The sequence below is a fragment of the Drancourtella sp. An57 genome (assembly GCF_002161525.1).
Lineage (GTDB): Bacteria > Bacillota > Clostridia > Lachnospirales > Lachnospiraceae > Sellimonas > Sellimonas catena.
On sequence record NZ_NFHY01000012.1, the window covers coordinates 57,672 to 115,342 of the forward strand.

At 46.1% G+C, this 57,671-nt stretch carries 53 protein-coding genes, 1 pseudogene and 1 riboswitch (2 of these 55 cut by a window edge); of the genes and pseudogenes, 39 read left to right on the forward strand and 15 right to left on the reverse strand.

All coding sequences use genetic code 11. The features are described from left to right. From B5G11_RS11065 to B5G11_RS11080, 4 genes are all read left to right on the forward strand, one after another. Window positions 1-242: the 3' end of an ABC transporter permease gene (locus B5G11_RS11065; RefSeq protein WP_087253627.1), read on the forward strand. 2,179 nt of this gene lie to the left of the window's left edge; the window shows 242 of its 2,421 coding nt (coding positions 2,180-2,421); its start codon lies beyond the left edge, outside the window; it ends in the stop codon at window positions 240-242. 167 nt (window positions 243-409) lie between these two features. Beyond that, complete coding sequence (locus B5G11_RS11070) at window positions 410-2,371, forward strand: beta-L-arabinofuranosidase domain-containing protein (RefSeq protein WP_087253630.1); 1,962 nt, start codon at window positions 410-412, stop codon at window positions 2,369-2,371. Window positions 2,372-2,397: 26 nt separating this feature from the next. Next, window positions 2,398-3,363 carry an aldose 1-epimerase family protein gene (locus B5G11_RS11075; RefSeq protein WP_087253633.1) on the forward strand — a complete coding sequence of 322 codons (966 nt, stop codon included), beginning with the start codon at window positions 2,398-2,400 and terminating at the stop codon, window positions 3,361-3,363. Window positions 3,364-3,440: 77 nt separating this feature from the next. Then, window positions 3,441-4,805 (forward strand): MATE family efflux transporter, encoded by a 1,365-nt coding sequence (locus B5G11_RS11080; protein ID WP_087167064.1) that lies wholly within the window; start codon window positions 3,441-3,443, stop codon window positions 4,803-4,805. Between the two features lie 188 nt (window positions 4,806-4,993). On the opposite strand, the gene B5G11_RS11085 is transcribed toward B5G11_RS11080, so the two are convergent. The 4 genes from B5G11_RS11085 to B5G11_RS11100 form a co-directional block, all read right to left on the reverse strand. Then, entirely contained in the window at window positions 4,994-5,620 is a 627-nt protein-coding gene (locus B5G11_RS11085; RefSeq protein ID WP_242959041.1) for a cupin domain-containing protein, read from the reverse strand. Window positions 5,621-5,928: 308 nt separating this feature from the next. Continuing rightward, window positions 5,929-6,573, reverse strand: coding sequence for a PepSY domain-containing protein (locus B5G11_RS11090; RefSeq protein ID WP_087253638.1), 645 nt, complete (start codon window positions 6,571-6,573; stop codon window positions 5,929-5,931). Between the two features lie 108 nt (window positions 6,574-6,681). Then, on the reverse strand, window positions 6,682-8,040 hold the full coding sequence (locus B5G11_RS11095; protein WP_087253641.1) for an ATP-binding protein: 1,359 nt from the start codon (window positions 8,038-8,040) through the stop codon (window positions 6,682-6,684). Further along, entirely contained in the window at window positions 8,037-8,717 is a 681-nt protein-coding gene (locus B5G11_RS11100; RefSeq protein ID WP_207738726.1) for a response regulator transcription factor, read from the reverse strand. The genes B5G11_RS11095 and B5G11_RS11100 overlap by 4 nt, the downstream gene beginning before the upstream one ends. An 89-nt stretch (window positions 8,718-8,806) precedes the next feature. Continuing rightward, window positions 8,807-8,974: riboswitch (M-box (ykoK) riboswitch) on the forward strand. A 195-nt stretch (window positions 8,975-9,169) separates the two neighbouring features. Here B5G11_RS11100 and mgtE point away from each other — a divergent pair. After that, window positions 9,170-10,504, forward strand: a complete 1,335-nt coding sequence (gene mgtE, locus B5G11_RS11105; protein WP_087253645.1) for a magnesium transporter — start codon at window positions 9,170-9,172, stop codon at window positions 10,502-10,504. 60 nt (window positions 10,505-10,564) lie between these two features. Here the strand turns inward: mgtE and B5G11_RS11110 are convergent, their stop codons facing one another. Together B5G11_RS11110 and B5G11_RS11115 are read right to left on the reverse strand one after the other, a co-directional pair. Beyond that, window positions 10,565-10,747, reverse strand: a complete 183-nt coding sequence (locus B5G11_RS11110) for a hypothetical protein (protein WP_087167070.1) — start codon at window positions 10,745-10,747, stop codon at window positions 10,565-10,567. Window positions 10,748-10,771: 24 nt separating this feature from the next. Continuing rightward, window positions 10,772-11,761: an SPFH domain-containing protein gene (locus tag B5G11_RS11115; RefSeq protein ID WP_087253650.1), complete on the reverse strand. Its 990-nt coding sequence runs from the start codon at window positions 11,759-11,761 to the stop codon at window positions 10,772-10,774. Window positions 11,762-11,897: 136 nt separating this feature from the next. On the opposite strand from B5G11_RS11115, the gene B5G11_RS11120 reads away from it, so the two are divergent. From B5G11_RS11120 to B5G11_RS16785, 5 genes and pseudogenes are all read left to right on the forward strand, one after another. Continuing rightward, window positions 11,898-12,323: a DUF2007 domain-containing protein gene (locus B5G11_RS11120; protein WP_087253653.1), complete on the forward strand. Its 426-nt coding sequence runs from the start codon at window positions 11,898-11,900 to the stop codon at window positions 12,321-12,323. A gap of 148 nt (window positions 12,324-12,471) precedes the next feature. Next, entirely contained in the window at window positions 12,472-14,124 is a 1,653-nt protein-coding gene (locus B5G11_RS11125; protein WP_087253656.1) for a glycoside hydrolase family 32 protein, read from the forward strand. A gap of 6 nt (window positions 14,125-14,130) precedes the next feature. After that, a complete protein-coding gene (locus tag B5G11_RS11130) occupies window positions 14,131-14,799 on the forward strand; it encodes an HAD family phosphatase (protein ID WP_087253660.1) in 669 nt (222 codons plus the stop codon). Between the two features lie 23 nt (window positions 14,800-14,822). Then, window positions 14,823-15,329 (forward strand): annotated as a pseudogene (locus B5G11_RS16780) (O-acetyl-ADP-ribose deacetylase); the annotation flags it as partial. Between the two features lie 84 nt (window positions 15,330-15,413). After that, window positions 15,414-15,857, forward strand: a complete 444-nt coding sequence (locus B5G11_RS16785; protein ID WP_242959044.1) for a GNAT family N-acetyltransferase — start codon at window positions 15,414-15,416, stop codon at window positions 15,855-15,857. A gap of 33 nt (window positions 15,858-15,890) precedes the next feature. On the opposite strand, the gene B5G11_RS11140 is transcribed toward B5G11_RS16785, so the two are convergent. Beyond that, entirely contained in the window at window positions 15,891-16,781 is an 891-nt protein-coding gene (locus B5G11_RS11140) for a LysR family transcriptional regulator (protein ID WP_087253666.1), read from the reverse strand. Window positions 16,782-16,958: 177 nt separating this feature from the next. On the opposite strand from B5G11_RS11140, the gene B5G11_RS11145 reads away from it, so the two are divergent. The 3 genes from B5G11_RS11145 (at window position 16,959) to B5G11_RS11155 (ending at window position 21,876) form a co-directional block, all read left to right on the forward strand. After that, the gene (locus tag B5G11_RS11145) at window positions 16,959-18,698 is read left to right on the forward strand and encodes an ABC transporter ATP-binding protein (protein WP_087253669.1); all 1,740 of its coding nucleotides are present in this window, start codon (window positions 16,959-16,961) and stop codon (window positions 18,696-18,698) included. Window positions 18,699-18,720: 22 nt separating this feature from the next. Beyond that, window positions 18,721-20,619, forward strand: coding sequence for an ABC transporter ATP-binding protein (locus B5G11_RS11150; RefSeq protein ID WP_087253671.1), 1,899 nt, complete (start codon window positions 18,721-18,723; stop codon window positions 20,617-20,619). A gap of 144 nt (window positions 20,620-20,763) precedes the next feature. Next, complete coding sequence (locus B5G11_RS11155; RefSeq protein ID WP_087253674.1) at window positions 20,764-21,876, forward strand: aldo/keto reductase; 1,113 nt, start codon at window positions 20,764-20,766, stop codon at window positions 21,874-21,876. Between the two features lie 205 nt (window positions 21,877-22,081). Here B5G11_RS11155 and B5G11_RS11160 read toward each other — a convergent pair whose 3' ends face one another. From B5G11_RS11160 to B5G11_RS11175, 4 genes are read right to left on the reverse strand one after another with little or no spacing between them, the layout of a single operon-like run. Beyond that, window positions 22,082-22,912, reverse strand: coding sequence for a Cof-type HAD-IIB family hydrolase (locus tag B5G11_RS11160; protein WP_343215506.1), 831 nt, complete (start codon window positions 22,910-22,912; stop codon window positions 22,082-22,084). Continuing rightward, on the reverse strand, window positions 22,909-24,351 hold the full coding sequence (murF, locus tag B5G11_RS11165; protein WP_087253677.1) for a UDP-N-acetylmuramoyl-tripeptide--D-alanyl-D-alanine ligase: 1,443 nt from the start codon (window positions 24,349-24,351) through the stop codon (window positions 22,909-22,911). The genes B5G11_RS11160 and murF overlap by 4 nt, the downstream gene beginning before the upstream one ends. Window positions 24,352-24,374: 23 nt before the next feature. After that, window positions 24,375-25,433, reverse strand: a complete 1,059-nt coding sequence (locus tag B5G11_RS11170; protein ID WP_087253680.1) for a D-alanine--D-alanine ligase — start codon at window positions 25,431-25,433, stop codon at window positions 24,375-24,377. Window positions 25,434-25,446: 13 nt separating this feature from the next. Continuing rightward, a complete protein-coding gene (locus tag B5G11_RS11175) occupies window positions 25,447-26,907 on the reverse strand; it encodes a nicotinate phosphoribosyltransferase (protein WP_087253684.1) in 1,461 nt (486 codons plus the stop codon). A gap of 188 nt (window positions 26,908-27,095) precedes the next feature. Between B5G11_RS11175 and B5G11_RS11180 the strand changes: the two genes are divergently transcribed. Further along, complete coding sequence (locus B5G11_RS11180; RefSeq protein ID WP_087253689.1) at window positions 27,096-27,350, forward strand: HPr family phosphocarrier protein; 255 nt, start codon at window positions 27,096-27,098, stop codon at window positions 27,348-27,350. Window positions 27,351-27,413: 63 nt separating this feature from the next. Here the strand turns inward: B5G11_RS11180 and B5G11_RS11185 are convergent, their stop codons facing one another. After that, complete coding sequence (locus B5G11_RS11185) at window positions 27,414-28,148, reverse strand: lysophospholipid acyltransferase family protein (RefSeq protein ID WP_087253692.1); 735 nt, start codon at window positions 28,146-28,148, stop codon at window positions 27,414-27,416. A 168-nt stretch (window positions 28,149-28,316) separates the two neighbouring features. Here B5G11_RS11185 and B5G11_RS11190 point away from each other — a divergent pair, with 168 nt between their 5' ends. The 24 genes from B5G11_RS11190 (at window position 28,317) to B5G11_RS11305 (ending at window position 55,386) form a co-directional block, all read left to right on the forward strand. Next, window positions 28,317-28,748 (forward strand): protease complex subunit PrcB family protein, encoded by a 432-nt coding sequence (locus B5G11_RS11190; RefSeq protein WP_087167087.1) that lies wholly within the window; start codon window positions 28,317-28,319, stop codon window positions 28,746-28,748. Between the two features lie 11 nt (window positions 28,749-28,759). Further along, window positions 28,760-30,319, forward strand: coding sequence for an SPOCS domain-containing protein (locus B5G11_RS11195; protein WP_087253694.1), 1,560 nt, complete (start codon window positions 28,760-28,762; stop codon window positions 30,317-30,319). A 117-nt stretch (window positions 30,320-30,436) separates the two neighbouring features. Beyond that, window positions 30,437-31,324: a 4-(cytidine 5'-diphospho)-2-C-methyl-D-erythritol kinase gene (ispE, locus tag B5G11_RS11200; protein WP_087167089.1), complete on the forward strand. Its 888-nt coding sequence runs from the start codon at window positions 30,437-30,439 to the stop codon at window positions 31,322-31,324. Next, entirely contained in the window at window positions 31,324-32,016 is a 693-nt protein-coding gene (locus tag B5G11_RS11205) for a GntR family transcriptional regulator (protein ID WP_087167090.1), read from the forward strand. The genes ispE and B5G11_RS11205 overlap by 1 nt, the downstream gene beginning before the upstream one ends. 59 nt (window positions 32,017-32,075) lie before the next feature. Further along, window positions 32,076-32,696, forward strand: a complete 621-nt coding sequence (spoIIR, locus tag B5G11_RS11210; RefSeq protein WP_087253696.1) for a stage II sporulation protein R — start codon at window positions 32,076-32,078, stop codon at window positions 32,694-32,696. A 40-nt stretch (window positions 32,697-32,736) separates the two neighbouring features. Beyond that, a complete protein-coding gene (locus B5G11_RS11215) occupies window positions 32,737-33,924 on the forward strand; it encodes a cation diffusion facilitator family transporter (RefSeq protein ID WP_087253699.1) in 1,188 nt (395 codons plus the stop codon). A gap of 12 nt (window positions 33,925-33,936) precedes the next feature. Beyond that, window positions 33,937-34,698 (forward strand): acyl-ACP thioesterase domain-containing protein, encoded by a 762-nt coding sequence (locus tag B5G11_RS11220; protein ID WP_087253702.1) that lies wholly within the window; start codon window positions 33,937-33,939, stop codon window positions 34,696-34,698. Further along, window positions 34,664-35,491 (forward strand): S1-like domain-containing RNA-binding protein, encoded by an 828-nt coding sequence (locus B5G11_RS11225; RefSeq protein ID WP_087253705.1) that lies wholly within the window; start codon window positions 34,664-34,666, stop codon window positions 35,489-35,491. The genes B5G11_RS11220 and B5G11_RS11225 overlap by 35 nt, the downstream gene beginning before the upstream one ends. Before the next feature lie 42 nt (window positions 35,492-35,533). Then, window positions 35,534-35,767 (forward strand): polya polymerase, encoded by a 234-nt coding sequence (locus B5G11_RS11230; RefSeq protein ID WP_087167095.1) that lies wholly within the window; start codon window positions 35,534-35,536, stop codon window positions 35,765-35,767. A 118-nt stretch (window positions 35,768-35,885) separates the two neighbouring features. Then, window positions 35,886-36,560, forward strand: a complete 675-nt coding sequence (locus tag B5G11_RS11235) for a hypothetical protein (protein ID WP_158099266.1) — start codon at window positions 35,886-35,888, stop codon at window positions 36,558-36,560. Further along, window positions 36,553-37,317 (forward strand): LytTR family DNA-binding domain-containing protein, encoded by a 765-nt coding sequence (locus B5G11_RS11240; protein ID WP_087253714.1) that lies wholly within the window; start codon window positions 36,553-36,555, stop codon window positions 37,315-37,317. Before B5G11_RS11235 ends, B5G11_RS11240 begins: the two co-directional genes overlap by 8 nt. Beyond that, window positions 37,293-38,606 carry a sensor histidine kinase gene (locus B5G11_RS11245; RefSeq protein WP_087253717.1) on the forward strand — a complete coding sequence of 438 codons (1,314 nt, stop codon included), beginning with the start codon at window positions 37,293-37,295 and terminating at the stop codon, window positions 38,604-38,606. Before B5G11_RS11240 ends, B5G11_RS11245 begins: the two co-directional genes overlap by 25 nt. Window positions 38,607-38,623: 17 nt before the next feature. Further along, on the forward strand, window positions 38,624-38,767 hold the full coding sequence (locus B5G11_RS16360; RefSeq protein ID WP_158099267.1) for a hypothetical protein: 144 nt from the start codon (window positions 38,624-38,626) through the stop codon (window positions 38,765-38,767). Window positions 38,768-38,820: 53 nt separating this feature from the next. Next, a complete protein-coding gene (locus B5G11_RS11250; protein WP_087253720.1) occupies window positions 38,821-41,847 on the forward strand; it encodes a type 2 lanthipeptide synthetase LanM family protein in 3,027 nt (1,008 codons plus the stop codon). Between the two features lie 239 nt (window positions 41,848-42,086). Beyond that, complete coding sequence (locus B5G11_RS11255) at window positions 42,087-42,683, forward strand: hypothetical protein (protein ID WP_087253723.1); 597 nt, start codon at window positions 42,087-42,089, stop codon at window positions 42,681-42,683. 717 nt (window positions 42,684-43,400) lie between these two features. Continuing rightward, window positions 43,401-43,919, forward strand: coding sequence for a hypothetical protein (locus B5G11_RS11265; RefSeq protein WP_087253729.1), 519 nt, complete (start codon window positions 43,401-43,403; stop codon window positions 43,917-43,919). Window positions 43,920-44,290: 371 nt separating this feature from the next. Next, complete coding sequence (locus B5G11_RS11270) at window positions 44,291-46,432, forward strand: radical SAM peptide maturase, CXXX-repeat target family (protein ID WP_087253731.1); 2,142 nt, start codon at window positions 44,291-44,293, stop codon at window positions 46,430-46,432. Window positions 46,433-46,456: 24 nt separating this feature from the next. After that, entirely contained in the window at window positions 46,457-46,726 is a 270-nt protein-coding gene (locus B5G11_RS11275; protein WP_087253734.1) for a hypothetical protein, read from the forward strand. Between the two features lie 305 nt (window positions 46,727-47,031). Next, the gene (locus tag B5G11_RS11280; protein WP_158099268.1) at window positions 47,032-49,017 is read left to right on the forward strand and encodes an FtsX-like permease family protein; all 1,986 of its coding nucleotides are present in this window, start codon (window positions 47,032-47,034) and stop codon (window positions 49,015-49,017) included. After that, window positions 49,017-49,769 carry an ABC transporter ATP-binding protein gene (locus B5G11_RS11285; protein WP_087253741.1) on the forward strand — a complete coding sequence of 251 codons (753 nt, stop codon included), beginning with the start codon at window positions 49,017-49,019 and terminating at the stop codon, window positions 49,767-49,769. The genes B5G11_RS11280 and B5G11_RS11285 overlap by 1 nt, the downstream gene beginning before the upstream one ends. Window position 49,770: 1 nt before the next feature. Next, window positions 49,771-51,474: an ABC transporter ATP-binding protein gene (locus B5G11_RS11290; RefSeq protein ID WP_087253743.1), complete on the forward strand. Its 1,704-nt coding sequence runs from the start codon at window positions 49,771-49,773 to the stop codon at window positions 51,472-51,474. A gap of 262 nt (window positions 51,475-51,736) precedes the next feature. Beyond that, window positions 51,737-54,376 carry an FtsX-like permease family protein gene (locus tag B5G11_RS11295; RefSeq protein ID WP_087253746.1) on the forward strand — a complete coding sequence of 880 codons (2,640 nt, stop codon included), beginning with the start codon at window positions 51,737-51,739 and terminating at the stop codon, window positions 54,374-54,376. Window positions 54,377-54,433: 57 nt separating this feature from the next. Beyond that, the gene (locus B5G11_RS11300; protein ID WP_087253749.1) at window positions 54,434-54,937 is read left to right on the forward strand and encodes a hypothetical protein; all 504 of its coding nucleotides are present in this window, start codon (window positions 54,434-54,436) and stop codon (window positions 54,935-54,937) included. Between the two features lie 110 nt (window positions 54,938-55,047). Further along, window positions 55,048-55,386: a nucleotidyltransferase domain-containing protein gene (locus tag B5G11_RS11305; protein WP_087167108.1), complete on the forward strand. Its 339-nt coding sequence runs from the start codon at window positions 55,048-55,050 to the stop codon at window positions 55,384-55,386. A 154-nt stretch (window positions 55,387-55,540) separates the two neighbouring features. Here the strand turns inward: B5G11_RS11305 and B5G11_RS16790 are convergent, their stop codons facing one another. The 3 genes from B5G11_RS16790 to B5G11_RS11315 form a co-directional block, all read right to left on the reverse strand. Further along, complete coding sequence (locus B5G11_RS16790; RefSeq protein WP_242959042.1) at window positions 55,541-55,708, reverse strand: hypothetical protein; 168 nt, start codon at window positions 55,706-55,708, stop codon at window positions 55,541-55,543. 26 nt (window positions 55,709-55,734) lie between these two features. After that, on the reverse strand, window positions 55,735-55,974 hold the full coding sequence (locus tag B5G11_RS16795) for an NAD(P)H-dependent oxidoreductase (RefSeq protein WP_242959043.1): 240 nt from the start codon (window positions 55,972-55,974) through the stop codon (window positions 55,735-55,737). Between the two features lie 114 nt (window positions 55,975-56,088). Then, entirely contained in the window at window positions 56,089-57,285 is a 1,197-nt protein-coding gene (locus B5G11_RS11315) for a Gfo/Idh/MocA family oxidoreductase (protein WP_087253752.1), read from the reverse strand. Between the two features lie 140 nt (window positions 57,286-57,425). On the opposite strand from B5G11_RS11315, the gene B5G11_RS11320 reads away from it, so the two are divergent. Next, window positions 57,426-57,671: the 5' portion of a DNA polymerase III subunit alpha gene (locus B5G11_RS11320; protein ID WP_087253755.1), read on the forward strand. 3,219 nt of this gene lie beyond the right edge of the window; 246 of the gene's 3,465 nt are visible here — the first part of the coding sequence; it begins with the start codon at window positions 57,426-57,428; its stop codon lies beyond the right edge, outside the window.

The following is a 57,671-nucleotide window of genomic DNA, read 5'->3' on the forward strand; positions in this document are numbered from 1 at the left end:
GAGTCCTCTTCACCGCCGGAAGTATCCTCGTATCCCTCCTCGTCGGCATGCCGGCAGGATACGCACTCTTCTGCTACGGAAGAGAACACGGATACTTCGGTCTGGATGTGTACCACATCCCGGTCATCGAGATTGCAGCCATGATTCTCATCCTCACGGCACTGCAGATCTCCCTCTCCTTCATCCTGAGCCGAAACATCAAAAAAGAATCCATCGTCGAACGGATTCGCTATCAAGAATAACCTACTGAGATGGTAGGAAATAACACCATTGGGGACGGGTTCCTGTGCACCGGTACACGTCCCCAAGTTTTTATGTTGACGGAAGTGGTGTGTGGAAGATATAGTATGTTTATAGGAGCAACCTGTAATATAGGATATGTATCAAGGAAGGTGAGGAGTGATGGACAGTGGAGAGAAATGAGATTCCGGGGCAGGGGGCCTGCAGGATTGAGAGTGGATTCTGGAACCGGTATATCGGGGTGATACGGAATGGTGTAATTCCGTATCAGTGGGATATTTTGAATGATCGGAGAGAGGATGCCGAGCCCAGTCATGCGATCGACAATTTCCGGATTGCCGCAGGTGAGATGGAGGGGGCGTTTTACGGGCAGGTGTTTCAGGACAGTGATGTGTATAAGTGGCTGGAGGCTGTCGGAAATATTTTAATGCTGGAGCGTGATCCTCATCTGGAGGAGCAGGCGGATTCTCTGATTGATCTGATTGTAAAAGCGCAGGAGCCGGACGGGTATCTGGATACCTATTTTACGATTCGGGAGCCGGACAAAAAGTGGAGTGATCTGCTGGAGTGCCATGAGCTTTATTGTGCGGGGCATATGATCGAGGGAGCGATTGCTTATTATCAGGCAACGGGAAAAGAAAAGATCTACCGGGCGGCCTGTCGTCTTGCGGACTATCTGACGCAAATCTTTGGACAGGAAGAGGGAAAGATGCATGGTTACCCGGGGCATCAGGAGATTGAACTTGCATTGCTGAAGCTGTACGAGGTTTCGGGAGAAGAGCAGTATCTGCGGCTTGCTTCATATTTTCTGGAGACCAGAGGGACGAACCGCTTTTTTGAGGAGGAGTTTGAAAAGCGCGGAAGGACCACTTTCTGGAACGGGGCAAAAATTCCGGAACCCAATGAGAGGTACAATCACTATCCTTATAGCTATTACAATCAGTTTCATGCACCGGTCCGGCAGCAGGAGACGGCGGTTGGCCATGCGGTGCGAGCCATGTATATGTACACGGCGATGGCTGATCTTGCGGCAAAGACGAAGGACCAGGAACTTTACCGGGTCTGCAGAAGGCTGTGGGATGATGTGACTACAAAGCAGATGTATCTGACCGGCGGAATCGGTGCGACTTCGTCCGGAGAAGCGTTTACGCAAGACTACGATCTGCCGAATGATACGAATTATTCCGAGACCTGCGCGTCCATCGGACTGATTTTTTTTGCTCATAGAATGCTGCAGTGCGAAACGGATTCGGTATACGGGGATGTAATGGAGCAGGCTCTGTATAATACTGTGCTTGGCGGAATGAACTATGAAGGGAACCGGTTTTTCTATGTGAATCCGCTGGAAGCGGTTCCGGAGGTAAGCAAGGCAAATCCGGAGCGGCATCATGTCGGGACTCTCCGCAGGAAATGGTTCTCATGTGCCTGCTGTCCGCCGAATCTCGCAAGGCTGATCGGAAGTCTTTGGAAATATATTTATACGGTCGGGGAAAGCCGGGTCAATGTCCAGCTGTATATTGCAGGGACTGCGCATCTGAATACAGGGGGACAGACGCTTTCGGTCATCCAGAAAACAGAGTATCCGAACGATGGCAAGATCAGCTTTACGATTCAGGGTGATGGAGAAAGAGATATTGAATTTGCGCTTCGGATTCCCGGCTGGGCAGAAAACTGGCGCTTTACGATCAATGGAGAAGCGGTGGTGCCGGATCAGGTTGAAAAGGGATATGCTGTGTTTTGCAGGAACTGGAAACAGGAGACCACGATTCAGGCAGATTTTGAGATGAAAGCACAGTTTGTCGGGGCAAATCCGAAGATCCATTATGATCTTGGCAGGGCGGCCATGACAAGAGGACCACTGGTGTACTGCCTGGAGGAAGCGGACAACGGGCCGCGTCTGGATGAACTGGTGCTGAATACGGAAGCGGGAATCCGGGAGACGGCCCGTCCGGAGTGGAATGGATATGTGGAGCTGGAGGCAGATGCTGTCCGGATCAAACTGCCGGAGGGGCAGGACCTTTACATGCCGTATCGTCCGGTGAAGGAAAAAGTCAAAGTCCGGGCTGTCCCGTATTATTTGTGGAACAACCGGGGTGAAGGAGAAATGCAGGTCTGGATGAAAGCAGATTGACAGATAAAGAAAGAGGAGGAATGGGTATGAATCCGTATATTGGACATGATTCGCAGATCTGGAGTGTGGAAGAACACCGCCTTGTAGGCGGGAAAGGAGATGGAATGCGTCTGCTGGAAATCAGCAGCGGGACAGGGGTGCATCTGACGGTGTCGCTGGACCGTGCGGCGGATATTTCCAGACTTCGGTTCCGCGGAATCAATATGGGGTACTTTTCCCCGTGCGGGTATGTGGGACCGGCATATTATGACAGGAGAGAGGATCATTTTCTCAAATCCTTTACAGCAGGATTTTTGACCACATGCGGTCTGGAATCGGCAGGCGTGCCGTGTGAAGACGGCGGGGAACAGGTGCCGATGCACGGTTCGATCGCCAATGTCCCTGCGGAATATTACCGGTGGGAGGAGGAAGACGGCGAGATCGTTGTTCATGCGCAGATGCGGGACGAGGTGATTTTTGGCAGGAAACTGAAGCTGATAAGAGAGATCCGGGTCAGCCTTACGGAAGCTTCGTTTACGATCTGTGACAGGATTGTCAATGAAGGAGACCGGACGGAGCCGATTGAGCTTTTGTACCATATGAATATGGGCTATCCACTCCTGGATGAAGACAGTATTGTGGAAGTATCCTCGGAACAGGTGCGCCCGCGCAATGCCCATGCGGCAGAAGACCTGGAAAACTGGATGCATATGGAGAAACCGCAGGCAGGCTATGAGGAACGCTGTTATTACCATGAATGTAAAAAAGAGGGTCGTGCGTCCATCTGCCAGCCGAAACTTGGAATCGGCCTGGAAATCCGGTTTGATCCGAAGAAACTGGACTGCTTTACCGAGTGGAAAATGATGGGCGTCCGGGATTATGTGCTTGGCCTGGAATGTGGCAACTGTTATCCGGACGGCAGAGATGTCATGAGGAGGGACGGCCGCCTGAAATTTCTGGAACCGGGGAAGACCCTTACCTACCATGTGAAAGTGCGTTTGCTCGAGAAATAGAGAAACCGGGCAGAAAGGATTGTATCCTCCGGACAGAAGTTTTATAATAGACATTACGTGAAAAGGGGGATATGAAAATGAGAGGAAAAGAGAAGGTGGACAGATCCGGATATTTATTCAGCAGCCGGGATCTGACGGCTTTGCTGATTCCGCTGGTAATTGAGCAGCTTTTATCCGTACTGGTCGGGATGGCGGACAGCATTATGGTAGCGAATGTAGGAGAAGCGGCGGTTTCCGGGGTGTCGCTGGTGGATAATATCATGGTGCTTCTGATCAACGTGTTTTCTGCTCTTGCAACCGGAGGTGCCGTGGTTGCAGGGCAGTATCTTGGACGAAAAGATAAAGAAAAAGCCAGACAGGCTGCTACACAGCTTATCTGGTTTATTACGATCTGTGCAGTTGTGATTACCGTACTGATTTATCTGTGCAAAAGCTGGATTCTTCATGGAGTGTTTGGAAAGATCGAAGAGGATGTCATGCGGCATGCAGACATTTATCTGATGATTGTGGCGGCATCTGTTCCGTTCATTGCATTATATAACGGCGGTGCGGCTATTTTCCGTACAATGGGGAATTCGGAAGTTTCCATGCGGGTGTCTGTTATTATGAATATTATCAATGTGACAGGTAACGCATGTTTGATTTATGGACTGCACAGGGGAACTGAAGGGGTGGCTGTTCCAACGCTCATATCCAGAATGGTGGCGGCGATACTGATCATTTCTCTGCTGCTTCGTCCGGGTCAGACAATATCCATGGAGAGAAATCTACATTACCGTCCGGACTGGCAGATGATCAGGAACATTTTGAAGGTCGGAATTCCGAATGGACTGGAAAACAGTATGTTTCAGCTTGGAAAGATCATTGTATTGAGCCTTGTTTCTACATTTGGTACATATGCAATTGCGGCCAATGCGGTTTCCAATACTATTGCTTCTTTTCAGGTTCTTCCGGGAATGGCCATCGCACTGGGAGTGACGACGGTTATTGCCAGATGTGTGGGTGCCGGAGATTATGAGCAGGTTAAATACTACACAAAGAAACTTATGATCATTACATATTTGAGCATGATTGTAACCAATACGATTATTCTGTTTGTACTGCCGTGGATTTTAAAAGCGTATCATTTGTCGAAGCTTACGGCATCCACAACGACACAGATTGTCGGATTCTATGCAATATGCAGTGTACTGATCTGGCCGCTGGCATTTACAACACCGGCTGTATTCCGGGCAGCAGGAGATGCAAGGATGTGTATGGTTATTTCTGTGGTTTCCATGTGGATTTTCCGGATTATTTTCAGCTATATTCTGGGACAGTATTTTGGAATGGGTGTATTTGGCGTCTGGGTTGCCATGATTATCGACTGGGTTGCCCGCTCTGTCTGTTTTCTGCTCCGCTTTAAAAGCGGAAAATGGAAGCATGAAGCAATTGTCTCCTGAAAAAGAAGAAAATCAGGAACCGGGAGCTGCCTGCTGCTTCCGGTATTCTCTTGGCGACATGTGAAAGCGCTCCTTAAAGGCACGGTTGAATGTGCGCAGACTGGTGAAACCGGCATTCATGGCAAGTTCAGTAACCGGAAGCGAGGTGTTCTTCAACAGCCCAAGCGCACAGTTCAGACGAAGGTCATTTAAATACTGGTTAAAGTTTGTATGAAAAACGGAGGAAAAGACACGGGAAAGCGCAAACTGCTGTAACCAAGATCTTTGGCCATCCGGGACAAAGAGAGCTCTTCTGTAAAATGTCCTGCCATGTAGGAGACGGCATCAAATACAATGTCCTGCCCTGTCAAATCCTTTTTGGGCTGTAGAGAGAAAAGCGAAAGTGTCCGGGAAAGGATGATCTGGGTGTAGGACTGACAAAGCACTGAAGTCCAGGCAGGGGTTCCAAGATTCAGAAGAGACTGCAGGGCATACGTAATGTCCGGATGGACGTCTGCCGCAGACAGGACAGGATATTCAGGAACAAAGTTTTGAAGATGATCTGAGAATGGACCCGAAAGCGAAGGGGCGGCAAGCAGATAAACTGCCTGACAGAACGCGCTGTCAAAGACCTGATAGTGGTGGATCTGCTCAGGAAATACAATTCCGAAATCGCCGGTATTCATATGGAAAAGCTCTGTACCGATGCCAAGTTCCAGCGTACCACTGGTAACAAAAATGCATTCCAGTGACCGGTGAAGGTGGGGAGGAACATGGACAGAAGTCTTTTTCTCAATTTCCATACTGGATTCTTTCAGTTCATAAAAAAAGTGCATATACATATCCCTCCTGCAAAATCTGGCCGGTTTCTCCATATATTTGACAAGAATTATAGCGAAAATTAAGCTACAATGCAATCAAAATTAAAAGGAGGTGCCGGAAATGCTTAGAAAATGGAGTGCATTTTTAAGAGAGTCTTTCGAGACATGCATGGAGCAGATCTACACAAGAGATCTTTTCTAACAGATGGAGGGAAGGACAATGAAAGACAAAAGAAAAAGGCGGCTGCCGTGATCCGGTCAGGAATCAGACCGGTTACGGCAGCCGCCTTTCATCATGTTTCAGTTTTTCTTACAGGGAGCTGTTATGCTCTCTCTTCGCTCCATTTCAGGAAGTTTCCTGTATTTGCATCAATTTCGAATTCATACTCGGTCTGCTGGTAGATGATATCTCCTTCGTAGATATATTTTCCATCATCATGTTCCAGCTCCATGCGCAGATCCTGCTCGGTTGCGCCCGGAACCCGTTCCAAAGCTGCGGCTTTTGCGTCCGCTTCACTGATCTGAACATTCGGAGTCTGGGTAGTTCCGGTATTGCTCTGGGTATTGTTCTGAGTATTATTCTGGGTGTTATCCTGGGTGCTGTTCTGGGTGTCATCCTGTGACTGAGCCGTGTCTGTATTGCCGGCAGTGTCTGTGCCGCTTTGAATCTGACTGCGTCCGTTTCCTGCAGTTTCCGTATCGTAACTCAGGATGTCGCCGTTTTCTGCGTTGATCTCATAGTCATATTCTGTATCGCCGGAGTTGAACTGAATCTCATAGGTAGTTCTTCCATCGTCCCGTTCTTTGGAAGACTGGAATCTGGAAATATCGGATTCGGCTACGCCTGCGTCTTCTAAAGCGATCTCCTTTGCCCTGTCCTCTCCGATATCATTTCCGCCTCCGCATCCGGCAGCCAGGCCGAGAAGTGTAAGGGTAACTGCTGCTGTAACAATCATTCTTTTTTTCATAATAAATCTCCTTTCTATGATGTCCCTTTGGTTTTTCGGGGTGTTTTTTTGTTGTTGATGTAAGTATAGTACCCAAAGATTAAAGGAACATTAAAGGAAAACAGAAATTTATTTTTTTTCTTCCGGCAGCAAAAAGGTAAATATGGTTCCCTTTCCCGGGATGCTTTCCGCTGTGATTGTACCGCCATGAGCCTCGATAATCCATTTCACCATGGAAAGCCCAAGTCCCGAATGTCCTGACGCGCTTCGGGAGGTATCTGCCCGGTAAAACCGTTCCCAGATGTGGGGTAGATCTTCTTTGGAAATGCCGATGCCGTCATCTTCTACGGAGCCGGCGATAAATCCGTTCTGCCGGAAACAGGAGACGAAAATGTGTCCGCCTTCTCTTCCATAATAAATAGCATTGGAAATCAGATTGACAAGCATCCGGATATAAAAGGTTTCGTCTGCGGAAGCATACAGTTCCGGCTCAATCTGTGTGCTGATTGTAATCTGTTTTTCTTCAGCCAGAATTGACTGTTCTTCGCAGACCATCTCGGTGAGTTCGCTGAGATTGAGTGATTCCATCTGAAGCTGCTGTCTTCCCTGATCTGCCCTTGAGAGCAGCAGAAGCTGGGAAATAATCTGAGCCATATTCCGCGCCTTTTTTTCGATCAGTTCAATCTGCTGACGGTGTTCACCGTTCAGGGTTTCGTCGGCAAGTGCCGCGTCACACTGGGCCAGAATCACGGTAATCGGAGTACGAAGCTCATGGGAAACATCAGAAGTAAACTGCTGTTCCCTCCGGAAGGCACGTTCAATCCGGTCAAGCAGCTGGTCAAATGTATCGGCAAGCTGATAAATTTCATCGGTTCCATTTCCAAGCTCGACGCGTCGGGAAAGATCCTGGTTTGTCTGAATTTCCTGTACCGTATCTGTGATCCTGCGGACAGGGCGGAGCGTCCTTCGCGTAAAGAGATATCCGATCACTGCAGTCAACACAACCAGAAGCGGAAGCACAATCATGGCGAAACGGAGCGTGATCCGGAAACTGGATTCCGCCTCTGTGACAGAGGAAATTCCGCGGATATAGACGAGTCCATAGCCGGAAATCCGGTGGGCAAGGTCAAACACGTACCACTGACGGCCGGAATCGGAAAGTGTCTGGAGCTGTCCGTCGGAAAAATCCGGCTTCAGATCAAATCCGTAGGGAATCCGTCCATACAGAAGCTCTCCGGTCTCCGTATAAAGGGACAAATACACACCGCCGTCCAGATCATAGAAATCCGAATCCAGATCAAAAGAACCGTCTTCCCATTCGACATCCTCCATGCTTTCCTGCACCTGCTTTTTCAGTGTATTCTGCGTAGAAGCAAGAATCTCCTGATTGCTCAGGGAGAACAAAATCGCAAGAGCCGCGCAGGTCAGAAGTGTCATGAAAAAGGAATACAGTAATGTTACTTTTAATTTTAAAGATAATCGTTTCATGATACCACCTTCAGGACGTATCCGGCGCCCCGTACTGTATGAATCAGTTTCGGCTCGTACCCGTCATCGATTTTGCGGCGGAGATAGCGGATATAGACATCGATAACATTGGAACCGCCGGTATAGTCATAATTCCAGATATGCTGTTCCAGCTTGTCGCGGGACAGCACGATTCCTTCATTCTGCATCATGTAGCGGAGCAGGGAGAACTCTTTCCCGGAGAGACGGATTTCCGTATCCCCGCGGAATACCTGATGGGTATCCAGAAGGATCTTCAGATCTGCAGTCTGAAGACAGCTGGATGGAGTCTCGGCAGGTTTGCGTAGCAGTACCCGGATTCGTGCAAGCAGCTCCTCAAAGGCAAATGGTTTGACAAGATAATCGTTCGCTCCGGCGTCAAGACCTGCCACGCGGTCTTCGATGCTGTCTTTTGCAGTCAGAAGAAGAACCGGAACGGTACAGCCTCGCTGACGGATTTTCTTTAAGACACTTAAGCCGTCGAGTACCGGCATCATAATATCCAGGACCAGGGCATCATATTCGGCGCCGGCCATATATTCCAGCACTTCCCGGCCGTTTTTACAGGAATCCACGCTGTAGTGTTCGGCCTTCAGACGTGAAGTAAGAATCTGATTCAGATCCTTTTCGTCTTCTGCAATTAATATACGCACATGCATCACCCTCCTTTGATACTTTCCAGTATAAATCAGATCCGAAAAGAAAGAAACAAAAACTTGACACCGGATGATAATCGAAGTATGATGGTATAGGAAATCGGTAGGTGAGGTTACCACAGGGATCTGGGACACCTAAGATTGCTGCCGCTAAATTGTGGAGACACAATGCGCTGGTCAACAGGTTATGTCGGCGATAAGGCATAACCTAACGCAGTTTTTATGCCCTGTGATACTAAAGCTTGTACGTGAAAAAGGACAGGATCAGGTATCTCCGGTTTTTGCCGGAGATTTTTTTGTTTCACAGGAAATTTCTTCCCTGTAAAACAAAATGTTCCACGGAATGAACAGTAACGTCCGATAAAAGAAAGGCAGGTGAGGTGCAATGGATGCTGGAGGCAGTTATGACTCGTATTGTTACATGGAAAAATTCATAAAAGAAAGTAGGGATTGCTATGAACAGACAGATTTTAACAGACCTCTTGAAGAAAAAAGAGTTCAAGGCAGTCAGAAGTATTCTGGAGGTCATGAATACCGTAGACATTGCAGCTCTTCTTGCCGAGCTGGAAGATAAGGAAATGATTCTGGCGTTCCGCCTGATTGAAAAAGCAAAAGCGGCGGAAGTATTTGCGGAGATGAGCAGCTCCATGCAGACTTATCTGGTGGAAATGTTTACGGAAAAAGAGCTGAAAGACTTGATTGACGAGCTTTACATGGACGACACGGTCGATCTGCTGGAGGAGCTGCCGGCCAATCTGGTAACGCGGATCCTGGAGCAGGTCGATAAAGAAAGACGTGCGCAGATCAATACGATTCTGAATTATCCGGAGGACAGTGCGGGCAGCATTATGACGACGGAGTATGTGGATCTGCGCCGGAAAACGACAGTCAAAGAGGCCATGGACCACATCAAACAGACCGGGATTCACAAAGAAACGATCTATACCTGTTATGTGCTGGAAAATAGAAGGCTTGTCGGGATCGTCTCTGCCAAGGATCTGATGACAATGGACGATGACATGACGATGGAAGAGCTGATGGAGACAGAGATTATTTCCGTCACAACTCATACCGACCAGGAGGAGGCAGTGCATCTGCTTTCCAAGTATGATCTTCTGGCGCTCCCGGTTCTGGACCAGCAGGGATATATGGTCGGAATCGTGACAGTCGATGACGCGATGGATGTCCTCGTTGATGAGACGACAGAAGATATGGAAATCATGAACGCCTTGAGCCCGAGTGAACAGCCGTATTTTGAAACAGGCGTGATCAAACACGCAAGAAACCGGATCGGATGGCTTCTGGTGCTGATGCTTTCCGCGACGCTGACACAGACGATCATCGCGCACTATCAGGAAGCATTTACTGCCGTTCCGCTTCTCGTTTCCTTCATCCCGATGCTGACGGACACCGGCGGAAACTGCGGCTCCCAGAGCTCGACGCTGATTATCCGCGGTATTGCCCTTGACGAGATTCATTTTAAAGATATTTTCAAGGTGATTTTCAAAGAGTTCCGGGTGGCCATTCTTGTGGGAGCGGCTCTTGCGGTAGTCAACGGAATTTATATGGTGATCCGTTACCATGATCCGATGCTGGCACTTCTTGTATCGATCTCACTTGTTGCGACAATTCTGATCGCGAAGCTGATCGGATGTGTGCTTCCGCTTGTCGCAAAGAAGCTGCGCCTGGATCCGGCCATCATGGCGGCGCCGCTGATCACAACGATCGTGGACGTCTGCTCTATCATGGTATACTTTCAGGTGGCAACACACCTGTTACATCTTGTTTAGAAAAAAGCATAAAGAATAAAAAAACAGGAAGAGTTCCGGCCTGGAAACTCTTCCTGTTTTTTACTCTTTATTCAGTTTCTTTTTCCGGTATTTCACACACTCGGTCAAAAGATATTCGATCTGCCCGTTCATGGAACGGAAATCATCTTCTGCCCATTGGGCGATTTCGTTATAAAGGCTCTGGGAGAGCCTTAAAGGGACCTGTTTTTTGGCTTTTCCCTTTTCAGTCGTATTTTTCTCCAAAATGTGTCCCACCTTTTCCTGATTTTAATAGATGGTACCGCTGTTTACGATCGGCTGCGCGTCCTTGTTGCCGCACAGTACGACAAGAAGATTGCTGACCATGGCGGCTTTGCGTTCTTCGTCAAGCTCTACAATATCATTTTCATTCAGCTTATCCAGAGCCATCTGCACCATGCCGACTGCACCTTCCACGATCTTCTGGCGTGCGTCAATGATGGCTGCGGCCTGCTGCCTCTGAAGCATGGCGGACGCGATCTCCGGTGCGTAAGCCAGATGGGTGATACGCACGTCAATGATCTGGATACCGGCATCTTTTACCTTTTCCTGAAGCTCCAGCTGCATGATATCCGCAATCTCCTGGCTGCTGCCGCGCAGAGACTTTTCGTCACCCTTTTCGCTTGTGTCGTAAGGATACATGCGGGCCGTATTCCGGATGATGGCATCGCACTGGATGGAGAGGTAGTTTTTATAATTCTCCACGTTGATGACAGCCTGCGTCGGATTTACAACCTTCCAGATGACAATGGCGCCGATCTCCACCGGATTTCCCAGTTCGTCATTGACTTTCTGCTTTGCATTGTCGAGAGTCATTGTCTTAAGAGAAATCTTTTTCGCGGCAGGCGTTACGGAAGTACGTCCGCCGGATGAAACGGTAAAACCGGCTTTGTTTCCTGTCGGGTTGATTGCCGAGCAGAAAGGGTTTACCCAGTAGTAGCCGGACTTTTTGATCGTGCCGTAGTATTTACCAAAGAGTGCAAATACAAGGGCTTCGTTCGGATTGAGAATCTTCAGTCCGCAGTACAAAATGATGGCAACAACGAAAAGGATGATGCCAAGCGTCACGAGAACACCGCAAAGTCCGCCGGATACCCGGTCCATGCTGTAAAAAACGGGTCCTGCGATAAAAAGCGCGGTACCTGCTATCAGTACTACGGTACTGACAAACAACATGAGAAAACCGTTCAGTGCGTGAATAATCCGTTCCTCCTGGATCAGGGATTCTTTTGTCTCCATAACTCTTCCTCCTTCATTCAAACATGAGTTAAAGTGATATTATTTTGATATCATAATAGATCTTAAAACAGGTCTTGTCAAGGGAAATCCGAATTGAAAATGAGAAAAAACAGAAGTATAATAAAGATAGAAATCTTTGATCAGAAAATCCGCTGGTGTAAAGGAAAAGAGGTGTTCGTATGAGAGCAGTAAGAAGGGAAAAGTGGAGGCTATGAGTCCGGTCTGCATTTATACGGCAGGCGACAGAATCGAGGCCGAGATGCTTTTGGAGGCACTTCAGAGAAACGGCATTCAGGGATTCCGCGAGGCCAGAGGGGCCGGAGGAGTTATGGATGTGTATACGGGGAATTCGATCTTCGGAGAGAAGATCTATGTAGATGGACGGGATGCGGAGCAGGCAGGAGTAATTATCGAATCGATTCTTGCGGAATCTGAGATAGATGTGGAGCCGGAAGATGAAATTTCAGATCAGGAGGTCAAAAATCCTAGATGGCTTCTGGTCAGTGTAGGGATTCTTCTGATTCTTTTGACTGCGGGAATTCTTGTAAGCATCATTCTGTAGACATCAAAGGGAAGGCGGTATCGTTTCCGGCCGGATTTTGTCGAGCGTTCGGAAGGGATACCGCTTTTTTAATGCGGCGCTTTGTGATAAACTGTACAGTAGAAGTAGATAACTGACGACAAATACGCCTGAGAACAGGAGGAAAAACATGAGATTTAATACACAAAAATACAGACAGCTGGAATTGTTTATTAAGACAGAACCTGGGAAGACAGGCAGACTTCATATGATTTCCGGAAGCGCGCGCAAGATGTTCCGGATTGACCAGTACAGAAAGTGGATGCGGATCGCTGTCAACCAGGGAACAACCTATGAGATGACACCCGAGGACTGCGAGATTTCCTACGCGTATTTAAGCGGATGTGAAAATATCATGGAGCGGGGAATCTGCCTGATCCAGGACGGCAGATTTTACGGTAAAAGCCAGTGGGCAGGATGGTACGATACGCCGGTGCGAAATCAGTTTCATCTCTCACCACTGAAGGGATGGATGAATGATCCGAACGGCTTTTGCTTTTATCACGGATACTATCATCTGTTTTACCAGTTTCATCCATTCTCGGAAGAGTGGGACAATATGTACTGGGGACATGCAGTCAGCCAGGATCTGATTCACTGGGTACACCTCCCGGTGTGCATGGAGCCGCAGCAGGAGATTCTGAATCATCCGGAACTTGTGGGAGGAGCGTTTTCGGGGACTGCGCTGATTGATGATGAGCAGAAAATGAGGCTGTTCTTTACAAGACATATCGGAAAGCGGAAAGAACCGCAGAATATGAGGGAATACCAAGTCATGACGGAAAGCTGGGACGGAATTTCGTGGGAACGGGAGAGCCGGATTATCGATGGACCGGAAGATGAAGAAATCCAGGATTTCCGGGATCCGAAAGTATTTTTTGAAGATGGCGAATACAAGATGATCATCGGCACACGGACAAAGGAACACCCGGCGGTTGCGCTTTATAAGTCCTACAATCTTGTGCAGTGGACGTACTGTCAGGAGATCTTCGAGGAAAAGCAGGAGGAAGGATGTTTTCCTCTGGAATGCCCGGATCTTTACAAACTGGACAATCAGTGGGTGCTGACAGCCGGATACTGCGGCAATGTGGACGAGCACGGAAGGAAAAACGGGACCTATTACCATATCGGAGAATGGTATCAGGATCAGTTCCATGCGGAGACGAAGGGACTATATGATTTCGGCGCGGATTTTTATGCCGTGCAGACACTTGAAACCGAGATCGGGAGAGTTGCCATCGGCTGGATCAGCGATGTTGCAAAGGAACATGTCAAATCAGTAAATGGAGCCTGCGGAAGCATGAGTATTCCGAGGGTGCTCCATGTCAAGGATGGAAGGCTGTACCAGAATCCGGTTCAGGGAATTTATCAGCTGATCCGTTACCCGGTCTATGAAGGATGTGACGAGAATGTGGAACTTTCCGGAATCGAAGGGAACACCTACTATGTCAGACTGGAACTGGAACATTCGGCGGATTTCCGCATGACGCTTTATAAATGGAAGGACCGCAAGCTCTATCTGGAGCAGAAAGACGGACAGTGCCGTTTCCGGACTGTCGGGGAAGGAGCGAAAAATATCCTCTATCCTGCGGACATTGATCAGGTGACGGTGGTGGAAGCTTTTGTGGACCGGAATGTCTGTGAAGTATTTTTAAATGAAGGGCAGGCGGCAGGAGCGAAGAAGTTTTATCAGCAGTCCGAGATGGGGAACTTTGAGTTCCACGTACAGGAAAAGGGTGCGGTGAAATCCCTGCTTGTAGAAAAGATGGAAGGAATATGGTAAGAGAAGATGAGAATAAAAGCAGTACTCTTTGATATGGACGGTGTTCTGATTGATACGGAAAAATACCTGACCCGGTTCTGGAGACAGGCGGCAGAAGAAGCCGGGCTTTTGCTGACAGAAGAGGATTCTTATCAGTTCCGCAGTTTTGCCAGCAGGTACGCTGCCCCATGGTTCGCAAAGACGTATGGTGAGCAGTACGATTATTGGGCTATCCGGGAGCGGAGAAAAGAGCTGATGAGCGAGCATCTGAGAGCAAATGGAATCGAGAAGAAGGGCGGTGTGGACGAAGTGCTCTGCGGGCTTCGGGAAGCCGGATATCAGACTGCCGTTGTGACGGCAACGGACGAAGAGCGGACGAGAAGCTATTTAAGTGAAATTGGAATTCTGGATCTGTTTGACGACATCGTCTGTGCTACTATGGTAGAGCGCGGCAAGCCGTTTCCGGATGTGTATGAATATGCATGCAGGAAGATCGGAAGAAAACCGGAAGAATGTGCGGCGGTGGAGGATTCGCCAAACGGCGTTCGTGCGGCATCCGGCGCCGGCTGCTGTGTCATTATGGTGCCGGATCTGACACAGCCGGATGAGGAGCTTTTTTCGCTCATTGACCGGAAGGCAGACACACTTTGTGGCATTCCGCAGATTATCCTGGAATGGAACAAAGAGGAAGAGTAAAGTCAGAAACTGGAGGAATACAGATGGGAACATTTCGGATTATCAAAGGAGATATTACAAAATGCAGAGCGGATGCCATCGTCAATGCGGCGAATCCATCGCTGCTTGGAGGAGGCGGAGTGGACGGAGCCATCCACCGGGCAGCGGGACCGGACCTTCTGGAAGAGTGCCGCACCCTCAATGGATGCAGGCGCGGTGAGGCGAAGATCACAAAAGGCTACCGCCTTCCGGCGGACTATGTCATTCACACACCGGGGCCGGTATACCGTGGCGGAAACTGTGGAGAGGAACAGATTCTGGCCTCCTGTTACCGGAACAGTTTAAAGCTTGCAGCCTGCTATGAACGGAATACTGTAGCCTTCCCGTCCATCAGTACCGGAATCTACGGATACCCGGTTTCCCTTGCGGCAAAGACGGCTGTCAGGGAGATTCTCACATTTCTTCATACTCAGAGCACGGTCCGGGAAGTGGTGATGGTATGCTTTGATGAAGAAACAAAGAAAGCCTACGAAGAGGCATATCAGGAAATCGGGCAGACCGAATTTGTGATCCGGAAAGCCAAAGAAACGGATCTTGCGGATATTCAGAAACTGATGGAAACAACCGTTGCTCATATGGAGAATCCGGACTGGTTTTACGAAGACGGGAAAGAATTTCTGGAAACCTGCGTAAAGGAAGAGGAGAATGCTGGTTTTGCGGTCATTGCAAGGACTAAGCAGGAGGGAATTCCTGCAGGATGTTTTCTTGTGGAGATCCCGGGGGATGTCCCGTACAACCTTGGCAATGATCTGGGATTTTCAAAAGAACAGCTGCTTTTGTCGGCGCATATGGATACGGCAGCTGTGGCTCCTCTTTACCGCGGGCATCATCTTCAGGACAGGATGATGGAAGTCTGCGAAGAGGAAATGAAGAAACGGGGCATGCGTTATCTGCTGGCGACCGTTCATCCGGACAACCCGTACAGCCTTTCCAATGTGCAGAAGCGGGGTTACGGAATTCGGGCGACGAAAGAAAAATACGGCAGATCGCTTCGCCATATTCTTTGTAAGGAAATATAAGCCATGGGACAGACAGCTCCCATGGCTTTATTTTCATGAGAGGAAATCCTCTTTCACACTCCTTTTTGCGATAGAGATAAATTTTTTCAAGGGTGGGTTATCCACTCCTTTTTTATAGAAAATTCCGTAGGATAAAGGATCCGTGCCGGCGAGAGGAATGTAGCACAGCTGTTCATCCGGGAATCGGGACTGCGGAAGGATGCAGTATCCATATCCGGTACGGACCAGTGTCAGAGCTGCCTGATAATTATCACAGAAGTAAACCGATTCGGGCGGCAGATAACCGGTGATGCGGTTCTGATATTCCAAGGCGCCGGCAGGAAGCGCATAGGAGTTGCAGAAAACAAGGCGTTCTGAAAGAAGATCCTGTTCGTAAACTTCCTTTTTTCCGGCATAGGCATGACCGCGCGGAAATACGCAGCAAAGCGGGATATGGAGCAGTTCATCGTAAACGACGTTTCCTTTTAAAGGGATGTCGCTTTGGAATCCGATCAGAAGATCAAGCTCTCCCTGATAAAACAGATTCAGAAGCGAGCGGTGGGAGATGATTCTCAGAAACGGATGAAACGCAGGCATCTCCTTTAAGCAGGAATCGAGAATGCCGTTTAGAAAATCAAGGTGGGCCTCGCTTCCACACCCGATGGAGACCACCTGCATGGCGGCAGCGGTGTGGTGCTGAATTTTGGCGGTAGCGTATTTCAGTCGTTCTATGATCTGCTTTGCATCGTCAAGAAAGCTGATTCCGGCAGGGGTGAGGCAGACAGTCCTTGTGGTCCGGTGCAGCAGTTTGGTATCCAGTTCCTCTTCCAGAGCATGAATCTGGCGGGAGACTGCGGACTGGGTAATATTGAGAGATTCAGCGGCTCTTGCAAAGTTCAGGTTTTCCGCCACCTGGACAAATGTTTTCAGCTGTTGTGTATTCATGGTTTCCGTTCCTTTCTATTATTGCGTTTGTAGCATTAATGATACCATTTTTTCATTTTTCATTCAAGGAAATTTGTGATTTAATAAATAGGAGACAGTTCGGAAGCTGACAAAAAACATCCGAGACTGGAAAATTAAAAATAAGGTAAAAGAGTAAATGGACAGGAGGTTTTTACAGTGAGAAAAGTATTACAACAGCTGGGAAAGTATAAACGGGATACCTTTCTGTGTATTGGACTGACCGCTCTCGAAGTAATTATGGAAATACTCATGCCCTTTGTTACGGCCATTATTATTGACAGAGGACTGGAGCAGTCGAATCTTTCCGTCGTATATCGTTATGGCGCCCTGATGATTGTCATGGCATTTTTGAGCCTGATCTTTGGAGCGATGGCAGGAAAAAATGCTGCAAGCGCCGCATCCGGTCTGTCCGCAAATCTGCGGGAGGCAATCTATGCCAATATTCAGACCTTTTCCTTTTCCAATATTGACAAATTCAGTGTGCCTGGACTTGTTACACGTATGACAACGGATATTACCAACGTGCAGAATGCCTACATGATGGTGATCCGCGTGGCAGTCCGGGCACCGTTAAACCTGATTTTCAGTTTTACCATGTGTATGATTATTAACCGGAGACTCAGCGGCATGTTCCTGATTGCGGTTGTGTTCCTTGTGGTTGTAATTGGATCGATCATGGTCATCACTCTGAAAATTTTCCGTCAGGTTTTCCGCCGGTATGATGATTTGAACGCGAGTGTACAGGAGAATGTCACTGCAATCCGTGTGGTAAAAGCATTTGTACGTGAAGACTATGAAAATAAAAAATTTGCAAAAGCATCCAGGATTCTCTACGATCTATCCGTTAAGGCAGAAGGACTTCTGGCATTCAATAACCCGGCCATGATGGTTGCGGTTTACTTCTGCATTATTTCCGTCTCCTGGTTCGGCGCGCAGTTTATTGTGGAAGGATCACTGACAACAGGAGATCTGACCAGCCTGTTCAGCTATATCATGTCGCTTCTGATGAGCCTGATGATGCTGTCCATGGTAGTGGTTATGATCAGTATGTCCATGGCGAGTATCCGCCGTATCGGTGAAGTGCTTGATGAAAAGCCGGATCTGACGGATCCTGAGAACCCGGTGATGAAAGTTGAGGACGGCAGGATTGATTTTAATCATGTGAACTTTTCCTATAAACATGGAAGCGGTAAAAATGCTCTTTCTGATATTGATCTTCACATTAAAAGCGGTGAGACAGTTGGTGTAATCGGAGGAACCGGTTCCGGGAAAAGCAGCCTTGTCAATCTGATCTGCCGGCTCTACGACGTGGATGAAGGCTCTGTCTGTGTAGGCGGCGTGGATGTCCGCAAATATGATACCGAAGTGCTTCGGAATCAGGTTTCCGTTGTGCTTCAGAAAAATACTCTGTTCTCGGGAACGATTCTGGATAACCTAAGATGGGGAAATCCGGATGCCACAGAGGAAGAGTGTATTGAGGCGTGCAAAGCAGCGTGCGCGGATGAATTTATTGACCGGATGCCGGGAGGATATGAAACCCGGATCGAGCGGGGAGGAGCCAACGTTTCCGGAGGACAGAGGCAGCGTCTGTGTATTGCGCGTGCACTTTTGAAAAAACCGAAAGTACTGATCCTTGATGATTCTACCAGCGCGGTAGATACGGCGACCGATGCAAACATCCGGGCAGCCTTTGCAAAGAAGATTCCGGGAACAACAAAGATTATTATTGCACAGCGTGTTTCCAGTGTGGAGTCCGCAGACAGGATTCTTGTTCTGGATGAAGGAAAGATCGATGCGTTCGATACACATGAAAACCTGCTGAAACACAATGCAATTTATCAGGAAATTTACAACTCGCAGCTGGAAGGCAGCGGCGACTTTGACCAGCCGGCATAATCAGAAAGGAGGAAACAGTGTTATGAGCGAAAAGATCAATGAAAAACCATCAGGATCCAGAGTAAATACAGCCGTCAGGCTGATCAACAGGGTCATTCGATATATGCTTCATTATTACAAAATTCCGTTTTTGATTGTAGTTATCTGCATTTTGATTACTGCCATCGCAACTGTTGTAGGGGCGACATTCCCCCAGACGTTGATTGATGATCACATTACACCAATGCTCGAAAGCGGCTCCAGGGATTTCAGCAGTCTGGCCTCCGATCTGATTCGTCTGGTATGCATAATGGCAACGGGAGTTATCACGGCATTTACCTATAACAGGATCATGGTCAATGTCAGCCAGGGAACGATGCGGCATTTAAGAGATGATCTGTTCCGCAGGATGGAGTCTCTGCCGATCAAATATTTCGACACCCATGCACATGGGGATATCATGTCGGTCTATACCAATGACGTGGATACACTGAGACAGCTTTTAAGCCAGAGTATTCCGCAGATCATCAATTCCGTGATATCCATGATTGCGACATTGATTACCATGATAGTGTTAAATCCGTTTCTTACCGTGATTTCCATTTTGACAGCATGTGTCATGTTGCTTGTAACGGCCAATTTTTCCAAACTGTCCGGAAAATATTATGTCCGCCAGCAGATCGATCTGGGAGCAGTGGATGGATTCATCGAAGAAATGCTGGACGGGCAGAAGGTTGTGAAGGTGTTCTGCCATGAACAGGAGGCCATGGAAGATTTCCACAAAGTCAATGAGAAACTGAGAGACAGTACAAACAAGGCGAACCGTTATGCAAACCTGCTGATGCCGATTAACGCCAACATCGGCTGGATCAGCTACGCACTGGTAGCGATTGTAGGAGCGGTTCTTGGCATTAATGGCCTGGCAGGAGTGACAATCGGTACGGTAGTCACTTTCGTAGGGCTGAATAAAAGTTTTACGAATCCGATTACACAGGTAAGCCAGCAGATCAACTTCGTGGTCAATGCGGCAGCCGGAGCACAGCGTGTCTTTGAACTGATGGATCAGGAGCCGGAGAAGGACGAAGGATATGTGGAACTGGTCAATGCCGAAGAGGATGAGAACGGCAATCTGATTGAATCCCCGGTGCGGACCAATATCTGGGCGTGGAAACATCCGCATAAGGCGGAGGGCACCATTACATACCGCAGACTGGAAGGCGGCGTTGTATTGGATGATGTCGATTTCGGATATAACGAAGACAAGATTGTCCTGCACAATATCAGTCTCTATGCAAAACCGGGACAGAAGATTGCGTTTGTCGGCGCGACGGGTGCAGGAAAAACGACGATTACAAACCTGATCAACCGGTTCTACGATATTGCGGACGGGAAAATCCGGTATGATGACATCAATATTAACAAAATCAAAAAGCAGGATCTGAGAAGATCTCTTGGTATGGTCCTTCAGGATACCCATTTGTTTACCGGTACGGTAATGGAAAATATCCGGTACGGAAAACTTGACGCCACGGACGAAGAATGTATCAAGGCGGCAGAACTTGCGAATGCGGACGGATTTATCCGGCGGCTGCCTGACGGCTATAATACCATGCTGACGGGAGACGGATCCAACTTAAGCCAGGGACAGCGGCAGCTTCTCGCTATTGCCCGGGCGGCAGTTGCGGATCCGCCGGCACTGATTCTTGATGAGGCGACTTCATCTATCGATACCCGTACCGAGAAACTCGTACAGGCCGGAATGGATGCCCTGATGAAAGGACGAACCACCTTCGTCATTGCCCACCGCCTGTCCACAGTCAAGAATTCAGACTGCATCATGGTCATGGAACAGGGGCGTATCATTGAACGAGGCACCCACGATGATCTTATCGAGGCAAAAGGAAAATATTATCAACTCTATACAGGAAACTTTGCTTCCTAGAGACACATCTCTTTTCAGACTGAGCTCCGCCCGGCGGGATTCCTTCTCCCGCAGGCGGAGCTTTTGTGTGTGAGAAATGATTGCCTGGGATGAAAGATTGGATTACAATAAAAGGAGAAGAAAAAAGAAAGCGGTGAAGACAACATGAGCAACAGATTTGAAAATGTAAAAAAGAATTTTGGATTCGGATGCATGCGCCTTCCAATGAACGGCGAAGAAGTAGATCAGCAGGAATTTACCAGGATGGTAGACACCTTCCTGGAGGCCGGATTCAATTATTTTGACACGGCCAGAGGCTACTTAAAAGGAAAAAGCGAGACAGCCATCCGGGAATGCCTTGTAAAACGGTACCCAAGAGAAAGCTTTATTTTGACAGACAAACTGACAGAACCATACTTCGAGACAGAAGAAGATATCCGCCCATTCTTTGAAAGCCAGCTGGAAGCGTGCGGCGTGTCCTACTTCGATTTCTACCTGATGCACGCACAGAACGCAGAAAATTATAAAAAATTCCAGAAATGCCACGCCTATGAAACAGCTCAGAGATTAAAAGAAGAAGGAAAAGTCCGCCACGTCGGAATCTCCTTCCACGACAGCGCCGAAGTACTGGATCGCATTCTCACAGATCACCCGGAGCTGGAAGTCGTACAGCTCCAGTTCAACTATGCAGACTACCTTGATGAAGAAGTACAGAGCAAAGCCTGCTATGACGTCTGCCGGAAACACGGAAAGCCGGTCATCGTCATGGAACCGGTCAAAGGAGGAAAACTCATCCGCCTGCCGAAAAAAGCACAGGACACACTCGACGCACTCCACGGCGGAACAAACGCAAGCTACGCCATCCGCTTCGCAGCAGGCTTTGACAATGTCATGATGGTACTCTCCGGTATGAGCGACATGGAACAGATGAACGATAACTTAAGCTTCATGACCCGGTTCCAGCCACTCACACCCGAAGAACAGGACGCAGTCAAAACGGCAGCAGAGATCTTCAACGCACAGAAAATGATCTCCTGCACCATATGCCGGTACTGCACCGACGGATGCCCAAAACAGATCCCGATCCCGGAAATCTTCAACTGCGTCAACGACAAAATCCAGTACGAAAACGAAAAAAGCAAAGAAGACTACCAGACCATCACAAAAGAAAAAGGAAAAGCATCCGCCTGCATCCAGTGCGGCAAATGCGAAAAAGCCTGCCCACAACACCTCCAGATCCGCCAACTCCTCAAAGACGCAGCCCAGATGTTTGAATAATTTTTGGGACGTGTTCCGATTCACCGGAACACGTCCCAAAAATACAAAAAATGCCTTCCAGCCCAGTAAAATCAAGGGCTAGAGGGCTTTTTCTTAAAATTTTCATTGGGGACAGGTTCTGAAACGCCGGAACACCTCCCCAAAACGCAAAAAACACCCGCCAGCCCAGTAAAATCAAGGGCTGGCGGGCATTTTCATGAAAAATTCATTGGGGACAGGTTCCGAAGCATCGGAACACGTCCCCGATGACGTAGAGGATACCGTCGTCGTCGTTTGAGAGTGTGATGAAGTCGGCGGCTTCTTTGACGGCGGGCTGTGCGTTTGCCATGGCGACGCCGAGTCCTGCGGACTGGATCATGGTGATGTCGTTGTAGCCGTCTCCGCAGCAGATCATCTGGTCGGTGGTCAGCCCGATGCTTGAGAGGAGTTTCTCAAGGGAGTGTGCCTTATCGATGTTCTGCGGCATGATTTCGAGGAAGAACGGGTCGGAGCAGTAGATGTTGAGCAGTCCGTGAAAGTGCGGGATGAGTTTGTCTTTTACACGGGCGATTTCATCTGGTTCTCCTGTGATGAGGAATTTGTTGTTGTCTGCCTCGATATGTTCGGTAAATGGTTCGATATGGCGGACCGGGAGCCCGTTGATCCGGGATTCCAGTTCGGTGTACTGGTTCGTGTGGAGCCCGGACAGTATGGCCTTCTCGGAATATCCTACAATGTCGACATCAAAGTGTCTGACGATTTCAAACAGAGGTGCAGCAATGTTTTTTGGAAGGAGTCTGTTGTAGATGATCTCCCGGCTCCGGCAGTCGGTGATGCGTCCGCCGTTGAAGGAGAGAATGTAGCTTCCAAAGCGTTCCAGCTGCAGTTCTTTTGCAAGGGGAAGGACGCCGGTTGTTGGGCGTCCGCTTGCAAGTACTACTTTGATTCCGTTTTCCTGTATCCGGATCAGTGCCTCTTTTGTCTGGGGCGTGATCTCTTTTTTTGAGTTGGTCAGTGTGCCGTCAAGATCCAGGGCGAGGATCTGGTAATCCATCATAATGTTTCTCCTTTTTCCGTGCTGTTGCCTGTGTGGCAGTATCCATTACAGCCGAATTCTTTTAATGTTTCCACAATCTGAGAGAATTTCATGGAATTGGAAGCTTTTACAAGGACGGTATCCCCCTTTTGAAATAAAGAAGAGACGTCGTTTAAAAAGCGTTCTTTGTCTGGATAGTAGAGTACGGTATTGCCGGAGGCAATATTTTTGGCACCCTGATACATGTGTTCGGCCAGAGGTCCGATGCAGATGATCTGGTCGATGCCTTTGCGGGCAGCGTATTCTCCGGTTTCAAAATGAAGGCGGTCTTCGTCTTTGCCTAATTCTTTCATGTCCCCCATAACCGCGGTGCGGCGTCCCAAAGCCATGGCGAGGACATCAAGGGATGCCCGCATGGATGCCGGATTGGCATTGTAGCAGTCATCCAGAATGGTCAGAGTATCGGTCTCAATCTGGTGATTCCGTCCGGATACCGGCTGGAGAGCCCGGATACCGGATTCGATTTCCTCGGCTGAGAGTCCGAAGAGACGGCCGATGTAAGCTCCTGCGAGAGCGTTGTAGACCATGTGTTTTCCTGGAATCGGGATGTCGGCCTGAATCGTTGCCTCCGGGGAATCGCCGCATGCCGGAAGCTGGATTGTGCAGAGTGTTCCCTTGAGTCCTCTGTTTTCAATGTGGGATGCGAAAACCGGAGCGGCAGAATCGATGCCGAAAAATACCGGTTTCTGCCCGCGCACATCAGAGACCGTGCGCAGCATATCATCATCTCCATTTAAAACAACACAGAACTCATCCTGCAGGTGATCGAACATTTCAGTCTTTGCTTTGAGGATTCCCTCACGGGAACCGAGACTTTCCAGATGTGCGTATCCGATATTTGTGATGACACAGACATCCGGCCTTGCAATATCCGCCAGACGGTGCATTTCTCCGAAATGGTCGATTCCCATTTCGAGAACCGCGATTTCATCTTCTTCGGTCAGCCGGAAAATGGTCAGCGGAAGACCGATCTCATTATTATAATTTCCTTCTGTTTTCAGTACGTGATATTTCTGCGCCAGAACAGAGGCGATCAGCTCTTTGGTGCTGGTCTTGCCGACACTTCCCGTAATGCCGATCACTTTCAGATTCAGCCGGCTGCGGTAATAGCGGGCCAGATCTTTGAGCGCCTGTTCGGTGGACTCTACAACAATATACGGGTACGGGACGTCTCCCAGGGAATGTTCGGATAAGGAGCACAGTGCTCCTTTCTCCATAACCTGTTCTATAAAATCATGTCCGTCTACGCGCGCACCTTTGATTGGAACGAAGAGAAATCCTTCTTCAATCTTGCGGCTGTCAATCGCCACGCCGGTAATCTCCCGGCTGAGAAGCTCTTCCGGTCCGCAGCAGGTACCGCCGCAGGCGGAGGCAATAGCTGCCAGTGATAATCCTTTCATATGTGTTCTCCTGTCTTTGGTAATTACCCGCGGTAACGGGCATCCATGGATTTTTCAATCAGCAGTTCGCAGAGATCGCCGAATTCGATTCCGGCTGCCTTTGCTTCTTTTGGAAGAAGGCTTGCGGCTGTCATTCCAGGCAGACTGTTGTATTCCAGACAGTAAATGCTGCCGTCTTCAGTCAGAAGGAAATCGGCACGGGCATACACGTCAAGTTTGAGTGCCTTGAATGCCTTCTCCGCAATATTCTGAATCCGAAGTGCTGTTTCTTCCGGAATCCGGGCAGGGCAGATCTCTTCTGTCATGCCGTCCTGATATTTGTTCGCATAATCAAACCAGCCGTTTTTCGGACAGATTTCGATGACAGGAAGAGCTTTTCCGTCGATGACGCCGCAGGCGAGTTCTCTTCCTTTAATATACTCTTCAATAATAATCTCATCTTCGTAGCGGAAAGACTCCCGGACAGCCTGGTCAAATTCTTCCTCTGTGTGGGCGAAATAAACGCCGATGCTGGAACCGCCGGAGCATGGTTTTACCACGAGCGGGAGAGGAAGTCCGGTGGAAGCAAGGGAATGATCCGTGGCAGATTTTTTCATCCAGGTTCCCTTTGGAGTCGGAATCTGGTTTGCCTCAAAGATCACCTTCGTAATTTCTTTATCCATGGAAAGGGCGCAGCCAAGGGAACTTGGTCCGGTATAACGGATGCCGAGGACATCAAAGGATGCCTGGAGTTTTCCGTTTTCTCCCACGTCTCCGTGAAGTCCCATAAATACGATGTCCGCAAGCCGGCAAAGCTCGATGACATTAGCGCCGAAAAAGCAGTCTGACTTGTCTTCTCTGGATGCCTTTACCGCTTCCAGATCCGGCTCTGTGGAGCGGATTCCGGATGCGATTCCAAGACCTGCGTCCGGTCTTTTGAAGACCGCTTCCAGATCATCCCCGGCATCCGGAAGCCCGAGGAACGGATCCAGAAGAAAAGCGTCGTGGCCTTTCTCACGTAAGGTACGGCAGATCCCTGCACCGGAACTTAAAGAAACGTCTCGTTCGGTGCTGAGTCCTCCTGCTAATACAATAATTTTCATAATCAAATCCTCCTTATAAATTATCCATACTCATCTGATCGAGCAGTTCCTTCTTCACCTGATACAGCCGGTCAGATAAATCGACATAGACATTGTGTGGGTAGAAGAGACGCTTTGTCTCATCCCACAGTGTATCTTTTTCCTGGCGGCAGTAGTCCGCAATCTCCATCACGGTCGGAGACTGGTATACGCATTCTCCGTTGATGAAAACCGGAACGAGCATTTCACGCATCGTGTAAGTGCCGCCTTTTAACTTCGTCTTTTTCCATGTTTCGATCGGGTCGAACAGAAGCAGATCGTCATTTTCATCGAAAGTCTCATCTGCAAAACAGATCAGGTCTGCCTTGATCTTGCCGCTTTCTTTCTCGTAGATCCGGTAGATCGTCTTGTTGCCCGGATTGGTAATCTTTTCCGTATTCTCGGACAGCTTGATCTTCGGAACAAACGTGCCGTTTTCATCCTGAATAGCCGCCAGCTTGTAGACGCCGCCAAAGGACGGGCAGTCCTTGGACGTGATCAGGTGAGTGCCCACACCCCAGACGTCGATGGCTGCTCCCTGCTGCTTCAGATCGTGGATCAGATATTCATCCAGATCATTGGAAGCGGAAATCTTCGCCTCCGGGAATCCTGCGTCATCCAGCATCTTACGTGCCTTCTTAGAAAGATATGCAAGGTCGCCGCTGTCAAGACGGATTCCGAAGCTTTTCGACTGGATTCCCTCTTCCCGCATCTCACTGAACACACGGATCGCGTTCGGTACACCGGATTTTAAGGTGTCATATGTGTCCACAAGCAGAGTACAGGAATCAGGATACATCCGGGCGTACGCCTTGAATGCTTCGTATTCACTTGGAAAACTCATGATCCAGCTGTGGGCATGGGTTCCCATCACCGGAACATCAAACATCTGTCCGGCCAGAACATTGGATGTACCGACGCAGCCGCCGATCATGGCAGCTCTCGCCCCGTAAAGTCCGGCATCCGGCCCCTGGGCACGACGAAGGCCGAACTCCATGATGCCGCCGCTGTTTGCCGCGTAGACAACACGGGCAGTCTTGGTAGCAATCAGAGACTGGTGGTTTACGATATTCAAAATCGCCGTCTCCACCAGCTGGGCCTCCATAATCGGGGCAACGACTTTGATAATCGGTTCTCTTGGGAAAATCACACTTCCTTCCGGAATTGCGTAGATATCACCGCTGAAATGATATCCACTTAAATAATGAAGGAAATCTTCATCAAAAATGTGCAGGCTTCTTAAATAATCCACTGCTTCATACGAAAAATGCAGCCCCTTGATATACTCGATCACCTGATCCAGCCCGGCTGCAATGGAATAGCCATTATTACAAGGGTTGGCACGGTAAAAGACGTCAAATACAACGACTTTGTCGTGATCCTTCTCCTTAAAATATCCCTGCATCATTGTCAGTTCATACAAATCTGTCAATAATGTCAAATTACGTTCCAACATAGGACACACTCCTTTTTTGCCGCACAAAAGAGTGTACGGCCTTTTTTTCAGCATAATACTGGAAACATTATAGCACTCATCCGGGCAAAGGGAAAGAAAAAATCCGCAACTTCAAATTGAAAGCCCCGGGGAACTGGTATATAATAAGCTTAAAAAAAGAACATTTCCAGATGGAAGGAGGAGTCAATATGACCACACGAAAAGTGATAGCAGCAGATATCGAAAGCAGATATGAGGCACCGGGCGCAGAACTGGTTCGTATTGCATGCCAGTTCCAGAGCAGGATTATGTTAAAGAGCGGCGATATGCATATTAACGCAAAGAGTATTATGGGGATGATGGCTTTCCGACCATCAAAGGGAATGGAGATCGAGATCACGGCAGAAGGTGATGACGAGGAAAAGGCAGCTCTGGCGATGGAAGCATTTTTGAAAAATGAATAGAGACAGATAAATACAGGGGAGGCAGCGACTCATATGAGCCGCTGCCTCCCCTTAACTGTTGCCTTATACCATATCCGCGTTTTTCTCAATCGTTTCCTTAATAATCGCTTCAAAATACGGCGCGAGATGTTTTCTTGTCTCCTTGTCCAGATCTTTTGGATATACCGGCTTCCCGTACTCTACGACCACATAAGTCTTCCGGACAAACGGAAAATGGGCTTCAAAAATCTGAGCGGTATTATTCAAACTGATCGGGACAATCGCACATCCCGCCTTTTCCGCAATCTTAAAGGACCCCTCTTTAAAAGGAAGAAGGCTTAACTCTTCCCCGGTATTTCGCGTCCCTTCAGGGAAAATACAGATCGAAATCCCCTTCTTTACATAATCAATCGCCTGAAGAATCGTTTTCATGCCCTGCTTCGGATCTTCGCGGTCCAGAAACAGGCAGTATACATACTTCATCCAGGTGGAGAGAAGAGGAATCTTCTCCATCTCCTTTTTGGCAACATATCCGGTGAGCCGCGGGCATCTGGAATAGGTCAGCAGAATATCGAAATAACTTCTGTGATTTCCCACAAACAGGACCGGCTCATCCGGAATATTCTCAAGTCCGATCACCGTAGCATCTACGCCCGCGATTTTCAGGATACATTTAAAACCCCACTGCACAATCCGCAGGGAAGAAAGATCGCGCATCTGCCGGTTTTTCTTTCCGATCAGCCATTCCACGAAAAAGACCGGTATGGAAAGAATCAGATAGACAACCAGATAAATGACAATACAGATAAAGCGAATCATGGGGATACGCTCCTTTCCATAAAATTTAATAGACAGTATGTCGAAAAAAGACGTACTTACAAAGTAACACTATTATACTATAAAAATGCGCGAAAAGAAATCAAGATTTGGTATTTTTTATGGGAAGTTTGTGTAAGATGATAAAGAGAAACTGCAGGATCGCATGGAATGAGCAAAAAAGCAGGAAATTTCCGAAAAATCATCTTCTCCTGTACTGCAGTCTTCCTGATTTTATGCATGTCCGGATGCTCTGTCACGGACCTGGGAGGAACGAAAAAGCAGGAGCTGGACTTTACGGTCCTGGAAAAGGAAGACATACCGGAGGAATTAAAGACTCAAATCGAAGAGAAAAAGGACGAACCGATGAAGCTGACGTACACGGACCAGGGACAGATGTACCTTGTCAGAGGGTATGGAAAAAAGGAGAGCAGCGGATACAGCATTGAGGTAAAAGAACTTTACGAGACCGAAAACGCCGTCCATATCCGCACGGAGCTGAAAGGACCGGGAGAAAAGGAACAGGTCATCGAAAAACACACATGGCCTTATCTTGTCGTGAAACTGGATTATCAGGACAGACATGTTGTCTTTGAAGAATGAGGAGGTTCCCTATGGAGTTGGTAAAAAAACAGATTATGAAACAATGGAGCGGAAAGCCGGTGACAGACCAGTTTCTGATTGATGAAGACTACAATGTGCCGGACAACAAAAAGGATATCAAAAAAGTCATGCAAAGCGAAGGAACGCTGCGGATCGAGGAAATCCGAAAGGTGGATCATTATGTGAAAATCCATGGAAAGCTGATGTTCAAAATTCTCTATGTCACCGATGAGGCGGATGAAAAGATGGCAGAACTCTCCGGACAGTTCCCGTTTGAAGAGATGGTTTACACAGAAGAGGAACGGGGAGACTGGCTGATCCGAAGCACCAGAACCGATGTGACGGCGGTGATGATTCACTCCAGAAAGCTCAATATCCGGACCATGGCGGAGATGGTGCTGGTTCCGGAAGCCGGAGAGGAAGGCGAATTGACGATAGACGTGGACGGCGTCGACCGGTGCTGTAAGAAAAAGGAGACCCGGAAGATTCTGAAGATGCTGACCTCCATCCGTGATACATACCGGATCAAAGAGGAAATCCACCTTCCGAAAGGGAAAGAAAATATTGCCTCCCTTCTGTGGACGGATATCAAACCGCAACGGCTGGATACGAAACTGGTGCAGGACGGACTGATTGTGGAAGGGGAACTGCTTGTCTTTGCCTTTTATGAGACGCCGGATGAGACACTGAACTGGATTGAGGAGCCGGTACGCTTCGAGGGTAGAATTCCGTGCCCGGGAGCAGACGAGACAATGTTCCACCAGATCGACAGCGCTTTTACCGACGAAAACGCGGAAGTGCGGCTGGATGAGGACGGAGAAATGCGGATTGTCGGCATTGAGGCATCGCTGGAAGTGAAAGCTTCCGTTTTCGAGGAGGAAGAAGTGGAAATCCTTCAGGATCTGTATTCTTTAAGCTGCAATCTGACATCTGAAAAGGAGAAGGATGAATATGAGCAGATGGTGATGCAGAACCACCTGAAATGCAGCGTCAGCGAGACCCTTTCCCTGCCGGAACTCAAAGACAATATTTTTCAGATCTGCCATACGTCGGGCAGCCTTGAAATTGTCCGGACGGAAGCGAAAGAAGAAGGAATTCAGGTAGAAGGAATCCTGCACATCGGATTTTTGTATGTCAAGCCGGATGATGATATTCCGTTTGACACCTGGCAGGGCATGGTCCCGTTTTCCTGTATGCTGGAATGCAATGAAATGTATCCGGATATCCGCTGTTCCTTAAACGGCTGCATCGAACAGCTGACAGTCAACCTTCTGGGACAGGGGAAAGCGGAGATTAAGGCTGCCGTCTGCTTCCGGGCGCTGGTAAGGAAACCGGTGGAAATCGAAAATATCAAAGGCATTACCATGGAAGAACGCTCGATGGAAGAACTGGCAAAGAGACCGGGTATTGTAGGGTATGCGGTCAAAGACGGAGATGATCTGTTCTCCCTTGCCAAGCGGTTCGGAACGACCGAAGAGAGCATCTGTGAGGTCAATGGAATCGAGAAGGAAAAAGGACTGCGTCCAGGTGAGAGGATATTGATTTTTAAGGAAAATTTGAGTATACTATAAGGAAATGTATACAAAATACATATTGTCCGTTTCTTCTATTATATAGAATCTTTTATAAGATCCGGAACAGGAAGAAAAGGGCAGGAGAGAAAAGAGGATAAACTAAGGAGAGATTGGATGGAACGAATTCAGTTAAAAGCACTTGGAAAGATTAATCTGGGGCTCGATGTACTTGGAAGAAGAGAAAACGGATATCACGATGTCAGGATGATCATGCAGACCGTCTACCTGTATGATGAGGTCACGCTGGAAAAGCGGAAAGAGCCTGGCATTACCGTTGCATCCAATCTCGTTTTTTTGCCGACGGATGAAAGCAACATTGCGTTTCGTGCAGCAAAGATTCTGCTGGATGAATTTGGAGAAAAGCACGGAGTTTCCATCACGTTGAAAAAGCACATTCCGGTGGCGGCAGGGATGGCAGGCGGAAGCGCGGACGCCGCCGCCGTGCTCTTCGGGATGAACCGGCTTTTCGGATGGAAATTAAGTGAAAAAGAACTGATGGAGCGCGGGGTCACACTTGGCGCGGATGTCCCGTACTGTATCATGCGGGGAACGGCTCTGGCAGAAGGAATCGGGGAAAAGCTTACCCGCCTTCCGGCCATGCCAAAATGCCACGTTCTCATTGCAAAACCGCCCATCAGCGTCTCCACAAAGATGGTCTACGAAAAGCTGGATTCTTCTGCCATCGTGGATCATCCGGACATTGACGGAATCATCGAAGGACTTCGGGCAAAAGACGTCACCCGTGTGGCCGGCTCGATGGGAAATGTCCTGGAGAGTGTGACAGAGAAACAGTACCCGGTGATCACGCAGATCAAAGAAGAGATGCTTCGCGGCGGAGCCATGAACGCCATGATGAGCGGAAGCGGCCCTACCGTATTCGGCCTGTTCAGGGAACGCAGTATGGCAAAGAAAACAGCGGAACAGATTCGACAGAAGGGATTTGCAAGACAGATTTACACAACAACCATTCACAATGTACGAAAGAACAGGAGGAACGATTGATGGAAGCAGATTTTGGAGCAGAAATGAATGAGTATCTTCCGCTGCGCGACGTGGTGTTCAATACACTCCGCCAGGCGATTTTAAGAGGCGAGTTAAAACCGGGAGAACGGCTGATGGAAGTCCAGCTTGCGAAAAAGCTGGGCGTGAGCCGCACACCGATCCGTGAGGCGATCCGGAAGCTGGAGCTGGAAGGGCTGGTACTGATGATTCCGCGAAGAGGAGCAGAAGTGGCGGAAATCACGGAGAAAAGCATGCGGGACGTGCTGGAAGTCAGACGGGCACTGGAAGTGCTTGCGGTCAGCCTGAGCTGCGAGCGGATCACAAAGGAGCAGATTGAAGAGCTCAAAAAGGCGGCGGAAGAGTTTGACCGGTCGCTGACATCTGATGATGTGACAAGGACTGCCGAGGCAGACGTCCACTTCCACGACATCATTTACAACTCTACAGAAAACCAGAGACTGATCCAGCTTCTGAACAATCTGGGAGAGCAGATGTACCGGTACCGGGTGGAATACTTAAAGCACCGGGAATTCCATCCGCAGATTTCAAAAGAGCACAAAGAGCTGATCACCTATCTGGAAGCAGGCGCGAAAGAGCAGGCGGAAGAAAAAATCGGCGTACACATCGACAAGCAGGCAAGAACCGTGCTTGAGACGATCCGCCGGAATAAAAATCCGGAAAAAGCAGAATAAATCAACCAGATCCGGCAATACTCCCGTTAGTAATGGAAACAACGGGAGGGACGTGGATCATGGAAAAACGAAGAAATCTCATCATGGCAGCGTTAGCTGTCATGATTTCGCTGATGCTGACTGCGTGTGTCTGGCGCACGGAGACAGTCAGCGCAAAAGTAGAGAAAACACAGGAGCACATGGCAGAGGAAGTGCTGCGCTTCCATGTGCTTGCAAACAGCGACAGCAAAGAGGACCAGAACCTGAAAATGAAAGTAAAGGATACGGTTGTCTCCTGGATGGAAGAAGAGATGGATACAGAAAGTCTTGAGCAGACAAAAGCATTTATCCGCTCCCACCTTCCGCAGATCGAAGCACTTGCCGAAGAGACCATCCAGAAGGAAGGATATTCCTATCCGGTCCGGGCATCCCTTGAGTGGACAGCCTTCCCGGAAAAGACCTACGGGGATATCACCTTTCCGGCCGGAACGTATGAAGCGCTCCGGATCCAGATCGGGGAAGCAAAAGGGCACAACTGGTGGTGTGTTCTGTATCCGAGCCTTTGCTTTATCGACAGCGCCCATGCGGTCGTCCCGGAAAAAGGGAAAAAGCAGCTGGAACATGTCCTGACAGAAGAGGAATATGAGATGGTGACAGCGACATCAAAATTCAAAATCAAATGGTTCTTCTTCGGATCATAAAGAAAAAGTACTTCAGGACAAAAGACGAAAGGGAAAAGGAATGACAGAATTTTTAGTAAGACGGTTTGTAAAAAACTACGAACAGACAGAGACGGTTGCGGTGCGGACAGCCTACGGAGTACTGGCAAGTGTGGTGGGTATCCTCTGCAATGTCTTTCTCTTTCTTGTAAAAGGAGCCGTGGGAATTATACTTCACAGTATTTCCGTTACGGCAGACGCATTCAACAATCTTTCCGATGCCGGATCATCGATCATCGGTCTCGTCGGGGTCAAGATGGCGGAAAAGCCCGCCGATGAGGAACATCCCTTCGGGCACGGGCGGATCGAGTATATCGCGGCACTGGTTGTGGCATTTATCGTACTGCAGGTAGGCTTTACCTTCCTGAAAGACGCCGTTGGGAGAATCCGGAATCCGGAGATCCTCAGCTTCAATACCATTTCTGTTGTCATATTGATTCTGTCCATCGGAGTCAAGCTGTGGATGGCGGCGTTTAACCGAAAGCTTGGAAAAAGGATTGATTCTAAAGTCATGATGGCCACGGCAGCCGATGCCATGGGAGATGTGGCAACGACAACGGCGACAATACTTTCTGTATTATTTTTCCGTGTGACAGGCATCAATATCGACGGTTTCGTCGGAATCGGCGTGGCACTCGTTGTCATGTGGGCCGGAATCGGAATCGCAAAAGATACACTGGAACCATTGATCGGGGAAGCAGTCCCGCAGGAAACCTTTGATGAAATCACCAGATTTGTGGAATCCTACGACGGCATTGTCGGAACACACGATCTGCTGGTACATAATTACGGACCGGGACGGAGCATGGCGTCCATCCATGCGGAAGTGCCAAATGACGTGAATATCGAAGTTTCCCACGAGATCATCGACCGGATCGAGCGGGACGCCAGAAAATATCTGGGCATCTATCTTCTGATCCACATGGATCCGATTGAGACAAAAGATCAGGATGTGCTTCAGATCCGGGAAAAGGTGGAACACATTGTGGCCGAGACCGATCCGGAAGCAAGCATTCATGACTTCCGTATGGTGCCGGGCGAACATCAGATCAATCTGATCTTTGACATGGTGATGCCCCACGGGTATGATAAAGAAGAGGAAAATACACTGCTTCATCTAGTGATGGAGAAAATCCGTCATCTGGACGAGCGGTATCAATGCGTAATTACGATGGAAAAAAGCTATGTGGCAGAATCAAAAGAAAAGTAAAAGAGGGATGATATGTACGAGGTGAAATCAAGAGTACGGCTCAGTGAAGTGTCGGACAACGGATGCATGACACTTCCGGGCATAATCAATTCGTTCCAGGACGCAAGCATCTTTCAGTCGGAGGATCTTGGCGTAGGAACGAAGTATCTCGAAGAACAGAAAAAAGCATGGGTGCTTTCTTCCTGGCAGGTAGAAATCCTGCGCTATCCAAAACTTGGAGAAGAAATCCGGACCTGCACCTGGCCGACCGGATTCCACGGATTCTTCGGTGACCGGAACTTTGTCATGAAGGATCAAAATGGAGAAGTCACGGCGTATGCCAACTCAATCTGGGTTTACATGGATCTGGCATCCGGACGTCCGACCCGGCCTTCCGAAGAGGAAATCAGCCGCTACGGGATGGAAGAGCCGTATCCGATGGAATATGCATCCCGGAAAGTGCCGATGCCGGAAGGAGGAGTCAAAACGTCTCCGATCAAAGTCAGGAAGTATCATATAGACACGAACCATCACGTCAACAACTGCCAGTATGTGCAGATGGCGGTGGAACTTCTGGAAGAAAACGGGATGGAGCCGGACTTTTCCGGCCTGCGGGTAGAATATAAGAAATCAGCGGTTTACGGGGACATTCTTTATCCTTCATACAAGATACAGGACGGCATTTCGACAGTATTGCTTGGGGATGAGAATGGAAAACCGTACGCGGTTGTGGAGCTAAAGCATAAAGGAGAACAAAACGATGAAATTGGGCGAAAAGCAAGTATTGACGATTGAAAAGCAGGTAGATTTCGGAGTCTATCTGGGAACGGAAGAGGAGCATGTCCTTCTTCCGAAAAAACAGGTGCCGAAGGGGGCGGGCCCGGGAGATCCGGTGGAAGTCTTTTTATATAAAGACTCCAGAGACCGTCTCATTGCAACGACAAATGAGCCGAAGCTGACCCTCGGAGAACTGGCGGTTCTGGAAGTGATCGATACCGGAAAGAACGGCGCCTTCCTCGACTGGGGACTGGAAAAGGACCTCTTCCTTCCATTCAGGGAGCAGACCGGACCGGTGAAAAAGGGCGATCACGTTCTGGTAAGCCTTTACATTGACAAAAGCTCCCGCCTGTGCGCGACCATGAAAGTCTACGAAAAGCTGTCCTGCGATTCCCCGTACCAGAAAGACGATATGGTGGAAGGAATTGTCTACGAACTCAGTGACCGCTTCGGTGTCTTCGTGGCGGTAGACGGAAAATACTCTGCCCTGATCCCGAAACGGGAAGTGTACCATTCCTACCGGGTAGGCGAGACGATCCGTGCCAGAGTATCTGCAGTCAAAGACAACGGAAAACTGGATTTAAGCGTGCGGGAAAAAGCATTCATCCAGATGGATGTAGACGCGGCAAAACTGATGGACTACATGGAAAAACATGGCGGCCGGATTCCATTTACGGATAAGGCGGCGCCGGAAACGATCCGCAAGGAATTTGAGATGAGCAAAAACGAATTCAAACGGGCGGTGGGACGCCTCTTGAAAGAGAAAAAGATTGAAATCAGGGAAAAGGACATTGTCCTTGCAGGCAAATAAATCATATAAGAAACAAACAGGAAAAAGAAAGGAGAAACGCAGATGAAAGTACAGAACATTACGGACATTGACAAATTTTTTGAAGTAGTGGACAGCTGTAAAGGAAAGGTGGAACTGGTAACAGGAGAGGGTGACAGACTGAATCTCAAATCAAAACTGTCTCAGTATGTATCTCTGGCAAATATCTTTTCCAACGGCGAGATTCCGGAACTGGAAATCATTGCCTATGAAAAGGAAGATATCGACAAACTCGTATCCTTCATGATTAACGGCTAAGAAAACAAAACAGAATCAAAGAAAGCAGGGCGGAAGATCAGATCTTCCGCCTTTTCAACATATTTGGCGAGGACAGAAAAATACCAAAAGGAAAAGGGAGAATTCGAGGACAAAAATGATGATTTCGAGGACAAAAGGGCGAAAATTAGCGAAAAATGTAGTACAATTTCATCAGGACGAAAAGATAGTTAAGCTGAGGGCGCAGGGAGAAAAAATGAAATTTGCCAAAGTAGAAGTCGAAGGAATCAAACTTGCGGTCTCAAAATTTTACAAAACGGATGCACTTCAGTGCAGGAAAATCTTATTAGAGAGTATTCAGTGGCTGAGGGATCGGTATGAGCGTTTGAAAGAGAAAGAAGATCTCAAGAAAGCGCTCTGCCACATGGAAGCGTATGGAGAGCTTGGCTTTTCATACGACGATGTAAAAGATGAGGCGGAAGAGATCTTCGGCCTGCTGGAAGCGGACAAGGAGGTGAGAAAAGAGTTTCGGATACATTTCTGCGAGAAAGTCGTAGTCAGCAAAAGCAGAGTCAACCAGCTACTCGGCAGGTGGAATCCAGCCCGGCATTCCATGCGGATCGGCGATGCGGTGGATGATATCATCCGGAAAGTGACAGAGCAGGAGGAGGGAATCTTCCTCTATCACTGCGGAAGAAAGATTGCCGGAGACGGGGAAGACGGACTGTGGGAGCATACTTTCCGCCTTCAAATACAGGATGGAGAAGCAATTTTCCACGATGTCAATCAGAACCGATATTATCTGCTATTGAAGGAGGAAAAATCACATGTTTAAAATTATTATCGTTGATGATGACAAATGGATGCAGGATATGATCCGGGACAAAATCAAAGAAACGGCGGACGCATTTCTGAACACACAACTTCTGGTTTTCTCATCGGGAGAAGCATTTCTGGAGTATGCGAAGACGCAGGAATACGGAGAGGAAGGGGATATCTTTTTTGTGGACATCGAACTTGGGAACGGGATGACCGGACTTGAATTTGGAAGGCTTCTGCGAAAAACATATCCGAACCGGGGACTTGTGTTCCTGACATCTCATACGGAATTTGCGCTGGAAAGCTATGAGATCGAGGCAGATCAGTATATCCTGAAAGAAACGATGGATGAGCGGCTGCCGCACATCCTGGAAAAACTCATGCGCCGGATGGGAGCAGAAAAAAATGAATATCTAATGCTGAAACGACAGGATGAACCGGAAGAAAAAGAACAAAAAGTCTATTTCCGTGAAATTATTACCGTCCATAAGAAAAAGATGGGAAAATATGCAGAATATGCGACCTTCCACGGGAACTTCAAAGAACGGATTCCTTTAAGCGAATTGATGAAAAAGCTGGACAGTAATGAATTTTTCCTTGCAGATCGAAGTAATATTATCAACCTCCGCAATGTCCAAAGTATCAAGGGCAATACGATCTACATGGAGGAAGGTCATGAACTGGAACTGAACCAGTACCGGATCGATGCAGCGAAGAAAAAGATTGAAGCTTACTGGAGGGAACGGGAATGGGACGACAAATTCATGGAATAGTACTGATTCTGCTTTCCATCTGTGAGGTGTGGATGTGCTATCAGGTCTTATACCGGACGGTATTGGAGAAGGAGCATCTGCGGAAATGGCAGAAGGTGCTGATCTGGGGGAATATCACTGTGTTGGGAATTCTCATGGGAATCAATCGGAAGATTATATTTTTCTCAACGCTCATGTTTGCTTTTAGCATTTTGGTTACTTGGCTATGTGCCTTGGGAGTAGAGCGTAAGAATGTGTTGATAAAATTGCAAATTATTATTTTATATTACACAATCTTTGCTTTGCTAGATTTTTTCTTTGGATTTATAAGTATGGAAGTGATAGGGCAGCGATTTTTTGATGATATTTATAAGTTTTCACAGTCCATTGTACAATGCGTTTTATATTTAATATCAAGAGTATGCATTGCAGTCCTATTAATGAAGTGGGATCATCATGGATGGTACAGAAAGGACGACAGAAATGTGTTGGTATGGCTTTGCATAGGGGGAGTGGCACTGCTACGAATCTATCAAAAGATATTAGGAAATATGGCTCTCGGTTCCATACTTATGAGAGGATGGGCGGCTGCTGTTTCTATGGTATTAGTGGCTGTGTTAACATCAGGCGTTTTTATCGTTTCCTATCACTTCAAAATGCTGAAAAAAGAAAATGAGATGCTTTTGAACTTGGAAGAAATGTCCAAAAATCATGTAAAGGATTTGGAACAGATGATAGAGAAAAACCGAATCCTGACACACGATATGAAAAATCATCTTATTGTTTTGCAGGAGTATGGGAAAAAGGAGAAATGGGATTTACTCATGTCCTATTTAAATGAGATATCGGATGATCTTTATTGGGTGACAAAAGCCACGTGGACACAAGTGGAAATTTTAGATATGCTTTTGAATCAGAAAAAGATGAAAGCAGAGTCAAAAGGGATTGCTTTTCACATCAAAGCAAGTACAATTGGGGAAGTATCCATTACCGATACGGAAATTTGTTCGCTGTTTGGTAACTTGCTAGATAATGCAATAGAAGCATGCGAAAAGATCCAGTATAAAAAACGATGGATTGAAATCCGTATTATGAGAAAATCTAAAATGCTATACATTACGATCGCCAATAGCATCGAAGAGTTCCCATTAGTACAAGAGGGCAAGTTGATTACCGGAAAAAAGGAAAAGCAGCGGCACGGTTATGGACTCAAAAGTGTGCAGCATGTTGTACGAAAGTATCGTGGCGATTTTGAATATCAGATTTGTGAAAAAGAATTTATTGTAACAGTTAAATTTTGGAAATTATAGATAAAGAGGAAAGTAAAATGGGAGAAAAAGACTATCGCTATGTTGCGGGAGATTTAAAAACAGAACTGGATGAAGTGAATAGAATGGAAAAGAAAGAGACAGAAGAAGTACAGGAATTTACAAAGAATTGGGATTCTTTTTTGACGATTATTTGTTGCTAACTATTTTAAGAGCAGGTTGTTCATACGAGCATCCTGCTTTTTTGGAGGAAATTATGAAAGATACCTATTTATGGGAAAGAGATTATATACATGATCATGTGATATCAGTCAATGAAGAGAAAGAGAAATACTGGGATCAGCTTTTAGGAGAAACTATGGTGGCAGAACTGCGGAAGCGATATCCAGAATTTCAGGCATATCTAGAAGATTGGATATTTGAAGTAAAAAAAGAAGTTGACATGAGTGCCATGAATAAAGAATATCGGGAATGGACCGAGCCATCCTATGAGATACACAGAAACATAAGGGGGACGAAACTGTTCTTTGCAGAATTTTACCAGCCTTTCTTGATAACAGGGATAGAGGAATTCAAACGTCAGTTAAATACCGGGAAAGAGCAGATCGCTCCGGGCGTATATGAAGATTTTAGGGATGAACTGGCTGTCCGTCTGCAAAATATTGCGCTCCGCACCTTGATTGCGGAAATGCATGGTTACAAGCAAAGGGGAATGCTAAAGGGAGCGGACTCGAAAGAGGAGTATCAGGACTTTTGCAGAATATGTGGAAGAAAAGAGTTTTTCTATTATATCGCAGACACCTATCCGGTATTGAGCCGATGTATCCGGGAGCGTATAGAGTGTCAGATCCAGTACTATGTACAGGTAGTGCAATGGTTCCGAGAAGATTCTGATAAAATCGGGGAACTCTTTTTTGACGGGGGAACTCAGGGCAGGATCACAGGGATAGAATCGGGACTATCGGATCTTCATAGCGGCGGAAAAGAAGTGCTGAAAATATGCCTGGAAAACGGGGAAAAGCTACTTTTAAAACCTCGCTCTATGGAGAATGAACAGTTTTTCACGAGGCTTCTGGGGTGGATCAGTGAAAGGACAGGGTCAAGCCAATATCACTATACAATTTTATCCCGTTACGACCATAGCTGGTGTGAAATCGTGGAATATCAAAGCTGTGAATCGGAACAAGATATACATCCGTATTACAGACGGCTGGGAGAACAGCTCTTTCTCGCCTATCTCCTTGGAACGAGCGATATTCACGCTGAAAATCTGATTGCTTGTGGACCGTATCCGGTGATCGTTGATCTGGAAGCATTGGCACGTCCGGGGAAAGAGACACGGGCGGAGTCAGCGGAAGATGCAATTTATTCCTGGCTCAGGGAATCGGTGATTGGAACAGGAATCCTGCCTTTTTATGTGTGGAACAAAGAGGGAGAGGGAATTGACGAGAGTGCCATTCATAGCCAGAAAGGACAGAAGCTTCCATTTCAGATTCCGGCGGTGGCGGAAGAGGAGACTTCCAATATGTATATCACCTACCGGGAGGGATTTACTTCCGCAGGAAGGAATCTTGCATGGATGAAAGGAAAAGAGGAAACGATCGCGGCATATGTGGACGATCTTCTTGCCGGATTTTCCGAGGCGTATCAGGCGGTGGAGAAAGAAAAAGGGAGCTTTCAAAGTGTTCTGGAAGAAGGGAAAGGACTCCAAAGCAGGGTTGTTTTGATGCATACGCAGCGGTACGCGATGCTGTTAAACAGTTCCTATCACCCGTCCCTTCTGATGGATGGAGCGGATCGGGAAATCTTCCTGTGTTCCATTGGACAGGGACGATGGAACAGGGAAGAGCGGATTGTCCGGGAAGAAATTCTGGCATTGCTGCGGGGAGACATTCCATGCTTTTCCAGCGGAATGGATGAGAAGAGCTTGTATGCCGGAGAGGAGAAGTGTGAGGAAGCCTTTTTTCAAAGAACAGCATACAGCTGGGTTTTGGAACGTCTGGGACAGCTCGATCAAACGGACAGGAATAAGCAGTGTGAACTGATTCGTACATCCATGGAACTTATTCCGGAGAAAAAAGAGCATTTTGTGAATCAGATATACGAAGTCAGAGCGGACGAGGAATTTGAACGGACGGTGAATAAGGAAAGTCTGGATCGGGTCATTACTATGCTGTCAGACAGATTGTGCAGTTATGCGCTCTGGAATCAGAAGAAGAGCGAGGTGAGCTGGCCTGTCCTTCGCTTTGCTTCTTCCGGGAGCTGTGCGTGGCAGATCCGTCCGATGGGTATTTACTTTTATGATGGATTAAGCGGGATGCTGCTCCTTACTACTGTAATGCAGGAAAAACAAAAATCCGAAAGAATTGAGAGAATCCAGAAAGCGTTACAGAGACAGTTGTTTCGATATACAGATGAGGGGATGGAAGATCTAAAGAATCTACAGTCCCAAAATACCGGGGCGTATACAGGGGAAAGTTCTGTCGTCTATACCTATTTAAAACTGTATCAACTGACAAAGGAAGCGATTTATTTACAGTATGCCAGAAAACATGCGGAAATCGTTTCAAAAATCGTTCCGAAAGATACTTGTGCCGACCTGCTTGGAGGGAAAGCGGGAGCAGCATGGATCTTCCTTCAGATGTTTGAGCAGACGGGAGAAGAGAGATATGTGAAGGAGGCAGAAAAGGCAGTCTACTCTATGTTCCCGCAGGCGGTGAAGATGGATTGTGGAATCGGCTGGAAATTGGAAACAGGAGAAAATCCAATCAGTGGAATGGCACATGGAAACGCTGGAATTCTGATGCCGGTTCTTGCACTTTGGGAACTTACGAAGAAACAGGAATATGAAATCCTGGCAGAAAAGATCCGGGAATATGAAGAGAGCCTTTATCGTGAAGAAAGAGGAAACTGGATCGATAAAGGGCAAGATCAGGAAGAGGGAGAAGATACTGTAGCATGGTGTCATGGGACTGCCGGCATCTTGCTGGCGAGGCTGTGGTGCTATCAACATGTGACGGACAGAACATGGAAAGAAAGACTGAAAATCGATATTGAAAGAGCGTATCGAAAAACAGAAACATACTGGAAACGCGACAGCTGGAGTCTGTGTCATGGAACAGGAGGTAATCTGTGGATTCTGGAAATGGCGGATCAGATGTTTGGGAAGGAGAAAAAGGAAAGGAATGATATGGCCGGATTTAGGCTACTTCCACAGGAGAAATTAAATCCGGGGATTATGAGCGGATATGGAGGAATTTTGTTATATCTCTTGACAAAATAGTCTAAAAATAAGAAAAAGCAAAACTAAAGGACAGAAAATTTAAAGTCAAGGACAGAATATTGAAAAAATATTATTTGTGAATTAAAATATAACTAACTAATAAAAAGGAAGGGAATAAAGAGATGGGGTGATGCCGATGATCTTTAAAATTTAATTTAGCAGATGAGAGAAGGTGGCTAAACCGATGAATTCGTAAGAACTTGTGCTTTTAGAAAGTACTTGAGGAAGGAGTTGTTACTATGAAAAAATTTTTAAAAAGATCTGTTGCCTTATTATTGAGTGCAACGTTATGCTTTGCGTTATGTCCTACAGCATTAGCTGCAGAAAAGAAAACATCAGAAGACGATTTATCGCAAACAATTCCTGATGAAACAAAAGAATATTATATTTATGTAGATGATGGCAACGGAAATATGATTCCGATTTTAGTTCAGGAAAACACCTATCATTCTAATGATCCAGTGACTCGTGCAACGCCGGGCCAAAGTGAAAGTGGTGGATATAGAGTAGGAGATATCAAAACTGTTACAACGAGGATTTCTAATGCCTCTATAAGTTCCAGTCTTAGTAAAGGAACAGTACTTTCTTTCGCTTTAAAGTCCAAACTTGCTACACTGATTTTAAGTCCTAATACTGCTGCGGTAGGTGCTACCATTGGGGGCGGTTTAGCTGTTGCTACAGTTCTGGGAAGAGCAATAGTCGATCAAAATGTTGCTGCTGGCAATAACGGGTTTGTTGTAACAACAAAGTACAAATGGGGACATTTTGTAAACAATATCCAGGGAACTGATTATTACGATTGGAGCTTTGTAAGTGTTACTATTGGAACTTATTAAATAAAAGTCTTTTTACTAACTGTGTTATGTAAACTTGAATAAGTATAAAGTATAAACAATAAAAATCCTCCTATACTAGCATCAATATAATTCCGAAATTTCAATTTTAATTTAGTATAGGAGGTAATATATTAAGTAGAAATTCTGTAAAGAAGATTGAAGTTATCAAATTCTTAATTGATAATTTAAAATTTGGTATATGTATTATCATAAAGATAAAAAGGCGTTTTGATAAGTAGGGGGATGGTATGAACAAGCTATTCGGCACCAGAAAGAGGTGAGAAGATTGAAAAAAGAATTTAAAATAAATTACCCGGCGATACTAGTGATCCTTACTGCAGTTGTATATGAGTTTATGTATAAACAAAATTTTTCTTCGCGCTGGCTCAATTTTGCATCAACGATGTCTTCGGTCAGTTTTTCGATCTATCTGTTTTTTGAATGGAAAAAATCACGTCGCCGTTTTGAACTTATATGTTTTATACTTTCTTTAATACCAATATTTATTATTGGAAGTTATGTAATCAGAGTTTTGATGAAACAATAGATGGAAAGGAAATCTGGAAGAACAGTTACTAAGCGACTTACACATGTGAATGATGTAATGTTGTTATATGCGTACGAGATCATCCGGTAAATTACTATTCAATAGGAAGGAGCCTGAAAATGAAGCACCAAACTATAAAGAGAATATTAGTATTCTCCCTGTGTGCAGTCATGATAAGTTTGTCAGGTTGTTCTAAGGGAGAAGAAAAACAAGAGCAAAAAGAGAAAGAAGTAGTAACTACGGTACTGGAAAAATTGTTTACAATTCCAAATCAGAAAATGCAGGATGCCTATGAAGAAGCAACGAAGATGGCAGAGCAGGCTGCTGCTGAGACAACAGAACCGGGTGCATATGGAGTATATGATTTTCAAAAGTTACTGGAAGAAATGTACGGTTCCTATTTTACAGAGGAAGGAATTGAAAGTATACCATACTGGATTTATACGAATTTGAATGTATATGCTGCGGATCGGGATGTGACAGTTACATTTAAAAATGCAGATGTTCAGCCGGAGGGAAGTTCTGAGGGAAATTATTATACATTTATAACTGAATTAGAGTATTCCATTGGCGAGAAAGAAGCAGTGTTCGAACAGAAAGGGACAGCACTGTTTGAAGATGGAAAGATCAAAAATATTTACTTTGCGGATGGGCTGATGGAAGAGATTGAAAATCAACTGTTTATGTAACAGTTGAGATTAAAATTAATGGGATGGAAATATAAACTTTAAGCTGATAATTTGACAGATAATATGATTACATGGAGCGGATTGGAGTTAAAAAGACGGTACACTGGAAAGCGATGTAAACAGACTTGATTAAGAGCCGAATAGTATGAACGGATACGTGAAATTTCTGCGTATCCGTTTTTCATTATATTGTGAAACTTCCATATAATTCAATGATAGATGATGAAAGTTCTTAAAATAAATAATGATGTAAGGAAAATAAAAATTCATGGATAGAAAAGAGAAACTCATGGTCAATTCGTTGATAAAGAATGACAATTTTGATAATGTCAGTAAAGAAGAAAATATATTATACATGAGGAGAAAATCGCATGGAAGAGACGGGATACACAGTCGGTCGTATGCGGCCTGAATGGGGAAAAGGAGGAGCACAGTCTTTGACTTTCGTGGTAACAGAAGATTGTAATCTGCGATGCAAGTATTGCTATGTCACACATAAATCAAAAGGTAAAGTACTAAATTTAGAAACGGCAAAAAAATTCATAGACTATCTTTTGACAAGTCCGGATATTCATCAGTCCGATTCGGCGGTTCTTGATTTTATTGGAGGAGAACCTTTACTGGAAGCAAAGCTGATTGAAGATATCTGTGATTACTTTAAGATCAGAGCATACGAAGAAGGAAGCCGATGGTACTGGAAGTATCGGATTAATATCAGTACGAATGGTGTGAATTATGACTCCGATGAGGTACAGCATTTGATTCAGAAAAATTCAGGGAAAATTTCTATCGGTATCACTATTGACGGAACAAAAGAAAAGCATGACTTGCAGAGAGTTTTTCCAGATGGTTCTGGGTCTTATGATACTATCCATAAAAATTTGAAATTATGGATGAGTCAGTTTGATGCGAGTACAAAAGTGACATTTGCCAGTGAAGATTTAAAGTATTTAAAAGAAAGTATTCTTCACCTTTGGGATGAAGGAATCTATAATGTTTCCGCAAATGTTGTCTATGAAAATGTCTGGCGTGAAGGTGATGATAAAATCTTTGAAGAGCAGCTCAAAGAACTGGCAGACTATATTGTAGAACATGATCTGTATAATAAAGAATACTGTACATTATTTTTAGATCATATTGGAGCGCCGTATGAAAAAGAAGATTTCAACAACACTAGCTGCGGGGCAGGAAAGATGTTGGCGATCAGTCCGGACGGCAATATCTATCCATGTATGAGGTATTATGATTATTCTCTGAATCATCAGCCGGGTTATATTATTGGAAATTTAGAGGACGGAATTGATTTTGATAAAGCAAGAGTATTCTTGTTGGCAATGTACAAATATCAATGTGATGATGAATGTCTGAGTTGTCCGATTGCCAAAGGATGTGAATTTTGCCAGGGATTTAGTTATGATGAATCTGATTCCGGGACAAATTTTCAGAAGGCAAAATATATATGCAAAATGCATAAAGCAAGAGTGAGAGCGAACAACTACTATTTTGCGAAACTGTATCATAAAACAGGTATCAAAAGACAAAACTTCCATTGGAAAAAAGAACTCTTATTTGTGTTGGATGACCAATATGCATCATTTTGTTCGTATCATAATGAAAAAATTTCAGATCAACGAATGGATATAGAACTGGTAAAAGAAGGATTGAAGTTTGCGGAAGAAAATTTTATGAAACCTGTATTCCTTCATTCCGAACAAATCGCTGACGAATATTTGACGGATTACGAAGAAGTAGAAGTACTTCACAGAATACCAATTCAAGCTTACCGTGAAGATCTGCCATTTTATGATTATCAGATTATTGTAGATGATACCTCGATTGATTTGTTGGACAAAATACCATTTCAATCGAACATCATTTTTAATTTGTCCTACGAAAACATATCAAAATTATCGGATATGATGGAAGTGGTGTGGAGAAAGACGGACAGGATTAATTTGAATTTATCTAACTTGTCCAAGACATCTGATCTAAGTGAATATCAAAGGCAATTAGAAAAGTGTGCTTATAAAATCAATGAAATAGAAAAGCATACAGGTATGTTAAAAGAATTGAACGTACTTACAGATATTATGTTTATCAAGGAACATGAGGGATGTCCGGCGGGAGAAGATAGTGTTACGTTGGCTTCGGATGGACACTTTTATGTTTGCCCGGCATTTTATTCCAATCATCTTCCTTCCATAGGGGATTTGAAGACAGGAATCAAAATACCAAATGAGGAATTATATCGAAAAGATCACATGCCATTATGTGAGAAGTGTACATCATATCAATGCGAAAACTGTAAGTTTATTAACAAGAGATGCACGAATGAAGTCAATGTTTCCCCGGCGTTCCAGTGCAAAAAGGCACAGATCGAAGAGAAGACAGCAATGAAATTGCAGAAGCTTTTAGAGGGAAGATATGAATTTACAAATATCATATCCGCAAAAGAGTTTGAAGATCCGATTGATATGGTTTTAGATGGAAAAATGATGCGAGGATACTTTTAATTTCGTAGAGAAGAGGGAAGAAAGATGCAGATATTGGCAAATTTGTCTCATGAAGAGACGACCTATGTTTATGATCTGATAGAAAAAAAGTTTGCATTGGAAAATTTGGAACTTTGTCTGGTAGAAGAGAAAGACAAACAGGATTTATATTGCAAATGTAAGGTAGAAAAGGAAGAAACTGAACAAAAATATGATCAATGGTGGAGCGATATGATTGAGAAATATCAGTTGCAGGGATACCCGTACGAAAAACTAATAGTTGATGCAATCGGTGAAACGATTCAAATGGAGTAGGTTATATAAAAATTTATATAACAAAATCAATATAGGAGGTGCGCAGAATATGAGCAGATATGATTCCAAAGTGAGAAAGACTCCGGCAAATAGTCCAGAGCCAAGATTATGTTTTGGATGTAGGGAATCGTGTTTTCTGGTTAGCTGTGAAGGTACATGCAGTCTGAACTGTACTGTATCTACCAGCTCCAGACCGCCAGTACGCAAAGTGATTAAGTAGTATACTTAACAACAGAATTGCCATGTTTACATGGCAATTCTGTTGTTATATACTCAGTGTATAATAATAGTTGCAGAGGTGTATGATGTTTAATAAAATTATTCTCAAAAATTTTAAAAGTAATTTACATAATTACATTTTATTTTTCATCAGCAACATTGTTGCAGTGGCGGAGATGATCGCGTTCTGGGGTATAAATGACATTGTGACAAAAGCAATTACAGATAAGGTGACGGCAGCGGCACTGAAAATGGACTTCAAGATTGCAGCCGGACTCATTACCGTCATCACTGTTTTGCTGATGGTTTTTTCTATGAAGCACTATATTCAGCTTCGGATGAAGGACTATTCTACTTTTGTTATTCTTGGTATGAGGAAGCGCACCTCCTATCTTATGATGCTGACAGAGTATGTAGCGGGCTGTGTGTTCTCTTTGATTCTGGGGATTCTGCTTGGAATCGGGTTGTTATACGGCATCCAGTACTGGATCCGGGGCGTCTATCCGGAATTTATCAAGATCACGGCATTTGACTGGAAGATTCTGAGAAATGCCTGCGGTCTGAGCATCGGAATCATGGCGCTTGTTTTCGTGGCGCTGATTACGTGGATGGACGGGAAGGATATGAGCGCCTTCATGTCGTCCGCAGAGCAGAATGAGAAACGTCCGGTCAGCGGGCGGTGGCTTCTGCTGGTTGTATTGGGTATTGTTCTTCTTGTGATTGGGGAAGACATGTATCAGGGTTCGGATTCTATGTATCTGACGTCCCATGCGGTCTTTCCGGCAGGCATGGTACTGATTGTCGTGTTTGGACTGGCGTGGGTGCTGGAGCGGTTTCGGAAACGGAAAAAATCTTATCTGCGCCATATTTTTCAGCTAAACCAGTTGTACAGTAAATTCCAGAATAATCTGATGATCCTGATCCTTCTGTTAGTGATTCACTTTTTTGCTCTGACCTATCTGACAGTGGAAATTTCCAGCCTCCTGCCCCTTGATAGGTACCGGGAGAACTATCCGTATGACAGTGTATGGATTGCAAGGGAAGAGGACAAAGAGTATGCAAAAGAACTGGCTGAAAAATATGACGGTACCGTAACAGAGTTTCCGATGCTGCGTGTCACAACCGCTTATACAGCACAGCAGATCGGCGTGTCCGCCTCCACATATCAAAAACTGACGGGAAAAGATTGTGATCTGGAAGGACGCGAGATCTGGTTTGGCATGGAGGATGCGGAATTTCGGAAGGAAAAAGATATAACGAACTGGGACAGTCATGATTTGTATGAAGATGTGTTTGTAGGAAATTATGATCCAGAGTTTAATATGGTCATGCTGAAGAATACAGAGGAAGGGAAACCGTATCATTACGAATTGACGAAAGCTTTCACCCAGAGTCTTATCGGACAGTATTCGCTGGATCAGTACCATGAAAACATGGTTATTTTTTCCGATGAGTTCTTTGAAGAACGGTGGCAGGAAGTGCGGAGGGACAAGACGGAAGCTTCCGAGCTTTACCTGTTTACTTTCCCGGCGAGGGAAAGAGCGGATGCATACACAGAACTGACTGCATATAATGATGCCAATGGAATCAAAAATAAGAATGAAGTAATGATGGAGAACAGTCTGTACAATACGGATGAGTTTTTGAAGGGACAGCGGATGCGTGCGGTATTCAGCCTGTCCAGCAAGCTGTTTTTGATGGCGACCCTTCTGCTCAGCGGATTTTTCGTTGTGGCATTGAAGAACCTGTCGGAGATGACATCTTTCAAACGGCGGTATGAGTTCCTGAATTATATGGGAATGAAAGAAAAGGAGCAGCGAAAGAATATCCGGTTTGAGACAAAGATTTTGACAATGATTTCGGCAGGAGCGGCGTTTGTCATGGGTGTGCTGTATGTATGTTCCTATCTGTATCAGCAAAATACCGGAGGAGGCGACGGAGTCGGAACCGAATTCTGGAAGTACTGGGCGGCGATCATGATCGCCTATTTAGTGATAGTATATTTGATCCAACAGTTATTCGGATGGTATGTGATACGCAGATTAAAACGTGAGAGGAGGAAACAGGGGTAATGCATGTACTGGAAGTAAAAGATTTGATTCGGAATTATCAGAAGTCGTCCTTTAAAAAGAGCGAGGATGATATTAAAGTCCTGAAAGGACTGAATTTTACCGTGGAGGAAGGAGAGTTCGTCGGCATCATGGGAAAATCCGGGTGCGGGAAGACGACTCTTCTGAAGGTACTTGGCATGATCGACAAGCAGACGGATGGAGAGGTTTTCTTCATGGAGCAGAATACCACAGATCTTTTCGGGGATAAGCTGGCGGACATCCGAAGGACCAAGATCGGATTTATCTTTCAGGATTTTTATCTGATGGACAGTCTGTCCGTGGAAGAAAATATCATGCTGCCGATGATCCTCGGAAAAGAAAAAGTGGATGTCATGACAAAGGCGGCGAAGAAATATGCAGATCAGTTTGAGATCACCCATCTGCTCAAGAAGAATCCGTACGAACTGTCCGGAGGAGAAAAGCAGAGAGTGGCGATCTGCCGGGCGCTCATCAACGACCCGGATCTGGTACTGGCGGATGAGCCGACGGGGAACCTGGACTCCAAGTCCGGGAAGATCGTCATCGACGCTCTGAACCGGATCAACCGGGAGTTCGGAAAGACCATCGTTATGGTAACACATGATCCGCAGATGGCAAGCAACTGCAGCCGGATCATTCTATTGAAGGACGGGGTGATTCTGGATACCCTCAACCGGGGAGACAATCAGGAGAAATTTTATCAGGAGATTATCGGCCGGATGGCAGATCTGTAATATGGGAAAAGATATTTACAAGCAGTTTTTGAAAACGAGAGAGGGGCTTCTCATACTTCTTGTACTTATCATTGGCATAGGTGTGGGGCTAAATGGATTAGCCCCCTATGTCTTTGGAAAAGTGATTGATGTGATTTCGCTTGATCAAAAAGAAACCTTTCAAATCTGGATTGTGATCTACATATTTTTACTTTTGTTGGTACAAGTTTTTTCTTTGATGGAGACTCTGATTGGACAGTGGACCGTAACCAGCATTGAAAATGACATGAAAGGTCAGATGATGAAAAGAATCACGCATCTAAAGACAAAAGATGCAGAAGTTTATGAAAAGGGGGAACTGCTTAACCGCATTGAGTTTGATGTTGAGACAGTAGCAGGATATTATATTGATCTTATCAGCAGTGTCCTGATGATTATTCTGAATTTGGCAATTTCAGTCTATTTTGTATTACTGATTTCCTGGAGATTAACACTGATTGCTGTCGGATTTCTTCCGGTTCTTTACTTTGCAAATTATATGTTTCGTAATCGGATTCGGAAAATAGAACGGCAAAAAAAAGAAGTAAGTGATGAATATTACAGTTTTTTAAATCAGGCATTTTCCGGACTGAATTCGATTAAAGCATTTGGAATCCAAAAAAAGATTGTGGAAAAGTTTTCTTCTTTGTTGAAATATAAATTGAAAGTAGAAATGAAAAATACGGAATTGACATCAGGAGTCACAGCACTGAGGGCTGTTCTTGGGAGTATAATGAATGTGGTACTCCTTACTGTAGCAGGATTTTTTATTATGGATGGGAAAATGACAATTGGAAATATGGTTGCATTTAATTCCTATCTGGAAATGCTGATGCAGGCGGTATCGAAAGTTCTTGAGTTGAATCTGAACAAGCAGGGCGTGATCGTGAGTTATGAGCGAATCAGTCAAGTGAAAGAAGAACTGATGGAGACAAAAATGAACGGCAGCATAGTATTGCATGAGATGATTCACACAGTATGCTTTCATCATGTTTCGTTTTCTTATGAAAAGAATACAGAAGTACTCCGCAACATTTCATTTCAGATTGATAAGCCGGGGCTTTATTCTTTCGCCGGGGAGAATGGAACAGGAAAAACAACTATTCTGAAACTTCTGGAACGATTTTATCAACAGAATAGCGGAACCATTACAGTGAATAACATTCCGATAGAAGAATATGATATTTTGTCATTGCGGAATCAGATTTCTTATATGGAGAAAGAACCCTTTTTTATTTCAGGCGATGTTTATCAAAATCTCGGCTTTGGAGATGCTTCTATATCGAGAGAAAAAATGGAAGAAATCTGTAGAAAGACGGGAATACACAGAGATATCATGGAACTGGACAAGCAATATCGTACAGAAGTCACGGAAGGGGCATCCAAATTTTCAAGCGGACAAAAACAGAAACTTGGTCTTGCGCGGGCAATTTTAAGAAACAGTTCACTTTATCTTTTGGATGAAGTGACATCAGACTTGGACGGGGCGGCAGAGAAAGTTATCTGTGATGTGTTGGAAGAGATTGGGAAAAAGGCAATTGTCATTAGCGTCAGCCATAAAGAGGAAGTACTAAAAAGAAGCGATCAGATTTTTGTACTAAATCATGGAGAAATTGTTGCATCAGGGACACATGAGCAGTTGTTGGAAAATTCAGAAGAATATCAGAAGTTATATAAAGAACAGTAGAAGGGAATAGATTATGACGGATACGCGATTTGTGCGTATCCGTTTTGTAATTGCGTTGTAAAAAATGTCAAAAAAATTAATGATAATAGAGTGAAAAGATATTGAAAATGAATAGTCTGAATGTTATTATTTAGACAAATTAGAGATGAAAAAACATTGTAAACAGAAATCTGTTTTTGGTAAGAGGTGAGACCGATGGTGCGTAAAGCAAGAGGATAAAAAGTTCATACGAAGCCCGGGGGAGGCTGGAGGTGAAGGTGTTATGAAGAAGAGATCGAAATATCAGCAAAAGATCTGGTGGTGCCGCCTGATTGTAAGTGTCGTTCAGGTTTTACTGTTTTTGTTTTGTCCCATCATACTGAAAGAAGGGAAAACATGTGGCGCGAGGGTGATTTTCACTATGATAGTGGATACGGGATTTCAGATCCGGTATATTCTGTTGATGCTCTGCATGCTGCCGGCTCTGCTTTATCTGATTCGTTTTATCCTTTTGATCCGCAATAAAAGTCTTGGTGTTTTGGAAAAACTTTCTGCAAAGACGCTGTGCTGGCTGGGAATTTCTATTTTTGTTGTGTCAATGCTGCCGCTTTCTCCGGATGATTTCAACAAGACGGATATAGCGGGCATGATGCTTGTATACTGCCTGTTTGTTTTCATCGGGGGAATTGAGTTTTTATACTGCCGTTGTCAGGAAACGATAGAAGACACCGAGGAAGAGGTGATTGCGGCTCGGGAGAAAGAGAAGATCGACAGACAGCACCGGAAGAAGGCGAATTACTTTCCGGGGAAGTACCCGAAGGAATTTTATCAGGTGATCCGCAGGATGTTCCGGGCCAGAATGAAGGTGCAGGTATTGATGATTGCTTCGGAAGCTTTTGCAGCAGCGAGCCTCTTTATCGTATTTTCCATGTATGGAATCATGAAAGATACTTATGAGATGGAGAGTTCCATTACCGGGGATGGGCTGTATGGCCTGTTTCGTAGCCTTGGTCTGATTCTGATCCTTTTACACCTCGTGATGATGACGATGATGAGTGCCTGGTATATCAAAGAAGCGAAAAAGGATTTCCGTCTGCTTGTTATTCTTGGAATCAGACGGCGGACAGTCTACATGCAGTTTCTGCTGGAATTCTGGGCGGGCGTGTTGATCGCCGCAGTGTTTGGTCTGGGAGCAGGGGCGGTAGCAGCTTCTGCAATGCGGATGGAGCTGCAAAAAGGGATCCCGGGCGGAGCGGTATTTCCGGAAGTCGTTACCGGAAACTATTTTCTCATCGGACTGATTTCTTTCCTGATTCTGATGGGATTGTCATTGGCTTTTAATCAGGAAAACTTCATTGACCTGGGACAGTCCGTGGATAGAAATGAGGACGTACAGAAGGAAGAACGATTGAGGAAAGGAATCAGTCTTTGGATTGCAGGAGGATTGTTTCTGGCAGCTCTGGCGGTGGGATGGTATTCGGTCAGAGAATGGGCGGAAAGCAGGTTCATCCATATTTTGACGGTTCTGGCAATGTTCCTTCTGCTCGCCGGCGGAACAGCACTGTGGATGCGGATACGGGAGAGAAAGCATAGATATGATACCGGTCTTTTGAAAATGAACCTGTTTTATCACAAGTTTGAGAGTAATATAGAGCGTCTGTTTCTTCTGGCAGTGATCCAGTTCCTTGCGCTTGGGATGTTTGCGGCGCCGATGGCGGGGGCATGTATTCCGCAGAAGATTCCGTCCATGTACCCGTATGATATCGTTGTGACGGCATATGAGCCGGAGCTTGAGAGGCTGGAAGCGATTGCGGATAAGTATGAAGCACGGGTTACGCAGTATCCGATGCTTCGGATGACTTCCATCTACGGGAGCGATAAAATCAAGCCGTGGAGAACGACAACCAGACCAATCCAGTGGCCGCAGGGACAGCAGATTGCCATTTCGGAAAGCACCTATCAGCAGATGCGGAAATTTATGGGAAAAGAGCCGAAAAAGCTTTCACTGCAGGGCGAGGAGCTGCATGTAGTGTATCAGCAGGATCTTTCTGTCAAGGCACATACGATCGACTGGGATACCGGACGCCTGGAAAAGCATTTAAGATTCGGCCAGCCTCTGGAATATTATAATCCGGATGATTTTCGCAGATTCTTTCCGGTCAGAACCATCGCAGGCGAAGAGCGAGCCAGCCTGACGGGAAGCTTTCATCAGGGAATGCAGGACAATCTGATCGTGTTGACAGATTCGTATTTTCAGGAAAATTATGACCGGATCACGGCATATAACAGGGAAAACTGGGAGACGAGACAGAAGATGACGAGAGAAGAGTGGCGGATGTACACAGTCCGGCATCCGGAGAATCTTACAGAGGGACCAACGACACTCTTCTGTATGAATCTGGATGATGCCCTTGTGGATCAGGCAGCGGCGGATCTGGAATATCTGAACGAGGAGCAGGATTTTGACACGGTATGGGACAATAATATTCAGCCGTTTTATGTGAAATCTCAAATGATCGTCAATACAGAGTCGGAAATCTTTTTTACGAGAATGGGGAATGGATTCATTCTGCTGGTACTGATGATTCTCGGAGTCTTCCAGTTCTTTGTAAAAGTCAAGTCGGAAGAAGATAACTGGCGGTGGGAGAATATCTTCCTAAAACGTCTTGGAATGCACGAGAAGGAACGAAAAGCCAAGCTCCGGTATCAGATCCGGATGTTTGTACTCATACCGGTGCTGTCCGGGATCACGGGAGGAGTTATCTTCGCGGCATTGACTGCAAAGGCAAGGCTGTATACCATGCAGGAAACGCTGCAGTTTGCTGGATATCTGGGAATTATCTATCTGATCTGGATTCTGGTGTGGGCAGCGGTCTGTCAGGTGATGAACTGGAATATCTGGAAACATGTTGAGAAAGAATAGGGAAAAAGTGAGATCTTGTGCTCCGGACAGGGGCTTCCTGTTCAGAAAGGAGAGCTTATGAAAAGAAAGTATATTTATACGATAGTAGCTGCAGCACTTCTGGTCTGCCTTGGTATGTCGGTTGTTTTTCTTAGACCGGACAAGGAGGAACAGCTCGTAAAGGAGTTTCTGGATCAGACATTCACCAAGAGCGAAGAAAATGCAGAATTGTATCAGGCAGTCATGGATTCGCCGACCGTGATCGGGCAGGGAGTGGATCCGCAGACAGAGAAAGAAACGGCGGGAAAAGCGCAGCAGGCGTCGGAAGAATTTGAAAAAGCATACAGCACCTATCTGGATTCAAATGGCATGAATGATTTCCAGAACGGACTGTTTGGCTATATGCTGGACTTGTATACGGCGGACGAGACGTGGGAAATTTCTGAAACAGAAATCACGAAAGATAACGAAGCGTATAAATTCCGCGTCAGCATGAATGTGGGAGATACGCCGCAGGAAATTCAGGGAAGAGCAGAAGTGATCGATGGAAAGATCGGCAGCCTGGATGTTACAGAGTTATAGGAAATACTGGGGAAACAGCAGCAGGATTTAGCCTGCTGCTGTTGATTTTTGGTATGTAGAATGTATATACTATAATTGAAATTGAGAAACATCCGGGAAGGAGGAAGCATATGTCTCAGGTTTTAAATGAAATATTAAAAAAATACGTGGAAGACGTGCATAAAATTTATGGAGAAAAACTGAGGACTATCATTTTATATGGCTCTTATGCCAGAGGTGATTTTAGACCGGATTCAGATATTGATATTATGATTCTGGTGGATTTATCAGATGATGAGATAAGGCGGAAGGGACATACACTTTCCGACCTGACTTTTGATTATAATTTTGATCATGATTTGGAAATTATGCCCATTGTGAAAAATCGGGATCATTTTAATAAATGGCTCAGGGCATATCCATTCTATAATAATATCAAGAATGAAGGGGTAGAATTATATGCAGCATAATTTAGATGATATTGGCGGAGCCAGAGAATTAGCTATGCATAGAATCAGCGCTGCAAAAATAAGTGCGACGAAAAACAACCGGGAATGCATCCCATAGAATGAGAGGCACCCGGTTGCTTTTTCTTTTATTTATCAGCTTATAAACATCATCGTCTTACGCTTCAAGAGCCCAGCGGGCAACCGCTTTTGCGCGTTCCAGATATTCCGGAGTATCCTGACAGGTAGATGTGGAATTACAGTTTGTAAACACTTCGGTGCGGTAGTCGGAAATGGTACGGCTTACGCTTGGCAGCGTTACGATATTCCGCACGTGGCGTTTCATCTCTTCCGGATCGGAGCCGGAGCAGGTCAGAAAAATACCGACGCGTTTTTTCGGCCCGATCTGATAGGATTTGCAGGCAAAGGTGCAGCAAAGCCGGTTTCGGCACAGCCATAGCATGCCCGGCAGAAGCCGATCTGTTTTTCGCGGATATGTACAAGATGAATTTCGGCTCCATTTTTTTCGGCTTCTTCTTTTGCGGCGGCGATCAATGCGTCTCCGTTTCCGCCGGCAGTAGGCGTTGTAGTTAAAAGCAGTATATTTTTCATTATGGTACCTCCTGATAGTTTCTTTTTTCATGATACTACAAAAAAGAAAATGGAGAAGCCATGCGTTGGTTATAAGGATGAAACCGAAAGGTTTCTACTGTAGCCCGACAGAGCCTATCTTGTCATCCACCGTCCGTTTGTAAAGTCCGGGATGGCAACCGGCTGTCCGCCCATTGCGATGGACTGTTCGGAGAGGACGCTGATGCACATCCAGGAAGCCGCGTCATAGACGTCGATCGGGCAAGGCCGTCCGTCGCGGATACACTGTGCGAATTCCCGGAAGACGAGGTAGTCCATACCGCCGTGTCCTCCTTTGATTTCGCTCTTCAAGAAGTCTTTCCAGATCGGATGGTCATACTGCTCTTCGTATTCTTTTGCATTTCCCCAGTGTTTGTTCCAGAAGAATTCCTCTTCCAGGGAATACAGTCCGTCCAGGAAGACGGAATCGGTCTTTTCCTCATACATGCCCTTTGTGCCGCAGACTGTGAAATCACGGCTGTAGTAGCGTGGAAGAGAGGTGTCGAGTGTCAGCAGAATCGTCTCCCCTCCGGCACAGGTGATGACGGTATTGACAACATCACCCTGAGCAAACCGGGCGTGAAGCAGGGACTGGTCGCAGTCCGGGTGCCGGCGCACGTATTCATTCATCCCTTTGGAGATGGAAGCGGTGCTTGTCAGAGTGAGCATCCGGTTTCCGTGGTTGATATCAAGGATCCTTGCGATCGGACCGAGTTCGTGAGTCGGATAGTTCTCCGCATTACGGTTGAGATAATTTCTGAGACGGTAATGGCGGTTTTCTTTTCCGCGGGTAACCTCGCTTCTCAGATCATGCATATAGCCGCCGCGGCAGTGGACGATATCTCCGAATACACCCTGCTCTTTCATATTCAGGGCCATCAGCTCCCGGCGCCCGTAACAGCAGTTTTCCATAAACATAAATGGTGTTTTTGTCTCTTCGTAAGTCCGGACAAGCTCCCAGCATTCTTCCAGACTGTATACGCCTCCGACTTCAATTCCTACCGGGATTCCTGCTTTCATTGCCTGGATGGCAGCAGGTACGTGGTGCTCCCAGGAGGTAGCGATAATCAAAGCGTCAATATCCGAGCGGGTCAGAACTTCTGAATACTCCGGCTCGGCAGCAGGACGATGCCCGCAGCGCTCTTCGATCAGGTCCTGTGCCTGTTTGATTCTGTCTTCATAAGCGTCACATACGACAGAAATCTGCATTTCCGGGATATACAAAAGGGTTTCCTTTAAAAGCATATAGCCTCTGCTTCCCAGTCCGACAAGTCCGATCTTTAATGGTTCCATAATCAAGTCCTCCTTCATGAAATCTCATCCACAGCATAGCACAAAGCAAAGAGAGTTACAATAATCACAATTCTCTTTTCGCCCCTGTTTTCCGATGCCTTTTTTTCTGCTATAATAGGTACCGGAAAAGGAGGAACACAATGAGTTTTGTACATTTGCATGTTCATACAGAATATAGTTTGTTAGACGGTTCCAACAAGATCAAGGAGTATGTCGCCCGTGTGAAGGAACTCGGCATGAACAGTGCCGCCATTACGGACCACGGTGTGATGTACGGTGTGATCGATTTTTATAAAGAAGCAAAGAAGGCAGGGATCAATCCGATCCTTGGATGCGAGGTGTATGTGGCTCCGGGATCACGGTTTGACCGGGAGATGGGTCACAAT

What these genes read in the sequence shown, in the direction of transcription:
- B5G11_RS11075 (WP_087253633.1), top strand. Translation starts at nt 2,398, where the DNA reads ATGAATCCGTATATTGGACATGATTCGCAGATCTGGAGTGTGGAAGAA.
- B5G11_RS11080 (WP_087167064.1), top strand. Translation starts at nt 3,441, where the DNA reads ATGAGAGGAAAAGAGAAGGTGGACAGATCCGGATATTTATTCAGCAGC.
- B5G11_RS11085 (WP_242959041.1), bottom strand. Translation starts at nt 5,620, where the DNA reads ATGCACTTTTTTTATGAACTGAAAGAATCCAGTATGGAAATTGAGAAA.
- B5G11_RS11090 (WP_087253638.1), bottom strand. Translation starts at nt 6,573, where the DNA reads ATGAAAAAAAGAATGATTGTTACAGCAGCAGTTACCCTTACACTTCTC.
- B5G11_RS11095 (WP_087253641.1), bottom strand. Translation starts at nt 8,040, where the DNA reads ATGAAACGATTATCTTTAAAATTAAAAGTAACATTACTGTATTCCTTT.
- B5G11_RS11100 (WP_207738726.1), bottom strand. Translation starts at nt 8,717, where the DNA reads ATGCATGTGCGTATATTAATTGCAGAAGACGAAAAGGATCTGAATCAG.
- mgtE (WP_087253645.1), top strand. Translation starts at nt 9,170, where the DNA reads ATGAACAGACAGATTTTAACAGACCTCTTGAAGAAAAAAGAGTTCAAG.
- B5G11_RS11115 (WP_087253650.1), bottom strand. Translation starts at nt 11,761, where the DNA reads ATGGAGACAAAAGAATCCCTGATCCAGGAGGAACGGATTATTCACGCA.
- B5G11_RS11125 (WP_087253656.1), top strand. Translation starts at nt 12,472, where the DNA reads ATGAGATTTAATACACAAAAATACAGACAGCTGGAATTGTTTATTAAG.
- B5G11_RS11130 (WP_087253660.1), top strand. Translation starts at nt 14,131, where the DNA reads ATGAGAATAAAAGCAGTACTCTTTGATATGGACGGTGTTCTGATTGAT.
- B5G11_RS16785 (WP_242959044.1), top strand. Translation starts at nt 15,414, where the DNA reads ATGGAGAATCCGGACTGGTTTTACGAAGACGGGAAAGAATTTCTGGAA.
- B5G11_RS11140 (WP_087253666.1), bottom strand. Translation starts at nt 16,781, where the DNA reads ATGAATACACAACAGCTGAAAACATTTGTCCAGGTGGCGGAAAACCTG.
- B5G11_RS11150 (WP_087253671.1), top strand. Translation starts at nt 18,721, where the DNA reads ATGAGCGAAAAGATCAATGAAAAACCATCAGGATCCAGAGTAAATACA.
- B5G11_RS11155 (WP_087253674.1), top strand. Translation starts at nt 20,764, where the DNA reads ATGAGCAACAGATTTGAAAATGTAAAAAAGAATTTTGGATTCGGATGC.
- B5G11_RS11160 (WP_343215506.1), bottom strand. Translation starts at nt 22,912, where the DNA reads ATGATGGATTACCAGATCCTCGCCCTGGATCTTGACGGCACACTGACC.
- murF (WP_087253677.1), bottom strand. Translation starts at nt 24,351, where the DNA reads ATGAAAGGATTATCACTGGCAGCTATTGCCTCCGCCTGCGGCGGTACC.
- B5G11_RS11170 (WP_087253680.1), bottom strand. Translation starts at nt 25,433, where the DNA reads ATGAAAATTATTGTATTAGCAGGAGGACTCAGCACCGAACGAGACGTT.
- B5G11_RS11175 (WP_087253684.1), bottom strand. Translation starts at nt 26,907, where the DNA reads ATGTTGGAACGTAATTTGACATTATTGACAGATTTGTATGAACTGACA.
- B5G11_RS11180 (WP_087253689.1), top strand. Translation starts at nt 27,096, where the DNA reads ATGACCACACGAAAAGTGATAGCAGCAGATATCGAAAGCAGATATGAG.
- B5G11_RS11185 (WP_087253692.1), bottom strand. Translation starts at nt 28,148, where the DNA reads ATGATTCGCTTTATCTGTATTGTCATTTATCTGGTTGTCTATCTGATT.
- B5G11_RS11190 (WP_087167087.1), top strand. Translation starts at nt 28,317, where the DNA reads ATGAGCAAAAAAGCAGGAAATTTCCGAAAAATCATCTTCTCCTGTACT.
- B5G11_RS11195 (WP_087253694.1), top strand. Translation starts at nt 28,760, where the DNA reads ATGGAGTTGGTAAAAAAACAGATTATGAAACAATGGAGCGGAAAGCCG.
- ispE (WP_087167089.1), top strand. Translation starts at nt 30,437, where the DNA reads ATGGAACGAATTCAGTTAAAAGCACTTGGAAAGATTAATCTGGGGCTC.
- B5G11_RS11205 (WP_087167090.1), top strand. Translation starts at nt 31,324, where the DNA reads ATGGAAGCAGATTTTGGAGCAGAAATGAATGAGTATCTTCCGCTGCGC.
- spoIIR (WP_087253696.1), top strand. Translation starts at nt 32,076, where the DNA reads ATGGAAAAACGAAGAAATCTCATCATGGCAGCGTTAGCTGTCATGATT.
- B5G11_RS11215 (WP_087253699.1), top strand. Translation starts at nt 32,737, where the DNA reads ATGACAGAATTTTTAGTAAGACGGTTTGTAAAAAACTACGAACAGACA.
- B5G11_RS11220 (WP_087253702.1), top strand. Translation starts at nt 33,937, where the DNA reads ATGTACGAGGTGAAATCAAGAGTACGGCTCAGTGAAGTGTCGGACAAC.
- B5G11_RS11225 (WP_087253705.1), top strand. Translation starts at nt 34,664, where the DNA reads ATGAAATTGGGCGAAAAGCAAGTATTGACGATTGAAAAGCAGGTAGAT.
- B5G11_RS11230 (WP_087167095.1), top strand. Translation starts at nt 35,534, where the DNA reads ATGAAAGTACAGAACATTACGGACATTGACAAATTTTTTGAAGTAGTG.
- B5G11_RS11235 (WP_158099266.1), top strand. Translation starts at nt 35,886, where the DNA reads ATGATTTCGAGGACAAAAGGGCGAAAATTAGCGAAAAATGTAGTACAA.
- B5G11_RS11240 (WP_087253714.1), top strand. Translation starts at nt 36,553, where the DNA reads ATGTTTAAAATTATTATCGTTGATGATGACAAATGGATGCAGGATATG.
- B5G11_RS11245 (WP_087253717.1), top strand. Translation starts at nt 37,293, where the DNA reads ATGGGACGACAAATTCATGGAATAGTACTGATTCTGCTTTCCATCTGT.
- B5G11_RS16360 (WP_158099267.1), top strand. Translation starts at nt 38,624, where the DNA reads ATGGGAGAAAAAGACTATCGCTATGTTGCGGGAGATTTAAAAACAGAA.
- B5G11_RS11250 (WP_087253720.1), top strand. Translation starts at nt 38,821, where the DNA reads ATGAAAGATACCTATTTATGGGAAAGAGATTATATACATGATCATGTG.
- B5G11_RS11255 (WP_087253723.1), top strand. Translation starts at nt 42,087, where the DNA reads ATGAAAAAATTTTTAAAAAGATCTGTTGCCTTATTATTGAGTGCAACG.
- B5G11_RS11265 (WP_087253729.1), top strand. Translation starts at nt 43,401, where the DNA reads ATGATAAGTTTGTCAGGTTGTTCTAAGGGAGAAGAAAAACAAGAGCAA.
- B5G11_RS11270 (WP_087253731.1), top strand. Translation starts at nt 44,291, where the DNA reads ATGGAAGAGACGGGATACACAGTCGGTCGTATGCGGCCTGAATGGGGA.
- B5G11_RS11275 (WP_087253734.1), top strand. Translation starts at nt 46,457, where the DNA reads ATGCAGATATTGGCAAATTTGTCTCATGAAGAGACGACCTATGTTTAT.
- B5G11_RS11280 (WP_158099268.1), top strand. Translation starts at nt 47,032, where the DNA reads ATGTTTAATAAAATTATTCTCAAAAATTTTAAAAGTAATTTACATAAT.
- B5G11_RS11285 (WP_087253741.1), top strand. Translation starts at nt 49,017, where the DNA reads ATGCATGTACTGGAAGTAAAAGATTTGATTCGGAATTATCAGAAGTCG.
- B5G11_RS11290 (WP_087253743.1), top strand. Translation starts at nt 49,771, where the DNA reads ATGGGAAAAGATATTTACAAGCAGTTTTTGAAAACGAGAGAGGGGCTT.
- B5G11_RS11295 (WP_087253746.1), top strand. Translation starts at nt 51,737, where the DNA reads ATGAAGAAGAGATCGAAATATCAGCAAAAGATCTGGTGGTGCCGCCTG.
- B5G11_RS11300 (WP_087253749.1), top strand. Translation starts at nt 54,434, where the DNA reads ATGAAAAGAAAGTATATTTATACGATAGTAGCTGCAGCACTTCTGGTC.
- B5G11_RS11305 (WP_087167108.1), top strand. Translation starts at nt 55,048, where the DNA reads ATGTCTCAGGTTTTAAATGAAATATTAAAAAAATACGTGGAAGACGTG.
- B5G11_RS16790 (WP_242959042.1), bottom strand. Translation starts at nt 55,708, where the DNA reads ATGAAACGCCACGTGCGGAATATCGTAACGCTGCCAAGCGTAAGCCGT.
- B5G11_RS16795 (WP_242959043.1), bottom strand. Translation starts at nt 55,974, where the DNA reads ATGAAAAATATACTGCTTTTAACTACAACGCCTACTGCCGGCGGAAAC.
- B5G11_RS11315 (WP_087253752.1), bottom strand. Translation starts at nt 57,285, where the DNA reads ATGGAACCATTAAAGATCGGACTTGTCGGACTGGGAAGCAGAGGCTAT.